At 45.9% G+C, this 57,671-nt stretch carries 55 protein-coding genes and 1 tRNA gene (1 of these 56 cut by a window edge); 33 read left to right on the top strand and 23 right to left on the bottom strand.

The annotated features are described in order from the left end of the window. Positions 1–347 precede the first annotated feature (347 nt). Positions 348–533 carry a hypothetical protein gene (locus HY811_05595; protein MBI4834273.1) on the bottom strand — a complete coding sequence of 62 codons (186 nt, stop codon included), beginning with the start codon at positions 531–533 and terminating at the stop codon, positions 348–350. Positions 534–671: 138 nt separating this feature from the next. On the opposite strand from HY811_05595, the gene HY811_05590 reads away from it, so the two are divergent. From HY811_05590 to kdsB, 8 genes are all read left to right on the top strand, one after another. After that, entirely contained in the window at positions 672–1,775 is a 1,104-nt protein-coding gene (locus tag HY811_05590) for an SH3 domain-containing protein (protein ID MBI4834272.1), read from the top strand. 445 nt (positions 1,776–2,220) lie between these two features. Beyond that, on the top strand, positions 2,221–3,774 hold the full coding sequence (gene rny / locus HY811_05585) for a ribonuclease Y (GenBank protein ID MBI4834271.1): 1,554 nt from the start codon (positions 2,221–2,223) through the stop codon (positions 3,772–3,774). Positions 3,775–3,841: 67 nt separating this feature from the next. Further along, the gene (locus HY811_05580; GenBank protein ID MBI4834270.1) at positions 3,842–4,642 is read left to right on the top strand and encodes a TIGR00282 family metallophosphoesterase; all 801 of its coding nucleotides are present in this window, start codon (positions 3,842–3,844) and stop codon (positions 4,640–4,642) included. Further along, entirely contained in the window at positions 4,626–4,844 is a 219-nt protein-coding gene (locus HY811_05575) for a DUF167 domain-containing protein (GenBank protein MBI4834269.1), read from the top strand. The genes HY811_05580 and HY811_05575 overlap by 17 nt, the downstream gene beginning before the upstream one ends. Continuing rightward, positions 4,841–6,085 (top strand): exodeoxyribonuclease VII large subunit, encoded by a 1,245-nt coding sequence (locus tag HY811_05570; protein ID MBI4834268.1) that lies wholly within the window; start codon positions 4,841–4,843, stop codon positions 6,083–6,085. Before HY811_05575 ends, HY811_05570 begins: the two co-directional genes overlap by 4 nt. Next, positions 6,082–7,164: a glycosyltransferase family 9 protein gene (locus tag HY811_05565; GenBank protein MBI4834267.1), complete on the top strand. Its 1,083-nt coding sequence runs from the start codon at positions 6,082–6,084 to the stop codon at positions 7,162–7,164. The genes HY811_05570 and HY811_05565 overlap by 4 nt, the downstream gene beginning before the upstream one ends. Beyond that, positions 7,157–8,596 carry a tetratricopeptide repeat protein gene (locus HY811_05560; GenBank protein ID MBI4834266.1) on the top strand — a complete coding sequence of 480 codons (1,440 nt, stop codon included), beginning with the start codon at positions 7,157–7,159 and terminating at the stop codon, positions 8,594–8,596. The genes HY811_05565 and HY811_05560 overlap by 8 nt, the downstream gene beginning before the upstream one ends. Before the next feature lie 33 nt (positions 8,597–8,629). Beyond that, the gene (gene kdsB, locus HY811_05555) at positions 8,630–9,358 is read left to right on the top strand and encodes a 3-deoxy-manno-octulosonate cytidylyltransferase (GenBank protein MBI4834265.1); all 729 of its coding nucleotides are present in this window, start codon (positions 8,630–8,632) and stop codon (positions 9,356–9,358) included. Positions 9,359–9,361: 3 nt separating this feature from the next. On the opposite strand, the gene HY811_05550 is transcribed toward kdsB, so the two are convergent. Both HY811_05550 and prmC read right to left on the bottom strand, forming a co-directional pair. After that, a complete protein-coding gene (locus HY811_05550) occupies positions 9,362–9,775 on the bottom strand; it encodes a hypothetical protein (protein ID MBI4834264.1) in 414 nt (137 codons plus the stop codon). A 133-nt stretch (positions 9,776–9,908) separates the two neighbouring features. Next, a complete protein-coding gene (gene prmC / locus HY811_05545) occupies positions 9,909–10,802 on the bottom strand; it encodes a peptide chain release factor N(5)-glutamine methyltransferase (GenBank protein MBI4834263.1) in 894 nt (297 codons plus the stop codon). Positions 10,803–11,099: 297 nt separating this feature from the next. On the opposite strand from prmC, the gene rsfS reads away from it, so the two are divergent. From rsfS to HY811_05515, 6 genes are all read left to right on the top strand, one after another. Next, the gene (gene rsfS / locus HY811_05540) at positions 11,100–11,429 is read left to right on the top strand and encodes a ribosome silencing factor (protein MBI4834262.1); all 330 of its coding nucleotides are present in this window, start codon (positions 11,100–11,102) and stop codon (positions 11,427–11,429) included. Positions 11,430–11,432: 3 nt separating this feature from the next. Further along, on the top strand, positions 11,433–13,049 hold the full coding sequence (locus HY811_05535) for a methylmalonyl-CoA mutase family protein (GenBank protein ID MBI4834261.1): 1,617 nt from the start codon (positions 11,433–11,435) through the stop codon (positions 13,047–13,049). A gap of 28 nt (positions 13,050–13,077) precedes the next feature. Further along, positions 13,078–13,344, top strand: a complete 267-nt coding sequence (locus HY811_05530; protein ID MBI4834260.1) for a hypothetical protein — start codon at positions 13,078–13,080, stop codon at positions 13,342–13,344. An 18-nt stretch (positions 13,345–13,362) separates the two neighbouring features. After that, positions 13,363–13,767, top strand: a complete 405-nt coding sequence (gene mce, locus HY811_05525; GenBank protein ID MBI4834259.1) for a methylmalonyl-CoA epimerase — start codon at positions 13,363–13,365, stop codon at positions 13,765–13,767. 232 nt (positions 13,768–13,999) lie between these two features. Beyond that, a tRNA-Pro gene (locus tag HY811_05520) sits at positions 14,000–14,075 on the top strand. A gap of 239 nt (positions 14,076–14,314) precedes the next feature. Beyond that, a complete protein-coding gene (locus HY811_05515; GenBank protein ID MBI4834258.1) occupies positions 14,315–14,551 on the top strand; it encodes an Lrp/AsnC ligand binding domain-containing protein in 237 nt (78 codons plus the stop codon). Positions 14,552–14,591: 40 nt separating this feature from the next. On the opposite strand, the gene xerD is transcribed toward HY811_05515, so the two are convergent. The 6 genes from xerD to HY811_05485 all read right to left on the bottom strand — a co-directional run bounded on the left by xerD (position 14,592) and on the right by HY811_05485 (position 20,768). Continuing rightward, positions 14,592–15,482, bottom strand: coding sequence for a site-specific tyrosine recombinase XerD (gene xerD, locus HY811_05510; protein MBI4834257.1), 891 nt, complete (start codon positions 15,480–15,482; stop codon positions 14,592–14,594). 93 nt (positions 15,483–15,575) lie between these two features. Further along, positions 15,576–16,796, bottom strand: a complete 1,221-nt coding sequence (locus HY811_05505; GenBank protein MBI4834256.1) for a DUF2341 domain-containing protein — start codon at positions 16,794–16,796, stop codon at positions 15,576–15,578. A gap of 96 nt (positions 16,797–16,892) precedes the next feature. Then, positions 16,893–18,029, bottom strand: coding sequence for a glycosyltransferase family 4 protein (locus HY811_05500; GenBank protein MBI4834255.1), 1,137 nt, complete (start codon positions 18,027–18,029; stop codon positions 16,893–16,895). Beyond that, entirely contained in the window at positions 18,026–18,790 is a 765-nt protein-coding gene (locus tag HY811_05495; GenBank protein ID MBI4834254.1) for a glycosyltransferase family 2 protein, read from the bottom strand. Before HY811_05495 ends, HY811_05500 begins: the two co-directional genes overlap by 4 nt. An 11-nt stretch (positions 18,791–18,801) precedes the next feature. Next, positions 18,802–19,836 carry a lipopolysaccharide heptosyltransferase II gene (gene waaF / locus HY811_05490; GenBank protein ID MBI4834253.1) on the bottom strand — a complete coding sequence of 345 codons (1,035 nt, stop codon included), beginning with the start codon at positions 19,834–19,836 and terminating at the stop codon, positions 18,802–18,804. A gap of 2 nt (positions 19,837–19,838) precedes the next feature. Then, the gene (locus HY811_05485; GenBank protein ID MBI4834252.1) at positions 19,839–20,768 is read right to left on the bottom strand and encodes a hypothetical protein; all 930 of its coding nucleotides are present in this window, start codon (positions 20,766–20,768) and stop codon (positions 19,839–19,841) included. A 201-nt stretch (positions 20,769–20,969) separates the two neighbouring features. Between HY811_05485 and smc the strand changes: the two genes are divergently transcribed. Further along, positions 20,970–24,731, top strand: coding sequence for a chromosome segregation protein SMC (gene smc, locus HY811_05480; GenBank protein MBI4834251.1), 3,762 nt, complete (start codon positions 20,970–20,972; stop codon positions 24,729–24,731). A 112-nt stretch (positions 24,732–24,843) separates the two neighbouring features. Here smc and HY811_05475 read toward each other — a convergent pair whose 3' ends face one another. From HY811_05475 to HY811_05435, 9 genes are all read right to left on the bottom strand, one after another. After that, positions 24,844–25,707 (bottom strand): hypothetical protein, encoded by an 864-nt coding sequence (locus tag HY811_05475; protein ID MBI4834250.1) that lies wholly within the window; start codon positions 25,705–25,707, stop codon positions 24,844–24,846. Between the two features lie 571 nt (positions 25,708–26,278). Continuing rightward, on the bottom strand, positions 26,279–26,866 hold the full coding sequence (locus HY811_05470) for a hypothetical protein (GenBank protein ID MBI4834249.1): 588 nt from the start codon (positions 26,864–26,866) through the stop codon (positions 26,279–26,281). Position 26,867: 1 nt separating this feature from the next. Further along, the gene (locus HY811_05465) at positions 26,868–30,707 is read right to left on the bottom strand and encodes a fibronectin type III domain-containing protein (protein ID MBI4834248.1); all 3,840 of its coding nucleotides are present in this window, start codon (positions 30,705–30,707) and stop codon (positions 26,868–26,870) included. A 238-nt stretch (positions 30,708–30,945) separates the two neighbouring features. Then, complete coding sequence (locus HY811_05460) at positions 30,946–31,716, bottom strand: enoyl-CoA hydratase/isomerase family protein (GenBank protein MBI4834247.1); 771 nt, start codon at positions 31,714–31,716, stop codon at positions 30,946–30,948. Positions 31,717–32,063: 347 nt separating this feature from the next. Beyond that, positions 32,064–34,028 (bottom strand): acetate--CoA ligase, encoded by a 1,965-nt coding sequence (acs, locus tag HY811_05455; protein MBI4834246.1) that lies wholly within the window; start codon positions 34,026–34,028, stop codon positions 32,064–32,066. A gap of 438 nt (positions 34,029–34,466) precedes the next feature. Continuing rightward, a complete protein-coding gene (locus HY811_05450; GenBank protein MBI4834245.1) occupies positions 34,467–34,895 on the bottom strand; it encodes a ferritin in 429 nt (142 codons plus the stop codon). A 163-nt stretch (positions 34,896–35,058) separates the two neighbouring features. Then, positions 35,059–35,850, bottom strand: coding sequence for a hypothetical protein (locus HY811_05445; protein ID MBI4834244.1), 792 nt, complete (start codon positions 35,848–35,850; stop codon positions 35,059–35,061). Positions 35,851–35,854: 4 nt separating this feature from the next. Next, positions 35,855–36,742, bottom strand: coding sequence for a trypsin-like peptidase domain-containing protein (locus tag HY811_05440; GenBank protein MBI4834243.1), 888 nt, complete (start codon positions 36,740–36,742; stop codon positions 35,855–35,857). 4 nt (positions 36,743–36,746) lie between these two features. Next, entirely contained in the window at positions 36,747–37,082 is a 336-nt protein-coding gene (locus tag HY811_05435) for a hypothetical protein (protein ID MBI4834242.1), read from the bottom strand. 298 nt (positions 37,083–37,380) lie between these two features. On the opposite strand from HY811_05435, the gene nikR reads away from it, so the two are divergent. The 9 genes from nikR to HY811_05390 all read left to right on the top strand — a co-directional run bounded on the left by nikR (position 37,381) and on the right by HY811_05390 (position 43,427). After that, positions 37,381–37,797, top strand: coding sequence for a nickel-responsive transcriptional regulator NikR (gene nikR / locus HY811_05430; protein ID MBI4834241.1), 417 nt, complete (start codon positions 37,381–37,383; stop codon positions 37,795–37,797). A gap of 159 nt (positions 37,798–37,956) precedes the next feature. Further along, on the top strand, positions 37,957–38,694 hold the full coding sequence (locus HY811_05425; GenBank protein MBI4834240.1) for a transporter: 738 nt from the start codon (positions 37,957–37,959) through the stop codon (positions 38,692–38,694). 12 nt (positions 38,695–38,706) lie between these two features. Further along, the gene (locus HY811_05420) at positions 38,707–39,342 is read left to right on the top strand and encodes an energy-coupling factor ABC transporter permease (GenBank protein MBI4834239.1); all 636 of its coding nucleotides are present in this window, start codon (positions 38,707–38,709) and stop codon (positions 39,340–39,342) included. A gap of 15 nt (positions 39,343–39,357) precedes the next feature. Beyond that, positions 39,358–39,651: a PDGLE domain-containing protein gene (locus HY811_05415; GenBank protein ID MBI4834238.1), complete on the top strand. Its 294-nt coding sequence runs from the start codon at positions 39,358–39,360 to the stop codon at positions 39,649–39,651. Between the two features lie 44 nt (positions 39,652–39,695). Then, entirely contained in the window at positions 39,696–40,457 is a 762-nt protein-coding gene (gene cbiQ, locus HY811_05410; protein ID MBI4834237.1) for a cobalt ECF transporter T component CbiQ, read from the top strand. A 5-nt stretch (positions 40,458–40,462) separates the two neighbouring features. Next, positions 40,463–41,161 carry an ABC transporter ATP-binding protein gene (locus HY811_05405; protein ID MBI4834236.1) on the top strand — a complete coding sequence of 233 codons (699 nt, stop codon included), beginning with the start codon at positions 40,463–40,465 and terminating at the stop codon, positions 41,159–41,161. A gap of 46 nt (positions 41,162–41,207) precedes the next feature. Further along, positions 41,208–41,813 carry a hypothetical protein gene (locus HY811_05400; protein MBI4834235.1) on the top strand — a complete coding sequence of 202 codons (606 nt, stop codon included), beginning with the start codon at positions 41,208–41,210 and terminating at the stop codon, positions 41,811–41,813. Next, a complete protein-coding gene (locus HY811_05395; GenBank protein ID MBI4834234.1) occupies positions 41,788–42,285 on the top strand; it encodes a winged helix-turn-helix domain-containing protein in 498 nt (165 codons plus the stop codon). The genes HY811_05400 and HY811_05395 overlap by 26 nt, the downstream gene beginning before the upstream one ends. 377 nt (positions 42,286–42,662) lie before the next feature. Next, a complete protein-coding gene (locus HY811_05390) occupies positions 42,663–43,427 on the top strand; it encodes a hypothetical protein (protein ID MBI4834233.1) in 765 nt (254 codons plus the stop codon). An 11-nt stretch (positions 43,428–43,438) separates the two neighbouring features. Here the strand turns inward: HY811_05390 and HY811_05385 are convergent, their stop codons facing one another. The 4 genes from HY811_05385 to HY811_05370 all read right to left on the bottom strand — a co-directional run bounded on the left by HY811_05385 (position 43,439) and on the right by HY811_05370 (position 46,633). Then, the gene (locus HY811_05385) at positions 43,439–43,939 is read right to left on the bottom strand and encodes a ferritin family protein (GenBank protein MBI4834232.1); all 501 of its coding nucleotides are present in this window, start codon (positions 43,937–43,939) and stop codon (positions 43,439–43,441) included. 14 nt (positions 43,940–43,953) lie between these two features. After that, a complete protein-coding gene (locus HY811_05380; GenBank protein ID MBI4834231.1) occupies positions 43,954–44,526 on the bottom strand; it encodes a rubrerythrin family protein in 573 nt (190 codons plus the stop codon). 78 nt (positions 44,527–44,604) lie between these two features. Beyond that, positions 44,605–46,032 (bottom strand): transcription termination factor Rho, encoded by a 1,428-nt coding sequence (rho, locus tag HY811_05375; GenBank protein ID MBI4834230.1) that lies wholly within the window; start codon positions 46,030–46,032, stop codon positions 44,605–44,607. A gap of 4 nt (positions 46,033–46,036) precedes the next feature. Continuing rightward, positions 46,037–46,633, bottom strand: coding sequence for a dephospho-CoA kinase (locus tag HY811_05370; protein ID MBI4834229.1), 597 nt, complete (start codon positions 46,631–46,633; stop codon positions 46,037–46,039). A 158-nt stretch (positions 46,634–46,791) separates the two neighbouring features. On the opposite strand from HY811_05370, the gene HY811_05365 reads away from it, so the two are divergent. The 9 genes from HY811_05365 to HY811_05325 all read left to right on the top strand — a co-directional run bounded on the left by HY811_05365 (position 46,792) and on the right by HY811_05325 (position 57,224). Further along, entirely contained in the window at positions 46,792–48,042 is a 1,251-nt protein-coding gene (locus tag HY811_05365; GenBank protein ID MBI4834228.1) for a hypothetical protein, read from the top strand. Positions 48,043–48,052: 10 nt separating this feature from the next. Next, a complete protein-coding gene (locus tag HY811_05360) occupies positions 48,053–49,345 on the top strand; it encodes a hypothetical protein (protein MBI4834227.1) in 1,293 nt (430 codons plus the stop codon). Beyond that, positions 49,339–50,091: a twin-arginine translocase subunit TatC gene (gene tatC, locus HY811_05355; protein MBI4834226.1), complete on the top strand. Its 753-nt coding sequence runs from the start codon at positions 49,339–49,341 to the stop codon at positions 50,089–50,091. Before HY811_05360 ends, tatC begins: the two co-directional genes overlap by 7 nt. A 105-nt stretch (positions 50,092–50,196) precedes the next feature. Beyond that, positions 50,197–51,264, top strand: a complete 1,068-nt coding sequence (locus tag HY811_05350; GenBank protein MBI4834225.1) for an argininosuccinate synthase — start codon at positions 50,197–50,199, stop codon at positions 51,262–51,264. Further along, complete coding sequence (locus tag HY811_05345) at positions 51,261–52,529, top strand: competence/damage-inducible protein A (protein MBI4834224.1); 1,269 nt, start codon at positions 51,261–51,263, stop codon at positions 52,527–52,529. The genes HY811_05350 and HY811_05345 overlap by 4 nt, the downstream gene beginning before the upstream one ends. Positions 52,530–52,538: 9 nt before the next feature. Continuing rightward, positions 52,539–54,311: a single-stranded-DNA-specific exonuclease RecJ gene (gene recJ, locus HY811_05340; protein MBI4834223.1), complete on the top strand. Its 1,773-nt coding sequence runs from the start codon at positions 52,539–52,541 to the stop codon at positions 54,309–54,311. 86 nt (positions 54,312–54,397) lie between these two features. Beyond that, on the top strand, positions 54,398–56,035 hold the full coding sequence (locus tag HY811_05335; GenBank protein MBI4834222.1) for a DUF4445 domain-containing protein: 1,638 nt from the start codon (positions 54,398–54,400) through the stop codon (positions 56,033–56,035). Between the two features lie 28 nt (positions 56,036–56,063). Then, positions 56,064–56,435, top strand: a complete 372-nt coding sequence (locus HY811_05330) for a four helix bundle protein (GenBank protein MBI4834221.1) — start codon at positions 56,064–56,066, stop codon at positions 56,433–56,435. 30 nt (positions 56,436–56,465) lie between these two features. Further along, positions 56,466–57,224: an AAA family ATPase gene (locus tag HY811_05325; protein ID MBI4834220.1), complete on the top strand. Its 759-nt coding sequence runs from the start codon at positions 56,466–56,468 to the stop codon at positions 57,222–57,224. Between the two features lie 97 nt (positions 57,225–57,321). On the opposite strand, the gene HY811_05320 is transcribed toward HY811_05325, so the two are convergent. After that, on the bottom strand, positions 57,322–57,671 hold the 3' portion of the coding sequence (locus HY811_05320; GenBank protein MBI4834219.1) for a helix-turn-helix domain-containing protein. 88 nt of this gene lie beyond the right edge of the window; the window shows 350 of its 438 coding nt (coding positions 89–438); its start codon lies off the right edge, out of view; its stop codon occupies positions 57,322–57,324.

The following is a 57,671-nucleotide window of genomic DNA, read 5'->3' as shown; positions in this document are numbered from 1 at the left end:
CAATATGTTCGTTTTCCCGTCGCACCCCCCTATTCCAAGTGCTTTGACCGGTCCGAATAGGGGTAGGGAGGAGGGTATAGGGTAGGTGGGTATAGGGGGTGGTGATACCCTGTAAGGAGGGCATAACTATTTTTGTTCCCCTTAAATAGAATTTCGAGATACTCCCTTTTCGCGCTCGGGATACCCCGGAGAGAGATACCCCTGGGGGTATAGTGGGGATGGGTAGAGGGGGGTGTTTTCATCTGTCTGGGAGGGTGCGAAGTCTTTAGCCGTTCCAAAGTTTATTGGGCTCAGATTGATATGATTCTTTCCGCAGTCAATACTTCGGATAATTAGCCTGCTTGGAATTAATAAACGAGGGTATAAAGCTGAATCGCTTTACTCCGGGCGGAGCGAGCCACGTTGACTACATCCAGATAGACAAGCAACTCTTCTTGGATGTGCAAGTTTCTCAAGTGTAAGGAATTGGGGCGTAGTTCCTGCCTCGCCGCCAGGCGGGCAAATACGCCACTTTTCTTTATTTTTATGCGCAATCCGTCAAGCCTGATTCATTAGATTTCTTAGTGTGAATTTTCTCTTGACAGGAAGGGGAAAATCCGATATTAATAGTATTATACTTGCCCCGGCGAATGCCGGGGTCACACACTAATTCCTAAGAAAGGAGGAGTATAGTGAAACGAATCATTTTAATCGCGGTGATGCTCTCTTGCGGAGCATTTTTATGGGCGCCCATATATGCACAGGATGTTGTTAAGGTAAAAGAAGTTCGTGAGGTCACGGCTAAAAGCCTGAATATGAGGAATGGCCCGGGTACGAATTTTGCCTCCCTCCATGTCGTAAAAATGGGGGATAAACTCCAGGTCGTGGGTGAAAAACTCGGCTGGGTGGAAGTTATCATCCCTCCGGGAGTTTCATGCTGGATTTCCGCTAAATTCATCGAACGTAAAGAAGGCGGCAAGGGAACGGTTAAAGGCAATAAAGTAAACGTCCGTTCCAGCACATCAAATACCGCCAATAATATCATCGGGCAAGTTTCAGCAGATGCCGAAGTGACCATTATCGGGGAGGAAGAAGGCTGGCTGAAAATCATCCCGCCCGCAAATCTGACAGCCTGGGTTAGCCAAAAGTACACCAAGTATTGGGGCAAACAGGAAGATTACGAAAAACTCAAGGACAAAGCCGAAGAAATGATTAAGGAAAGGGATAGGCTGGAAAAATTATTAAAAGAGGCAGATACGATATTTGCCAAGGAAAGCGTCAAGCATCCTCTGGACCAGAATTTGGAAGAAGCATTGAGCATGTACCAAGAAGTGGCGGATAAATCAACGGATGAAAAACTTACCGCAAAAGCAATCGAACAGATTAATATCATAAAGCCCAGTATTGCGGTGGTTCGTCAGGTTAAGGAAACACTGGTTAAATTGGAAGAGGAGTATGATAAGGCCGAAGATGAAAGGCGCAAAATAATCAAGGAAGTCATGGAGAAATTAGTTAAGGAGATGAAACCGCCTTTAGGTTTTGTGGCTACCGGCACGGTTGATTATGTGGGTAAGATAATGAACCGGCCCGGAACGCACCGCCTGGTTAAAGGCGACGAGACCATTTACTTTTTGGTCAGTCCTGACAAGAAAGTAGATCTTAATAAGTATTACGGCAAACAGGTTGGGGTTAACGGCGAAGTGAAAGAGAATAAAAATTACCCTCAGCGGACTATCGTTATAAAAAGCGAAGAGGATATTAAAATATTAGGTGAGGAGGAACAGCCTAAGGAATAAAGATTTTCCTGATGCGTTTGGTTTTTAAGACAAAACAGGTTGAAACTTATTACTTTATGTATATACGGCCGTTATCCCGGGGTGTCCAACGGCCTGTCAAACAAGGGTTTTCAAGGGGAAACAAGCGAAGATTATGGTGATTAGCAAGATTTACTTGATGAAAGAGATTCTTAATGCGGAAAATAACACGTGTATTTAATATTTCGCCTGCCCTAGTTGATTTAAGGCGGAATTTATCCCGATTAACCCGGGAAATATGCCTTTCATCAGTGAATAAAGAAGATATTCCTCATAAGAATATTCTTAAATAATCACCGCCGTTTTTGTCTGCCAGTCCGTCAGGAAACCGATTCCTTTCCCGTTCCGTATTGTCACTCAGATACTATAATTAAAAGCTTGGGGAACGGAATGATTTATTTATTGTACTTAGAAAGGAGTAAGGTTTATGGATCCGCAAACGGAAAAGATAATATTTGCCGTTGCCGGGGTTTTAGCCGGAGCGCTGGGGTTTTATATTATTACCTTCTTAATCCGGCAGGTATCCCGCCGCAAGGCAAACACCATTTTAGAGGAAGCCAAGGCCGAAGCTGAAAAGTTCAAGAAAGCCGAGCTTCTGGTGGCTAAAGAAGAGGTTTATAAATTAAAGGAATCCTTTGAAAGGGAGACCCAGGAAACCCGCCAGGAAATAAAAAACCAGGAGCGAAGGCTTCTTAAGCACGAAGATGCCTTGGATAGGAAAGCCGATCTAATCCAGCGCCGGGAGAAATCTCTGGAGGCGCAGGAAAAGAATATCGAACAGAAAGGCCGTGAGGCTGAGGAAAAAAGGGTAGAGTTAAGCCAGCTGGTTGAAAACGAAAAGCGCACCGTCCATACCATTTCCGGATTGAATAAGGAAGAAGCGACCAAGCAGCTTTTGGGCCGTTTGGAAAACGAGATGCAGACGGAGATGGTAAGCCTGATAAATAAAATGAGGGAGCAGACCAAGGAAAATGTGGAAGTGGAAGCCAAAAAGCAGATAGCCCTGGCAATCCAGCGTATTGCTTCCAACCATACGGCAGAAATCACGGTTTCCACCGTGGATTTGCCTAATGACGAAATGAAAGGCCGGGTAATCGGCCGCGAGGGCCGAAATATCAGGACTTTCGAAAAAGTCACCGGCGTTGACGTGATTGTCGATGATACCCCGGGTGTTATTGTCATTTCCGCTTTTGACGGCGTCCGGCGCGAAGTTGCGCGCCGCGCCATGGAAAAACTGGTCCTGGATGGTAGGATACATCCGGGCAGGATAGAGGAAATTATCGAGCAGACCAAGAAAGAGGTCGAATCGGTTATCATGCAGACAGGTAAGCAGGCTTGTTATGACCTGAATGTCCATGGGCTTAATCAGAAACTGGTCAATTTGCTGGGACGCTTAAAATACCGCACCAGTTACGGGCAGAATGTGTTGGAGCATTCTATTGAAGTTGCCTGGCTGGCAAGCGCCATGGCTACCGAATTGAAGCTGGACACCAATTTAGCCAAGCGGTGCGGGTTGCTCCATGATATAGGGAAAGCCATAGACCAGGAAATGGAAGGGACGCATCCTTCTATCGGCGCGGAACTGGCGCGCAGGTTCGAGGAACGCCCGGAAGTGGTCGATTCCATAGAGCGTCATCACGATACCGCAAACCCGGAGTTTATTTATACGGTCTTGGTTAGCGCGGCAGACGCGATTTCCGCCGCCCGCCCCGGAGCGCGGCGCGAAAGCATGGAAACTTACGTCAAGCGCCTGGAGAGGCTCGAAAATATTTCCAATTCCTATAGCGGAGTGGAAAACAGCTACGCTATACAGGCCGGACGTGAGATACGCGTAATCGTAAACGCGGAAAAGATAGATGATAAGCAGGCAACCATCGTGGCGCGTAATATCGCCAATGACATAGAAAAAGAGCTTAAATACCCGGGAGAAATCAAGGTTACGGTCATCCGTGAAACAAGGGTTACCGAATATGCCAGGTAAAATAATTAACCACAGAGGGCACAGAGTTTGATTTTCTCTGTGTTCTCCGTGGTAAAAGGTTCCGGAAATGTCCAGCACGATAAAAGTATTGGCAATCGGGGATATAGTCGGCGAGCCCGGCAGGGAGATTTTGAAGGAAAAACTGCCGGGGTTCCTGGAGAAGCAAAGAATTGATTTCTGCGTGGCAAATGCGGAAAATTCCGCCGGCGGGTCAGGCGTCACGCCGCAGATTATGGAAGAGCTCATTTCTTACGGAGTGAATGCCCTGACGAGCGGTGACCATATCTGGAAGCGCAAGGAAATAGTCCCGGTTATCGCTAAAGACGCGCGGCTTTTACGGCCTGCCAATTACCCGCCCCAATCCGCCGGGCACGGACATTATCTCTATGATGATGCAAAAGGGCGTAAGATAGGCGTAATCAATCTCCAGGGCAGGGTTTTTATGCCGCCCATAGATTCGCCTTTCGATGCGGTTGATAGGGCAATCAAGGAGCTTTCCGATAAAACCAAAATCATCATTATAGATTTCCATGCCGAGGCGACCTCGGAAAAGATAGCGCTTGGCTGGCATTTGGACGGCAAGGTGAGCTTTATTTTCGGCACCCATACCCATATTCAAACTGCGGATGAGGGGGTGCTCCCCAACGGGACGGCTTATATTACGGATATCGGCATGACCGGCCCTTATGATTCCATTTTAGGACGGAAAAAGGAGAAGGTGCTTTCCGCGTTTCTTACCGGGATGCCCACGCATTTTGACGTGGCGGAAGATGACGTCAGGATAGGCGGGGCAATCGTTTCAATAGATTCTTCCACTGGCCGGGCAAAGGCGATAGAGAGAATTATGGTTTATGATAATAAATCTTAAGGTCATCGCTAATGCGAAAAAGAACGAGATAAAAGAAGAAGAGGGGCTTTTCAAGGTTTATGTAGCAGCTCCTCCGGTGGATGGCAAGGCGAATAAAGCCGTCATCGAAACAATCGCCGCTCATTTCAAAATAAAGAAGGACCATGTAAAGATTATCCGGGGCGAAAAATCCAGCCGCAAGGTTGTTCAATTAGATAAATGAAAGAAAATAAAGATAATCAGGAAAACATTCTCGGATTATTTCCCTCCAAGCGTAAGGTTCTGTCGGTGAGTGAACTTACCCGCCAGATTAAGATAAGTCTTGAAAAGAGTGTCGGTTATGTATGGATTTGCGGAGAGCTTTCCAACCTGCGCGTGCCAATTTCCGGGCATCATTATTTCTCACTCAAGGATGCTTCCGCCCAGATTAAATGCGTCCTGTGGAAATCCACCGCGGATACGCTCAAGTTTAAGCTTAATGATGGGATGGAAATCATTATCTTCGGGAGGGTGACCGTTTATGACAAGGGCGGTGAATACCAGATAGTGGCGGATAAACTGGAGCCCAAGGGAATCGGCAGCCAGGAATTAGCCTTGCGCCAGTTAAAAGAGAAGTTGCAAAAGGAGGAGCTTTTTGATGCAGCGCGAAAAAGGGCGATTCCGTTCCTTCCGGATACCATAGGCATAATCACTTCCCCGCGCGGCGCGGCGATACAGGATATGCTGAATATCATTAAACGGCGCTTTCCGGAAATGAAAGTCTTGATTTATCCGGTAAAGGTTCAGGGAAAAGAGGCCGAGCCGGAAATTGTCAATGCCTTTAGTGAAATGAATGAATCCGGTATTCCGGATGTCCTTATTTTAGCCCGGGGTGGCGGCAGCACGGAGGATTTAGCCGTCTTTAATTCGGAATCCGTAGCGCGCGCGATTTATCAATCCGTTATCCCGGTTATTTCCGCAGTCGGCCATGAGATTGATATAACAATCGCGGATTTGGTAGCGGATAAACGTGCTTCCACTCCTTCTGAAGCGGCTGAGCTGGCCGTTCCGGTTAAGAGCGACGTCTTAAATGAACTTCAGGATTTATCAGGTAATTTGGTTAAGGCCTTGCGCAGCCGGACGGAAATGGCGCGATTGAAGTTGGATTCATTGCGAGATGGTTATGCTTTTAGAAAACCATTTGACGAACTGGAACAATACCGGCAGAGATTGGATGAGCTTTTCCCCAGACTGGGCAAAGCCGCCAAATACTCTGTTGATAATACCAAAAAGATTATGGAGGAACTTGCCGGAAAGCTGGATGCCTTAAGCCCCTTAAAAGTATTGGGCCGCGGCTATTCGGTGACGATGAAAGCGGAAACCAAAGAGGTGGTTGCTTCCATAAAGCAAATAAAAAGGAAAGACATCCTGACGACAAAACTGTCTGACGGTGAATTTAAATCAAGGGTTGAAGAGATAATATGACGGATTTGAATTTTAAACGCATATTGATTGTCCGCTTGAGTGCCCTGGGTGACGTGATTAATACCTTCCCGGCACTGGCGGTCTTACGGCGTAATTTTCCAAAGAGCTTTATCGCCTGGGTGGTGGAAGATAAAGCCAAGGATATTTTGGAAGGGCATCCTGATATTGATAAAGTCTTTGTATTTCGGCGACGCGATTGGAAAATAAATTTAACCAACCCCGCTAAATTCCTCAAGATGACCAAAGACGTTCCGGAATTTATCAAGGAACTTAAGGCAGAAAAGTTTGATATCGCGCTGGATTTCCAGGGGAATTTAAAAAGCGGCATTATTTCCTATCTTTCCGGGGCAAAGGTAAAAGCAGGTTTTGAAAAGCCTGCTACCAGGGAGTTTAACCATCTTTTTAGCAACCATAAAGTCCATCTGGATAGCCTGCGTGTCAACCGCGTTGCCAAGAATCTTTTACTGTTGAAAGGGCTTGGGTTTGATATATCCGATTATAAAGTAAATTTGCCTGTTGAAAAGAATGACGAGCGTTACTTCAGTGAATTCAAGAAGCGGTATATGAAGGCCGGAGCATCGATAGTCGTGGCACATCCGGGCGTAAGCGCTTTCGGGGCGTATAAAAAGTGGCAACCGGAAAATTACGCCGTTTTAGGGGACCGTTTGATAAAAGAACTTAAGTGTAATTTTATCATTACCGGCGGGCGGGGTGAAGAGGGACTGATTAAACTTATCGCCTCAAAGATGAAGGAACAGCCGATAATCAATTATGAAACAACACCATTATCTAAATTTACCGCTCTTTTGAAGAAGACGGATTTGTTTGTCGGGAGCGATACAGGTCCCCTTCATTTAGCCAATCTAATCGGGGTGCCGGTGATTGCATTATTCGGACCCAAGGACCCCGTTTTGTATGGCCCTTATGCCGTGGGCAAGAACAATAATGTTACCATAGTCCGTAAGGACTTGCCATGCAGCCCTTGCCCCAAGCGCAAATGCTCAAATCCAAAATGTATGACTTCGATAACCGTGGAAGATGTATTCAACGCGGCGCGCCGTATACTTAAAAATGATTAAGAGACTCTGCTTTAGTTTAGTCGTTATTTTATTTGCCGCTGTCGCCGCACAGGTTGTTTTTGCAGAGGCTTCCAAGGAGGAAATCGAGGCGTTAACGCCATTTAAGTATGCCATGCGCTCAGACCGCGATATAAACCTGGCTGAGTTTGCACTAATCATTGGCAAAAGCGTTTACCCGGAAACTAAAGTTAAGGAACAGCTCGGTAAAATAGACTGGATGGCGGACGAGATAAAAAAAATATTAGGTAAGACTAATGAGCCTGCGAAGGTTATCGAGGCTATAAACCGTTATCTTTACAAGGAGCAAAAGATGGTCTCCGAATCCATGGGTAAGGATGAGCTGCTTGAGCGCTTTATGCTTCCGAAAGTGCTGGATACCATGAAAGGCAATTGCCTCGGTTCATCCACGCTTTACTGGGCACTGGCTGAGCGTTTTGATTTATCAATGCAGGCGGTGGTTATCCCAAGGCACGTATTTTTGCAATACGCCGACGGCAATGGTATCTCGCACTTTATCGAAGCCACTTCGGATGGCGTTAACGTTCCGAAAGAGGAGTATGTCAAAAAAACGAAGTCCTTAATCGGAGAGGATATCCCGAAGTATTCGATCGGCGATGAGATAAAATTCCGGTTTATTTCCAAACAACAGTTTATCGGACTTATCCTCTATAATCGCGGGATATATTACCTGAAGCGCAAGCAATATGACGAGGGACTGTCCGATTTCAACTGGGCTTTGATCCTCGATCCGGAAAACCACGAGGCTTATAAAAGCCGGGGCGCAATTTACCTGGAAAAGAAGGACGCTTCCAAGGCGTTGGATGATTTCCAGAAAGCGCTGAAGCTGGAACCCAATTGCCCGTCCACTTATTTGAATATCGGGTTGTCCATGGCGATGTTAGACCGGTTGGATGAAGCAATCCGCGATTTTAACGAAGCAATAAGGCTTGCTCCTGATTATGCGGATGCTTATCATAACCGCGGCGCCGCTTACAGCAAGAAAGAGCTTTGGGATAAGGCATTGGATAATTTTAAATCCGCCCTGTCTTTCGCGCCGGATAATGCCAGCGTTTATTATGACCGGGCTGTTGTTTATCATCAAATGGGGGAGATTGATAAATCCATCGATGATTATACAAAAAGCTGCGAATTGAACCCTTACTACCCTGAAGTTTATAGTAACCGCGGGACTCTGTATGCCAGGCAGGAAAAATGGGATAAAGCGATTACGGATTATCAAAAGGCTATTGAGCTGGTTCCCCTATTCCCTGATCCCTATCGTAACCTGGCAATCGTTTATTACAAAACCAAGGAATATAAATTATCGCTGGATAATATCAATAAATACCTTGAGTTGATTTCAGATGACCATGCCGATCGGAAACAAATCAGCGACATGAAGGATGAATTGGTGCGCTTGTTGAATAAATGACCCTTCCGGGTCAAACAGAGAGAAAGTAGTATTATGAGAGCAATCGTGATTATCCCGGCGCGTTACGGTTCTATCCGGCTGCCTGCAAAAGTGTTGCTGGATAAGACAGGGAAGTATCTAGTCCAGCACACTTACGAACAGGTATTAAAGGCTAAAAAGGTAAGCAGGATTATAATCGCGACTGATGATAAGCGCATCTTTAAGGCGGTTAAGAGCTTTGGAGGCGAGGTTAAGATGACATCACGCAAGCATCGTTCCGGCACAGATCGTATTGCCCAAGTTGCACGGAAATTAAAGGCTTCTGTGATCGTCAACCTGCAGGCGGATGAGCCGGAAATAAGCCCGGGGGCAATCGATTTAGTCATTAAACTGTCCGACAGTAAGGGAGTAGATATGGCAACCTTGGCATGCCCTTTTAAAAACGCTAAAGAACTTGCCGACCCCAATAAAGTAAAAGTCCTGATTGATGATAAAGGGTTTGCGCTGGATTTTTCCAGGCAAAAACAAAGTCTCCTAAAGGATAAAACGGGCAGTTCAAATATCAAGCGGCATATCGGTGTTTATGCATACAAGCGTAATAAGCTATTGCTCTTTACGAAATTAGCACCAGTTGAAAGGGAAAAAACAGAACGTTTGGAGCAATTGCGCGCCGTGGATAACGGTTTCAGGATAAAAACCGGAGTCCTTAAAAAAGGGCATGTCGGTATAGATACACTTTATGATTACGAAGATTTCGTGAAAAGAACGTGTAAAAGGAAATGATACTTAACTGTTAAGCAGATTGACGAATTTTTGTTTATCTCGTTCAAAGACCAGAAGAGCGCCTAATATCCAGTTGTCTCTCCATCCTGCGGCGTGTTTCTTGCACCACTCCTCGGCGATTTTATTCCGGTCAATCTGTCCCTGGCGTTTTTCACCCTGGTACCAAACTTCTTTTTCGATTTCATCCAGTTCTATCTTGATTTCCTTGGTCGGATTGATTGAACGGCTTTTTAGGATGAATAACTTTATTGCCAACTCGTCCGAAGCTTGTATTCCTTTGATATTGCCGAGTTCGTCATCTTTGAGCTGTTTTATGGATTCCTTGTGGGTTTTGATGAATTCAGTGAGTTCGCTTTCCAGGATTTTGAACTTACCGGCGCAATACTCCTGTTCTAACTTTTCTATTTCCGTCATCATAGTTGCCTATCGCTTTATATCGTCACTCTAGACATATTATCTTAACAAAAAAATCAGGTTTTGTCAATAAACTTATAACATACAGCTAAAAGTGTTTTAGTAGCCTGCTAACACAATATCTTGTGGGTGGAACTTAGTTATAGCGAATGGATAACATCCGGGGGATGTCGTTATAATCGCGCAATATTTTAATTTGATTAGGATTATATGACTCGGCAGCCAGTTTCTTAAGATTTTCGCACTGTCCCATTCCCATTTCCATCAATAAATAACCATTTTGGCGAAGGTATCGAGATGCTTTTTCCATGATTTGTTTGTGGTAATATAAACCATCATCTTTCGCATAAAGCGCGTGTTTAGGGTCGTATTTAAGGACACTGTTGGGCAGTTTTTTATATTCACAAGGTGTTATGTAAGGTGGATTTGTCAGGATAAAATCAGCCTTATGTCCCAGTCGGAATGGCTTAAAGGCACGGAATAAATCCCCTTTACAGAAAGTTATAAGTTTTTCAACTCCGTTTATCCGCGCGTTTTGCCGTGCAATCTTCAAAGCCTGCGCGGAAGTATCAGAGGCGAAAACATGTAAATGTCTATTTTGGCATAATTTTGCAACAGATACGGCAATATTACCGCTTCCTGTGCCGATATCCAATATAATTAATTTATCGGCAGGGTAGGATTGGATTAGGCGTAAGGCTTCTTCCGCAACCAACTCAGTTTCCGGGCGCGGGCTTAAAACATGGCGGTTTATTATGAAAGGCAACGACATGAATTCCTTTTTACCGGTTATCCTGGAGATAGGCTTACCTTTGATATGTTGTTGAGTTAGTTTATTATAAACCGATAATTGCCGTAAAGAAAGTCGTTTGTAAAAATTGCGGTATAAATAAGTCCGGTATGATTTTAACACATGCGCTAGTATTATTTCCGTTGCAAGGTTGGCGTCAGGGATTTTATGCCTTGCTAAAAACAGGCGGGATTCCCGCAGGGCATCAGAAATTGTTTTAGCCGGATGTTTCATTGGCATATATTAGTTATGGCTTAAAAGTCACCATAGTTTGTCATGCCTGCGGAAGCAGGCATCCAGGATTATGGCTGGATTCCCGCTTTCGCGGGAATGACTGTAAAGATGAGTATAGTCATCTTCAATTAAATAGTATATTCTAAACCGGAATGATTGTCAAATCTAAAGAAAAGTCGAAATTAACTATAAAAATTCTGGTAAATGAATTCATAATTTGATATATAACAGTAGTTAGATTTAAAGAGGTGTTCTATTATAAAACGAGATAAAAGCCGAGAAACAGCCGTTGAGTTTGCAAGATTGGCAGATAAGAAAAAGGCCGGGAATATCGTTGTTCTTGATGTCAGGAAACAGACTTTTCTGACAGATTACTTCATGATTCTTTCCGGTAAAAGCACCCGGCAAAACCAGGCGATTGTCCGCGATTTAAAGGAAACCGCCAAGGCAAAAGGCATTAATGTGTTGGGTTGGGAGGGTTATGAAGAAGGTTCCTGGGTGCTTCTTGATTTGGGCGATGTCGTGATTCACATGCTTTTGGAGCCGTTAAGGGATTTTTACGATTTGGAATCCATCTGGGCTGAAGCTCCAAAAGTGAAGTGGCAAAAAGCGAAGCCAGCAAAATCAAAGTAATTTATGTCAGTCAAAATAACGTCAAAGGCCGCGCACGCGAAGCAATTCAAGACGTTATCCGCAATAGAAGTTAAAGATATATACATGCCGTCCGATATGCCTCCGGAAACCGATTTAGGTTCGCCCGGTTTATCCCCATTCACCCGAGGTGTCCATCCGACTATGTATACCGGCAAGCTTTGGACGATGCGCCAATACGCCGGGTTCGGCACGGCAGAGGAAACCAACAAGCGCTATAAATTTCTTCTAAAAGGCGGGCAGACAGGCCTTTCGGTTGCCTTTGACCTGCCTACACAAAATGGATATGATTCAGACCATGACATGAGCTTGGGCGAAGTTGGCAAATGCGGGGTGGCAGTAAGTTCGTTAGAGGATATGGAAACGCTATTTGCGGATATCCCGCTTGATAAGGTCAGTGTCTCCATGACCATAAATGCATCCTGCGCGGTGATTTTAGGGATGTATCTGGTCTTGGCCGAGCGTAAAGGGATAAAACCGGAGTTCCTTAACGGCACGGTCCAGAATGATATTTTAAAGGAATATATCGCCCGCGGTGCTTATATCTATCCGCCGGGTCCTTCCATGAGGTTGGTTGTGGATACAATAGAATATTGCATGAAGAACGTTCCCCGCTGGAATTATATCAGTGTCAGCGGTTATCATATCCGGGAAGCTGGGGCAACCGCAATTCAGGAAATTGCTTTTACCCTAACTAACGGCATTGCCTATGTCGAAGCTTGTAATGGCAGAGGCCTGGATATCAACCAGATAGGCAATCGCCTGTCATTTTTCTTTAATGCGCATAATGATTTGCTGGAAGAAGTCGCCAAGTTCCGCGCGGCGCGCCGTCTTTGGGCAAAGATTATGAAGGAGCGATTCGGCGCCACAGACCCGCGGGCGATGATGTTGAGGTTCCATACCCAGACAGCCGGTTGTTCTTTGACCGCGCAGCAACCTGATAATAATGTTACCAGGGTCGCGCTTCAGGCGATGGCGGCAGTCTTGGGAGGGACGCAGAGCCTCCATACCAATTCACGCGATGAGGCGTTGGCGCTTCCCACGGAAAAATCCGCTAAAATCGCCTTGCGCACCCAGCAGCTGGTGGCTTATGAATCAGGTGTGACCAAAGCGGTTGACCCTTTGGGCGGGTCGTATTATATCGAGCATCTTACAAGCCAGCTGGCAAAGCAGGGTGAAGCATATATCAGGCGGATAGACGAGATGGGCGGTGCGCTTAAGGCGGTGGAAAACGGATTCTACCAGAAAGAAATCAGCTTAAGCGCTTATCAATACCAGAAACAAGTGGAAAACCGCGAACGGATAGTCGTTGGGGTAAACGATTTTACCGACGAAACCACGGATAAGAAAGCACGCCTGAAAATACTGAAAGTCAACCAGGCAATGCAGAAGAAGCAAATAACCAAACTCGCCCAATATAAAAAGAGGCGGAATAATAAAAAGATAGAATCGTATTTAGACGCTTTGAAAAGTTCTGCCAAAGGCAGCGATAATCTGATGCCTTTGATAATAGAAGCGATAAAAGCTGAAGCAACCTTAGGGGAAATTTGCGGCACCCTGCGAGAGATTTTCGGAGAACATAAAGGCGCTTCTATTTTTTAACCGATATAAGTATAAAGGAGTCTGCTAAATGAAAATAAAAATAGCTTTGCTATTGACAATACTTATCCTTTACATAGCCTGCAGTGGTTGTGTGGCAGTATCCAGTAACGGCGGTAAAAACATAATTGGAATTCCCGCTGGGTTAGTCGGAGATATGGCAATCGGTTATTATGAGGGGCATCGAATGGAAGAAGAGTCAAGTAAAAGCGCTCGCAGGGGAATTAAAATAGGTGGCATTATTTTTGCGGCGGATGTCATTTTTACTTATTTGATATGGCCGTTGGTAGATGATTAAAATATAGCATATTCTGGAATGATAAAACTTAATCATATCGGTGTTGCGGTAAGGAAAATAGAAAACACCCTTCCTTTTTATCAGAATGGATTGGGATTATCACCTCATTTCGAAGAAGTCTTGTCAATGAAGGTCAAAACCGCCAAACTTACATTGGATAATACAGTCATAGAGCTTATTGAGCCGATGGAAGGAAATGAAAACGTGGCAAAATTCATCCAGAACAAGGGGGAAGGAATTCACCATATATGTTTCGAGGTGGCTGATATCAAAAGCGCCATGGCTGATATGGTTTCCAAGGGTTACAAACTCGTTTATCCTGAGCCAAAGACAGGCGCGGGCGGATATCTCGTAAACTTCTTCAGCCCTAAAGACTCTAGCAGAGTATTGATAGAAATCTGCCAATTCGCAAATAAGCATTAACAGCACTAATTTCAAACAAGAAAAATATAGACTTCCTGGTAATTCCGTGCTATTCTGTTAATGGTAATTAAATCTCGGGTGGTAGTGTAGCCTGTCCCGCTTGGCGGGAGTGCTTGCTTGGTGGGAGTGTGGAAAAGGTTCGGGAAAACCCCTACGGCATAGTGGTTTTCCAGAAAGAAATATTGCTGGTCTTTTTGTTAATGGATGGTTAAAATGAGAAAGTTAGCCTAGTCGGGCGGTAGCGCAGCCTGGCTTAGCGTGCTTGCTTGGGGTGCAAGAGGTCCCGGGTTCAAATCCCGGCCGCCCGACTAGGCTTAACTTGTTAAAATTGCGAGAGGAGATGTTGAAAGAAAATAAATAATGCTGGAGAAGACCCCTCTCTTGGGTGTTTTCCCCAGACCCTTTTCGCGCAAGGCCCCGGGTTCAAATCCCGGCCGCCAGATATAAATCACGAAGACACGAAATTGATTGACAAGAAAGCGCAAAAATAGTTTCGTGTCTTAATGCTTTGTTTCGAGTTTTGTATTAAAAGAAGGAGGAACTTAAAATGGGAGTAGGCGCATATGTGTTTATCAACGTTAAATCCGGTAACGGCATGAATGCCGTTGAGGATATCCGCAAGGTTAAGGGAGTAAAACAGGCGCATTTAGTGACCGGACTTCATGATGTTATTGCTTACCTTGAGGCGAATGATGTCAATGAATTAGGCAAAACAATCGTGACGCAGCTACAAAAAGTTCCGGGAGTTGACCGGACTGTTACCTGTTTGACCGTAAAATCATAATAACTGAAAGCCGGTCTGTTTTTGCAGGCCGGCTTTTTCTTTAAGCCCGCGGATGGAATTTCTTATGGATTGCCTTCAGCCTTTCCTTATCCACGTGGGTATAAATCTGGGTAGTGGCGATATTGGAATGTCCCAGCATCTCCTGGACATATCTCAAATCCGCTCCGCCTTCCAATAAATGGGTGGCAAATGAATGCCTCAGGATATGCGGATGCAGTTTCTCTTTAATCCCGGCAAGTAATCCATAACGGTGAATCATCTTCCAGATTGTTTCCCTCCTTAAAGGCTTGCCTATCCTGTCCAGAAACAGGTTTTCATAAGGCCGTTTTTCTTTCTTTAAATTAGGTCTCACTTTATCAAGGTAGAGTTTGACATATTTAATCGCTTCTTCGCCGATTGGCACGACGCGTTCTTTCTGTCCTTTGCCGATGCAGCGTAAATAGCCTCCTTCAAGGCTTAAGTCAATGGTTTTCATATTGACCACTTCAGAAACTCTCATCCCGGTGGCATACATAGTTTCCAGGATTGCCCGGTCTCGTATCCCTAAAGGTTTCTTGGTATCCGGCGCATCTAGCAGTTTTTGGATAACAGGATAAGACATGACATCCGGTATCCGGTGCCAGATTTTAGGCGTATCCAAAAGCATAGTCGCATCTCCTTTTATCGTGCCCTGTGAAGAGAGGAATTTGAAAAGCATCTTGATAGAGCTTAGATACCTTGCCAGCGAAGTATGCGAAGCGCCTCGATTTCTGCAGGCTTCCATGAAACGCATGATATCTTCGGGAGATATTCCGGATGGGCTCGTTATTCCCTGCCCTTTAAGGTATTCGGTAAACTTTACCAGATCACTGCGGTAGGCGGAAAGCGTATTGTTGGATAAACCGCATTCAACGTTAAGATAAGCGAGAAACTGCTTTATTGAGTTTTCCATGGCTGTAAAATTCCAATCTACAAATCACAAATTCCAAATAATATCCAATATGGGTAAATTCCAATTGGGTATTGGAATTTATTTGGAGTTTGGTCATTGGGATTTAGAGTTTTCTGCTTCTTCCTGCCCGATTTCAATCGTCGGACCTGCCGGGCAATATTGCCTGCGCTGGTAATCCGCTTTGATTTCGCCGTCGCCAAGCACCCGGCTCAATATCCGTATCTCATCCATCGCCCCGGAAAAATAATTGGGACCCGGCGGCATCAGGTCTATCCCGAAATATAAATCAGATTTCTGGTATTCCACGCCGTGTATTCTGTCCAGGCAGGATATCAAATCACCCGTCAGTGCGATTTTGTTATCGGGGCTGCCATTAATATAAAACCTTAAATATTCGTTATCATAGGTAAGCGTGATATGCGACCAGTCGCCTGCCTTGACGGCGCTTTCCGACGAATAATAATTCTCCGGCCTGGGCCCGTAAATATAGGTGCAGAGTTTTCCGTCCGCCATGATGTAGAGCGCGTAACTGCCCGGTTTATATATGACCGGTGTATAGTCTGTTAGGGTAGCAGGTTTTATCCAGGCTTCGATGGATATTTTGCTTGTTCCGTTGAAATCGAGGCTGGAGCGGAATGGTATTTGGACGAAATCATCTTTCCCGTTGAAGGTAAGCGCGTCGCCTTTAGTGAAATTGGTTGAATGGTCATCGCCAAATTGCCCGCCGTCTTTTCCTAATCGCCCGGTTTTGGTTACTTTGGCGTGGTTGTTATGGCGGGAACTATCCCGTGTGGATTCGTCCATGTGCCACAAACCACGTGTTTCGTCGTCCGTTTTAAGCTTTGCCATAGTGCTGGTGAAATCCGATACCGGTTTCTGGCTGGCCGATGGCGCGTAATAAAGATGAACCACGGCTTTGCGGTAGGAGAATATTTCCGGGACTTTTACCCAGATGGTCGCTTGTTTGGTCGCATTATTCCATGACTGAATCCAGAAATTTATCGGTCGGTTTTCGTTATCGGTGATTTTTACATCGTTTCCATTAGGGCTAATGCGGCTGAAATCCATGTAGTTGGGCTTGTTTGCATCCTGCCCCTGGATTTCCAGCTTTATCTGGTAATCTTTAAGCGTATAGCCGCCTGATTCGGTAATGGTGAATGGCACGCGGTAGTTGAATCCTTTAAGCCAATTTAACGGATACTGTATTGAGAAACAAGAGGTCAAGATGAAGAAGCAAAAAACACCAATGATTAATGAGCAACAACCCATCACTTTGGTTTTTTTATAGTTATTGAGATGTCTTAATAGTTTCATAATCCTCTATTCACTGGTTACTGTTTACTTTAGCATTCATATTTAGGCTGCAAATTAAACTTATGTCTAAACACACACCATAGTCTTTTATATTTTTTATGTAATTTTCTTATAAACTTCCAAAGTAGAATTAAGGTTGTTTACGAATGAATACTTTAACGCTGTTTGGCGCGCGGCATTACCTATATTCTCCCGGCGGGCAGGGTTGGATAAGTCAGTGAGATATTTGGTAAGCTCATCAGTCTTATGAGGATTTATTATAAAGGAATCGGTTCCGTGGAAGACTACTTCTGAAGCGCCGGATTGATTGCTCACCAGGCTTGGCAATCCGCTTGCCATTGCTTCCAATACCGCCGTACCAAAGGCATCGTATAGGCTCGGAAATATAAAAATATCCGATGCGGCATAGTATTGCTCGATATTTGATTTTGTCCCCGCAAAAATGACTTTGTCTCCTATACCTTTTATATCTGCCAGGAATTTATATTTACCTGTCGCGCCATTCCCGATGACAACCAGTTTAATCGGGATTTCTTTATCCACCCTGGCGATTCCTTCTATGGCATACCGCAATCCCTTGCGCTCGAATCCCGATCCGACAAAAAGCGCCATTAAGTCTTTCTCGGTTATATTAAGTTCCTTGCGGATTGAATCGCGGTATTTGGTGCGGTTGTCCGGCGTAAAGCGTTCCGGGTCTATCCCGTTATAAATCACCGTGATATCGTATTCCGGCACATTATAATATCGCTGGATTTCGCGCTTGACCAGGTTGGAAATACAGATAACCTTTTTATAGTTGCCCGGCAGGAGTGATTTCCTTTCCAAGTGCATAATCGCCCGGTTATGCGGATTAATCAATTGTATAAACCTGCCGATTGGGTTAGCCATTGATGGATGCCTTTGTTTCAGGTATTCCCAGTGAATTCCACTCCCGAAACGGAGAATATCTTGGTAATATGTCCTGCCGAATCCTTGGATGACATCGAACTTTTCTTTCTTTAGCAGGCGCGCGGAATTCTCGGCAAAAGATGCAAGTTTTAACGGAGAATAGAACTTACCGGATATCGGCACCTGGTGGAAGATTATCTCTTTTGGGACAGGGACGTCAATCGTATGGCAAAAGATATGGACTTCATTCCTTAGTTTAATTAATCCTTTGCTTAAATCAGATACATATCTTTCCACCCCGCCTTTGGAGTCGGAATAGTGATAGATTACTAGCGCGATTTTCATTTATCCTTCTTCTTTAACTCCCACATTTTGGCGTATTTATTAAACACATAAAACGCCGAGTTGACCGCAATAATCAAGCCGGCCATGCCGTCAATTAAGCCGAGTTTGAAGAAATAGTTTTCTATGAATTTGACAGGCGGGCGGAAGATAAGATTAATAAGGCAGAAAGATTTGCCTTCCTTGATAAGCGCCTGCGCGGCAGTGGAGGAGAATTTGTTTACTGTTTCAAGCTGGTCGGAAAGGTCAATGTAATTATTATGTATAATCGGATGATTTAGTTTTACGGTTTTGCCTTCTTTAAGTTCAACACGGTCATGCGGGTCAATCCCATCCCATTTGCCCAGGCTTTTTTTCCACAGCCTGAGTTTGTAATCCGGATACCATCCGCCGTGGAGAATCCACCTGCCCAGATAGAATGTTTTCCTTGGCGCATAGAATCCGGCATTGACTGTCACCTCGCCTTTTTCCCAGATAGATTTGATTTCACTTTGGAGTTCATCGGAAAGGTATTCATCGGCATCCAATGATAATACCCAGTCGTTAGTTGCCAAGTCAAGTGCATGGTTTTTCTGTGCGACGAATCCGGGCCATTTGTTATGATGGACTTTATCCGTGTACTGGCGGCAGATTTCCACCGTGCCGTCGGTGCTGCCGGAATCAACCACGATAATTTCATCGCACCACTTTACGCTTTCTAGGCACTTCTTGATATTGTCTTTTTCGTTGAAACATACGACACAGGCTGAAACAGGCGGATTCATAATTATTTCCTTTATATGTAATTTTTTAGCATTGCCTGGCAGGCTTCAAACACTTCGCCGGCCGTTATTTGCGTCATGCATTTATGGTCAATCGGGCAGATGCGCTTATGGCATGGACTGCATGATACTTTTTTATAAATTAGGGCATGCCTGCGTTCAAAAGGCGAGGTCGTTACCGGGTCGGTCGAGCCGAAAATCGCTACCACCGGGGTGGTTAAAGCTGCGGCCATGTGCATGGGGCCGGTATCGTTGGTGACCAGCAAACGGCAGCGCTTGAGGAGCGAAGCCAGCTGTAAAATATCCGTCTGCCCCGACAGATCAATTACCTTATCCTTAGGAACTTTTTTAAGTATCCGGGAGTTCAGCCTTGTTTCGGCCGGTCCGCCGAGGAGTAAAATATAGGCGTCGTAAAAGTTAATCAGTTTAAGGGCTAATTCGATATAGTTTTCCGGCAGCCAGCATTTCGCTTTCCCGTGCGAGGCACCGGCATTGAATCCGATGAGCAATGCCTTTGAGGGGATATTCAAGCGTTTCAATAGGCCGTCGGCCCATTGCTCTTCTTCCGTGCCGCTGTATAGGCGCGGGGCGGAAAAAGGGACGGGTTTGTTAAATATATTCAAGAGGTTCAGGAAATAATATACACGGTGTTGTTTTATAACGTCATCCTTGCGCGGCAGTGATTTGGTCAGGAAGAGCCCGCGGGAGTCACCTTCATAGCCGATCCGTTCCGGGATATTGCTCATGAAGGTTACCAGAGCGGAGTTGAAGGAGCGGGGCAGAATCAGCGCCATATCGAACCGCTTTTTCCTTACATCTTTTGCCATTTTAAAACTGCCGAAGATTTTTCTCCATCCCTCGCCGCGCGTGTGGATGATTATTTCATTGATATCGGGATTATGCTTAAATATCTGGGCGAAATTAGAATGGACCAACACCGCCAGATGGCTTTCCGGAAAGAGCCACCGCATTCCTTTGATGGTTGGGATGCTCATCACGATATCGCCCAGCCAATTAGGCAGGCTTATCAATATCTTTTGCGGTTCCATTTTTATTTCCCCAGTATTTTCCATAAAAATTTATGATAATTAATATTACTATTACAAAAATAGTTTGTCTCTTTTAACGCGCGCTTGTTGTTTTCTCCGATCGCGTTAAGGTATCCCTTCAGCATCCATAATCGGTCAGTCCGGGTAATTATCTGGTCAATATTCAATTTTACCATAGAACGCGCCAGCCTGACAAGGTTTCTTATGCGTTTGGTTAAGCCGAGTTTTTCATGATAGGTAACGCGATCAAGGTCGATAATCCATGTCTTTAAGCCGCCTTTTTCATCAGTCGCAATAAGCAGGTTTTTCATATTAAGGTCGGGATGGGAAAACCCCGCGTTGTGGAACTTGAGCAGGCTTTCGAGAACAGATTTAAAGAGAGTCGCTTTTCTTAAAGATAATTCCTTTTTATCCCTGGTTTTAATGCTTTCTATATATTCAGGCAGTTCAATTGCCCCGCTGATTTCTTTCATTATTACAAATGCCTTGAAAAAGCCCATTCGATGCCCCATTCCTGCCGTCACCCCGATTTTATCTGGACTATCAATCGGGTGTTCCCGAAACGAAGTGGAGCGGGGCCGTTTTAATATAATACCCAGCATTTCCGGAACCGCTAATCCTTTGTTAAAGGCGAGGTTATTGATAAAGAGTTCCCTGATGGCGCGCTTGGTTCCCCAGTAACTGCTTTTTAAAAGTGGTCCGGTTAGGGTTCCTCCACGACGGCATGGCCGGATGACCACCTGCTTGATATCCGGATGTCCGGTGGAAAAGGAGAGCAGTCCTCCTCGGCCCTTACCGCTGATAGGAGTGCTTTTATCAACGAGCGGAATGACTTCTTTTTCCAGCACTTCACGGTAGGACGTTTTGGTTATAACCCAGCCGCCGCTGATTTCACTTGTTACAAATCCTTCCGGTATCTTAAATCCAGTCATTTTATGGTTTCCTAAGTTATGAAATACTAAGAAAATAAATACCATCTTATCGGTAATCTGTCAAAGTAAAAATCCCGCGGCGTTAAACCTTTAAACGCTTATCTTCTCTTACAAAACAGGGCGATTAAACAAGTTCAAATATTTAATATTTATAACGGATTTTTCTTAAGATGGCACTCTTTACAACCGATAAAATCATCTATGAAACTTAGTCGGTTGCAGCTTCGGGGATTCAAGTCTTTCGCCAATCAAACGGAATTCTCCTTTGTAGACGGTTTGACCGGCGTTGTCGGCCCCAACGGCTGCGGAAAGAGCAATATCGTCGATTCTTTTAAGTGGGTGCTGGGCGACCGGAGCGCCAAATCCATGCGCGGAGAGGAAATGCTGGATGTTATCTTTAACGGCGGCAATGGAAATTCGCCCGCCGGCATGGCCGAAGTTTCCCTTTCATTCTCCAACGCGGATAAAACCCTGCCCATGGATTACGACGAGATAACGATAACCCGCCGCCTTTACCGCTCCGGCGAAAGCGAATACCTTATCAATAACCAGACCTGCCGCTTGAAGGATATCCGTGAATTGTTCATGGATACCGGGGTCGGCATGGAATCATACTCTATCATCGAGCAGGGCGGCGTTGATTTTGTCCTTAAAGCCACGCCCGTGGAACGCCGCGGATTATTTGAGGAGGCCGCCGGCATAAGCAAATACAAAGCCCGCCGCAAGGAAGCGGAAGGTAAGCTCGAAAAAGCCCAGCAGGATTTATTGAGGCTGAATGACGTCACGAGGGAAATAAAGCGGGAAATACGCTCCATTAAAATAATGGCGACCAAGGCGCAGAAATACAAGGAAATGGCCGAAGAGATGAAGCGAAAAAAGGCGTCTTTATTCCTGCACCAATATCATACCGTCGTGACCAAGCATAATGAAATTACCCAGATTATTTCTGGCCTGACCGGGGAAGTAAATAGCCTGAAAGTGCAAATTGCCCCTTTGCAGGAAACAATTATCAACCTGGAAAAGAATATCATCACGGTTGAAAATACCATAAAGTCTGAGCAGGAAAGCCTGTTGAATGTATCATCGCAGATTTCAGCCCTTTCGACCGAGATTGAGCACAATACAAAACGCTGTGAAGAGCTCAAGGAAGAGGAAACCCGCGCCAAGGAAGAGCTGGCCGCCTTAACAGGGCAGGCGATTGCCACCCGTCAGACCATCTGCGAAACGATGCACCTCCTGGAAACGGCAAAACAGGAAGCGGAAGCGCTTTCCAACCAGCTCCTTGAGCAGAATAACCTCTTGGAACAAATAGTCAAAGAGGAGAAAACCGTCCATGAAAGCCTGGAATCCAAGCGCAATGACGTCTTTTCCGCCACCCATAAAAAAGCCCAATACCAGAACGATTTGACAGGCATGCAGGCCGAGTTGAAAAACCTCACCCAACGGCGCGAGAAATGCCAAAGCCGCCAGGGAGAAATCGGTTCGGAACTGAATAAGATAAGCGAGACCATGGCGTCTCTTGACAAAGAAGTTTCTGAAGTCCAGGCGAACAAGGAATCCCTGAAGAACGAAAATGCCCAGCTGGAGCAATTATCAAAATCATTAAGCGATGACCTCGAATCGATAGAGAAAAATATCGCCCAATACCAGGCCGAGGTGCATAAGAAATTATCCCGCAAGGAAATCCTCGAGGATTTGGAAGGGCATAACCAGGGTTTGACCAGCGGCGTCAAGGCGGTTTTGGAGGCGATAAAGAATAACCAATCCGCTACTCCGGAATCCGCCGCGGCCGAGCCGACTTTGTCCGCCTGCGGAATATTGGCCGATATCATAAAAGTCGACCCGAAATACGTCACCGCCATCGAAGCGGCTTTAGGCGAATATACGCAGGCAATCGTCACAAAGACCACGGCCGATTCTCTGCGCATCATCGATTTCGTAAAGAAAAACCGCAAGGAAAAAGTCATTACCATATCGTTGGAATCCATAAATAATAATTTTAACCTTAATCCGTCGCTGCCCAGCCTTCCGGGCGTTTTGGGCAAGGTCTCCCAGGTGGTGCGGGCGGAAAAAGAGTTTGAATCAATCGTCGAATGGCTCTTGGGCTCTTATATCCTGGCGGAAAATCTGGATACCGCGCGCGTCATTGCCGGCAATAACCAGCCTTTCCGGCCGGTCGTTACCATGGAAGGGGAGACGATTACCGCCGAAGGCATCATTTCCGGCGGAGTGGTCGAGTCCGGCATCAGCATACTTTCCCGGAAGACCGAACTTTCTGCATTAAAAGACGAGCTCAAGACCATTTCAGATAATATCATACTTTTGGAAGAGCAGAAGGCGAGCAAAGCAGGCGAGATAAACGAGCTGGAAGGCAAAAAGCAGAGATGCCGCCAGAGCATCTACGAGCATGAAATCGCTCTGCTTGACAAGAGAAAATCACAGGAGGAATTCCAGAGGAGAATCGAACTCCTGGGCAAAGAACGCGAGATAAACGAGCTGGAACTGAATGAAACCAACGCGCAGGTGAATAACCTGGCTGAGCGCGCCACCTCAACCGCGGAAATTATTAAAGACATGGAAGCCCATTTGGTAACGCTTCAGGCGGAAATGGATGCCCTGGGGCACAGCATCAATGAATATACGGAAAAGAAGAAAACTTTCAGCCATGCGATAACGGAATTAAAAGTGAATATTTCCTCAACTAACGAGCGGCAGGAATCGCTTAACACCTCAATCGGACAGCTGAATAACCAGGTTGCCCAGACCGAAGCCTCTCTTAAGAATACATCAGACGGCATAACCGAATGCCAAGCCAAAATAAAGGCACTGGAAGAATCCTGCGTTGAATCCGGCAATAAGCTAAACGCTTTAAATTCCGAGAAAGCCCAGATACAGGCTAAGCTGGATGATTATACCAACCAGATGGGGCAGTTAAAAGCGTCGCTTGCCGAGCGGAAATCAGACGAGAATAAAACCACCCGCGAAATCCAGGAAAAAGAAGCCAGGCTCAACGAATTGGGGCTAAAGGAGCGGGAATATTCACTGACGCTTCAGAATATCCGGGATAAAGTGACCGAAGAAACCGGAAATAATATTGAAGAGCTCCATCAGAATTATACGGATGACCAGACGATTAACTGGGAAGAGATAAACCGGCAGGTTTTCGAGATGAAGGAAAAGATGGGAACGATGGTTGATGTGAACCTTTCCTCCATCGACCAGCTTAAGGAGCTTGAAGAACGCCTGGCATTATACGATACGCAGGAGCAGGACCTGGTAAAATCCAAGCAATCCTTGCAGGACCTTATCCGGCGGATGAACCGGGAAAGCCGGGAAAAAATGCTGGAAGTCTTTAATAAAATCCAGGAAAACTTCAATACGGTTTTCCGCAAGTTATTCGGCGGCGGCAGGGCGGAGCTGATTCTTTGCTCTCCTAAATATTCGGAGTCCGTCGCGAACGAAGGAGTTGATGAGCATGCTGAACAAACCGGGGCACCGAAAGAAGCTAATCCAGAAAATACCGCTACTCCACCTCCCCAGGCGCCTGCTGAGCCGGTTAACCCGGAAGATATTGAGCGCTGTGATGATATCTTAGAAGCCGGGGTTGATATCATCGCCAAGCCTCCGGGGAAAGAGCCCACTTCCATAAGGCTGCTTTCCGGCGGAGAAAAGACCATGACCGCGCTGGCATTGATGATGGCGATTTTCCAGCTGAGGCCCAGCCCATTCTGCATTATGGACGAATCCGATGCGGCGCTGGATGAAACAAACGTCGGCAGGTTTATCAGCCTCCTGAAAGAATATATCGCCACCACCCAGTTTATCGTTATTTCGCACAACCAGAAGACCATGCTTACCATGGATCGCCTCTATGGCGTAACGATTGAAACATCCGGCGTGTCCAAAAAAATATCCGTCAAGATGGCCGGCAGGGAAAAAGAGCTTGAGCCGGCGATGGCGTAACCAGGAATACGCTAAACAACGGCAGAAGGATGCCTCGCACGTCACCTTATCCGTTTAACTTATCACTCGCCGGTGATACATAAACCAGCAGGTATCCCGTAAGGGATTGCTATTACCCATGGGAAACCTGCACATCCAGCCCAAGCTGTTTTATCATTTCACCCGGCTTTGCCCCCTTCGAGGACTTCCTATAATCGGGTGTCCCCGAAACGGAGTGGAGCGGGGCGGGATTAGGTATTTCTATGGCGATAAAATCTATATGTGAAGCGCCGCCTGATGCAAATGGGGTTATTTCCGGTAACCGATATTTATTTGCCAGTTGGTTAACAATTTCACTTTCGCCCCGCATGATTTTTTCATCACACTTCATCATGATAATATACTTGCCGGAGCGGGTGATTTGGTTTCTTAAAGCGTTCTTGAACTTGCCGGCCTTATCCGGCAAAGCAATAGAGAACGGGACGCCATCAATAATTTTATCCGTATCTTTTTTCAAAAACTGCTTTAAGTCTTTATCCGCGGATAACGCCATCACGGCCAATGCGCCCAGTCCTTTTATTCCGCCTTTTTTGTAGCCTCTTAAAGGCCCGTTATATTTTACCCACTTTTGGGCGTAGAATTTCTTGCTGAATTGGACGTCATCGGCGAATTTGCCGGATTCATATGCTCGTTTGCGTTTCTCGAAAAACTTTTTCGCCGCCAGATTCTTGCCATCCTTCAACTTATTCATGATTTGCTCGTGGCTTTTATACTTTCCCTTTGAAATAAATTTATCTATCATCTCCCCGGCTGGTTTGGCTATCTTTTCCTCGTAGTCTTTTTTTGTCCGGATGGCTTTTTTGCTTTGGGAGTATGTTTTTTGGGCGGCATCAATGGTGTTTTTTGCCCATTTCTCCACTTCTTCTTCGGGCGCATGGTCGAAAAAAGGCGCCCGCAGGATTGCCTTGAATAAAATTTTATCGGTTGGCGCTGTCATATTTATAACCCCTTATATATTAGCACATTAGATGACAAATCTTTTTAAAAACCTTGCCGCGAGACCGATACCACCCTACCCCCGTGCCCTACCTCCCACGCTCTTAAATCTACCCTCCTACGTGCTTGAATCTACCCGTCCATGCGCTTGAATCTACCCCTCCACGCGCTTGAATCCATCCTTCCACGCGCTTGAATCTCCCCATCCACGCGCCTGAATCTACCCTCCCGTGCGCTTAAATCCACCCTTCCACGCGCTTAAATCTCCCCTTCCACGTGCTTGAATCTACCCTCCCGTGCGCTTAAATCTACCCGTCCACGCGCTTGAATCTACCCTCCCGCGCGCTTAAATCTACCCGTAGCCACACTTAAAACAATGATACTATAATAATGTTAGCCCAAAATGTCAAGGGGAAAGTTTTAATAAGGAGTCCCGAATTCCTTGAACACCTAACAGCTTTTCTATTGGGATAATTTATTAGTGGGTATCTTATTGAAACCGTACCTTAGAAGTCAAATGTTTAGCTGGTTTCGCCGGGCGGTATGCGTCACCGTGTCTATTCCTAACCCATTCAATTTGCGGGGGTCATTCCGCAATAGTGCCCTTTTTCATCAAAATGCAAAATATAGCCGGACATACTATCGCTCACTGAACCGCAACCTGTATAAACCAAAGAAGCGGTCTGCAAAATATTCCCTGTTGCCTCAAGATAGCTAATAACATCTTTTTGGTTGTTCACACTCTCCCTGTCCATAGCTGGAAAACGCATTCCGAACCAAATACCATCAGGAATGCCAAGTAAATCAATAACATCCTTGGTTGTCCAAACGCCCTGATTAAACTGATGCTTGCTCATTATGAGATAAAGAAGAAATACTTGGAAAGGAAAATCTTTATCAGTACGATATAATACGCATGCTTGTTTCCAAGTCATTAGATATATTAACCGGCGAATTGCTCCATCACCATCACCAAAAGGAGCGGCATTTGTCTTTGATAAACTAATCAGATCTTCTTTAAACGCATCAAAATCTTTAATTCCTTGGCCTTCTGGTTGAAAATCCCAATCGGAGCGTTCATTCGTTTGTTCTACAGAAAGACAGCCACTACTTAGACCAAAGCATAATAATAAACTGCTTAACAATACTAGTTTTATCATATTATTTTTTCTTCGGTTTTTCCCCGAATCTAAGCACCCAAAACTTTCCAATATACGGTTTTTCTTTGTTCGTTTCGAAAGTTTTTCCTTTTAGATTTAAGTAAGTAGCAATGTAATCTGTACGACGAGTACATTCGGTCCCGTTTTTTGGGAGCTGAACAGCCTGTTGATTAATTCGGTCTTCTGCATCATCCATATCGTCATAACCCACGGATTCTATAACTACAATTTCAGTTATTCTATCCAAAATATCTCTCTTAATAGTTTCAACTATTACAATATGCGAAGGATATTTTGCTTCTCTACTTGGTGTTGCCCAAGATTTACCATGGGCAATTAAATCACCCTGTTGAATAGGCCCGTTCTCCCCTGTATCTATTTCTCTGAGTTTTTGAAGGAGGATTTCCGTAGTTGCTCCTTCTCCCTCGCCCACTTGATACAGTATTTTCTTTGGTTTTTTTATTCCTTTAGCCATATCAACCATGTCCGCTACAGACCATATGTCCACTTCCCCTTGGGGAATTAAACCAGATTGTAATCCCGCGGAACATACTAATCCACTACAATCTTCGTTCACATATTTATCCTTGGCTCCTAAGCCGTAGGGTAATCCTAAATGTGTTCGCGCCCACTCCCAAATGGTTCGTTCATTGCCCGCATACCCCCCGCATAAAACTTTATGGGCAAATTTAATTCGCGCATTGGCTTCATACATTGCGGCTAGTTTTCCTGTTGCCCCAGTTAATTTAACCGAATTATCAGGAAATTCTTTAGAGTACATGATTAATTTATTTTTATCGTCATACAAGGTAACTTTCGCAAAATAGTAATGGCACCCCTCCTCTTTAGGTTGAGTAAATTTCTTAAGATGCTTCCATTTATCCCAGCCAGCAATAGGATTTGCTGCATACCTAACAGTAACACCAGAATGTCCTTTGCGTTCAGGATCGGAGGGTATTTTATTGCTTATATCAGGATCTCTAGAAGCCGATATTTCAAACCATTTATATTCAATCTTATTAGGATATTCGTCAAGCTTATCTATAGGAATGGTTAGTTTGTCCACCAATTGAATGTTTCTGCTTTCTACCTTACTTTTAAACTCATAAATATAGCTTTTTTTATCCCAGTATTTCAGATCTTTTAAATCCTCGGCAGTTGGCTTCTCTCCCTTATAATAATACTTGAAATCTTTTCCTTCGCGCAGTTTTACTATGCAATATACAGGGAATTCTTCATTAAGTTTAGGGCAATTATTCTGGCTCTTGCTTTTGTGTGTTATGATAAGTTCTAACTCAATTACAGAAACTTCGGCTTTGGCAATTTCGTCTCCTTCATTATCAACAAGCTTTGCTTCAAGAGTGTTGTTTTTCCCTTCGGTCACTTGAACAGGCGTTTTTATCGTAGCAACATCTACCCCTTCTGGTAATTTTTTAACTACCACAAAGACTTGCTGGTTTCCTTTTCCGTCTTTATATTTGCCCAACAAATAATGCTCCGGACTGTAACTGATAGGAATAATATTCCAATCTTGGTTAAAGAAATTCCCTGCGATATTACCGCTTAAAGCCGCCTGTTTATTGCCGCTAATCTCAACCATAAGGGGATAATAATCTCCTGTTAACGATCCTGTATTAGCCGTTATGTTAGATGCTTTAAGTCCAGTTTCATCAAGATAGGTAATTATGGTAAGGCTGTCCGAACCAGCATTACCTATTATATTCTCCGCTTCTACGAATATAATATTGGAATCCGTTAAATCGGGGTTAGCGGCAGGGAAATTAATCTGAGCAGTAAAGGTTCCCTTCCACGCAAAGGGGCGGAAATAAGATGGCGCTTCGGATTGCCCGGTAACCTGCGCGATTGCGATTTGTTCTCCATTAGCAAAGATTTTAACAGAAGCGATGCGCCCTTGACCATTTGTCAAAATATCAGCCAAGGGGTCTCTAACCGTTCCGCTGACGATAAGTGAAATAATGCCATTAGCATTAATAGATACATCTGAAAGTTGGACGTCGTTAAGTGTTATTTCCGGTGTAGGGTCGGAAACGGGCAGGTATTCTCCAACAGGCACGATTTCGCCATCATTATTTTTAGTTACCAGTTCTATTTTCAGAACCAATGCCTCTATCCCTCCAGCCATCGCCAGCAGATTAAATTTCGCCCCGCCTAATAATGGCACTGTCGCAGGCAACGTTCCTTCGCCAATTAATATAGCTATTCCTTTATTCAGTCCTAAAGGTGAAAATGTGCCTTTTAGGGAAATCGTCACTTTCTCACCTGTTACAAGTAAATCACTCTTTACTATTACATTATACGTAATGACTATTTCGCCGGTTTTAAGATTAAGAGTACCAACTGAAAGGGCTTCGGTATTATTAGCAATATCAAGTTTCCCGAAGTTTGTACCGTTTACTATTATCGGGGTTCCTTTGTAGGCAGAACTAATGATAGTGACCGAAGCAATATCCGCATTACTTGTCGGTTCAATACTAACTTTAAGACTTCCGCTCAAAGTTGTGCTGATTATGCCGTTAGCAGTTTCTATATGCACCACATTGGAACAGCCGCCTTCTACGAGATACAAATCAACCGTAGTCGGCAAACCGGAAAGAAGCGTCAGATAATCTATCAATGCGGCAAGTGAAGAACCAAAAGCCGTCCGCGCTTCAGCGGTCATTTCGGCATCCGTTAATTCTGCTAATTTCTTGGCGATAGAATTAAGCGGGCCGAGCGCTGATTTATAATCATTTATAATAAGATATGATTTTGCTTCATTTAAACGGTCAGAGAAGGATTGGTAAAGCCCCGGCTTGATAATACCCGCTTTTACATTATTAAGTTCGGTAATAGTTTCATCTATAGTCGGGATATGAGCAAAGGTAACAGCCGCGGCCATATTGGATGGTACGCTATTGCCGGCCACATTATAAGCCTTAATCCGGTAATAATGAACCGTGCCCGGAGAAAGATTCGTATGAGAATAAGTAACGGCGGGCGCTTCTGGATTGGATTCTACAACCGCAATCTGGACAAACGGGTCGTGGCAACTGGTTTTGCTTTCTATAATATACCCATCTTCATTATTCGAATTGTCCTGCCAGGTAAGATTGATTTGCGATGAGGAAACCGCTGTAGCAACCAGGTTACTCGGCGCGGCGGGTGGCTGGATTTGCGGTGCGAAATCTACCACCGCCGGAACCGCCTGCATATTATGGACCGTGCCGGTGAGGAAATAATTCCTGATTATCGTCCCACTGCTATTTGTAATACTATAAGTAAAAGAGCTTGTTCCGGCCTGCTTGCTTTTCCATGTTATGCTAAAAGCCAAGCGGTTCGGGTCGCTGGCAGGCACACCCTCGTAATACCACATCCACGGGTCAACGATTATCCAGCCGGTCCCCCTCCTTGATATGCCGGTAGAAAACGCCCCGGATGTAACATGGTCCGCTTCCACAACGTTCGAGTCAAAGGTTATCTTTAAATAACCCATACAAAAATATCCGAACAAATCACCTTCGTCCCAGGTTATAAAATGTTTGCAGGTTTTAGTCTGGCCCGCCTCGGAGAAATTTTCTGTCCCGGATGAGTCAACCTTAACATGCAAGGTATTGTTCCCTGTGAATTGGAGCTGGGTATTGGATGAATCAAGATTATCCGATGCCTTGGTAATTTCTTCTTTAAGAACGGCTTGAGAAAATCCGGCTAATTCATTTGAGGTAGATGTAGTTTCATTGCCGGCAGATGAACCCGATGTAACATCTTCCGCATTAATACCTAAGCCTAAAACCATCCAGCCCAAAAGCACAATTAATCCGGCTTGCTTTACCTTGCTCAGCATAAATCCTCCTTTTACATATTATATTGCTATAGACTACTTCCCCTGATTGCTGCAATACGCAAAGATGTGAACTCAATTAATCAGGATTCAGCTTTATATTAATGGCAAGTATAATCCAACTATATTCATTTGTCAACTAAAATATTTTAATTTGGTTAAATACTTTTACCCCACCCCATCCCGATTACAGGGAGTTACGCGGAGGGAAGCAGAGTGGGGCTGTATTAGCAGGATGGCTTTATCTATTCTTCCATTCGGGCTTCCGCTTTTCCATAAACGCTTTTAATCCTTCGTTGGCGTCTTTGGTCAGCATCAGCGAGTTAAGGTAGATATTTTCCACTTCCTCCAGATGGTTTAGGAATTCCTTGTCAGACCTTCCCATGGCGGCTTTGCGGGTGAATTTCAAGACCGGTGCGCTTAAAGAGGCTACTTTACCTATCAACTTATTGGATTCCGCTTCAAACTGGTCTGCCGGGAAGACCTTATTTACCAATCCCAGCTTTTCTGCCTCTGCGGCAGAAATGATGCTGCCGGTTAAGAGGAGTTCCAAGGCTTTTTTCTGATTGATTATCTTGGGCAGTGCCACGCAGGCGACCGGCGGGAAGACCCCGACCTGTATTTCCGGCTGCCCGAATTTAGCGTCGTCGCGGGCTAATATCATATCGCAGAAGAGCGCCACTTCGCATCCGCCGCCCAGGCAGGAACCGTAAACGAGGGCAAGCGACGGCTTATTAATTTTTACCATAAAGCGGAAGATTTGGTGAAATATCTTTATCATCTCGGCGGCGCTGTCGCCCATGTGCTCGCCCACGTCAACCCCGGCGGAAAACGCCTTGTGCTCAGCGCAAAATACTATCAGGCGCAAATCCTTTTCCTCGACCAGTCCTTCCAGTGCCTGGTTGATTTCCTTCATCATTTCGATATTAAGGATATTTAAGGGCGGACGGTTAAAAATAATCCGCGCGACTCCTTCGGCAAACTCGAACCTGATATTTTTATATTCGGTCATATTATTCACTCCTTATTTATATTGAGGCTGATTGTATTAGATATTAAAAGAAACTTCAAGATTTTTAACTTGTAATTCACTGCAGTCTCGTCGCAGTCCCACCTTGACAGGATTCGTCTGTCATTCCCGCGAAAGCGGGAATCCAGAGGAATTAAAAGACTGGATTCCGCATCAAGTGCGGAATGACACATAGTATATTTGATACCCTGTGCACCCTGTCTCGACGGTAAACTGGTTGGGACAAGACACTTAATTCAGTCGTTTGGCCCGATTATAGATGTGCCATGGCAATAAAAAACCCCGTCTCGACAACTTGTCGGGACGGGGTTATAGGTATTAACTAAAGGTTATTTCGCCAATTTTGCAGCTGCTTCCTTGGCATCCACCAGGATCTTATCCACGACCGACGGATCGGCCAGCGTGGAAGTATCGCCGATATTGCTCATATCGCCTTCGGCAATCTTCCTAAGGATACGCCTCATAATCTTGCCGCTGCGTGTCTTGGGGAGCGCCGGGGCAAAGAGGATGATATCCGGCTTGGCTATCGGTCCGATTACCTTGGTGATGTGGCCGGTGAGCTCTTTTTTCAGCTCGTCGCTTCCCGCGTTGCCGCCTTTAAGGGTGACATAGGCATAGATGCCCTGTCCCTTAATTGCGTGGGGAAATCCGACCACGGCTGATTCGGCAACTTTCGGGTGGGAAACCAGGGCGCTTTCCACTTCGGCCGTTCCGATGCGGTGTCCGGAAACGTTGATGACGTCATCAACGCGTCCCATCAGCCAGTAGAAATTGTCTTCATCCTTGCGGGCGCCGTCTCCCGTGAAATACTTGCCCGGGAACCTGGTGAAGTATGTATCAAAGAACCGTTTCTGGTCGCCGTAGACGCCGCGCATCATTCCGGGCCAGTCCTGGTTAATGCAGAGGTATCCGCCTTCGTTGGTCTTAACAGGTTTGCCTTCCACGTTGACGACTTCTGGAAGGACTCCGAAGAACGGGACTGATGCCGAACCGGGTTTCACCGCTGTGGCGCCCGGGAACGGGGTAATCAGTATCCCGCCGGTTTCGGTCTGCCACCAGGTATCCAGAATCGGGCATTTTTCCTTGCCGATATTCTTGTAATACCATATCCAGGCCTCCGGGTTAATCGGTTCGCCGACGCTGCCGAGTATGCGTAGGGATTTAAGCGAATGCTTATTGGGCCATTCTTCGCCGCAACCCATTAGCGCGCGGATGGCGGTCGGCGCGGTGTAGAAAATGCTTACCTTGTGTTTGTCGACGGCTTCCCAGAAGCGGTCGGCTTTCGGATAGGTCGGTATGCCTTCGAACATCACTTCGGTCGCGCCCGCGGCCAGCGGCCCGTAAACGATGTAGCTATGGCCGGTAACCCAGCCGATATCGGCCGTGCACCAGAAGATATCGTCATCGTGGCAGTCGAATATCCATTTGAATGAGAGATAGGTATAAACCGAGTATCCGCCTGTCGTATGCATGACGCCTTTGGGTTTCCCGGTGCTTCCGCTGGTGTAAAGGATAAAGAGCGGGTCTTCCGCGTCCATTTCTTCCGGCTTGCACGTTTCAGCGATGCTCTTATCGTTCATCAGGTCATGGAACCAGGTATCGCGCCCGGATATCATGTTAATATTAACATTGGCGTGTTTGACCACGACAACGCTCTTGATTGAGGGGCATTTCTCGATTGCTTTATCCGCGGTTTCTTTCATCGGGATATTCTTGCCGCCGCGGAAACCGCCGTCTGATGTAATCATCATGGACGATTTGCAGTCCTGGATGCGGTCAATCAGGGATTCCGCGCTGAATCCGCCGAATACCACGCTGTGGATGGCGCCGATGCGCGCGCAGGCAAGCATGGCTACCGGCAGTTCCGGAATCATCGGGAGATATATGGTAATCCTGTCGCCTTTTTTGGCGCCGAGTTTCTTCAGGGCGTTGGCGAATTTATTTACCTGTTTGTAAAGCTGCGCATAGGTGAATTTGCGCGTCTCGCCGTTGTCCGCTTCCCAGATTATGGCGACTTTATCCTTTGCCTTGGTTTCCATATGCCTGTCCAGGCAGTTGTAGGAGGCGTTCATTTTGCCGCCGACGAACCACTTGATTTGGGCCTTGGCAAAGTTGCTGTCGCGGACTTTATCCCATTTCTTGAACCAGTGTAATTCGCTGGCGCGTTCGCTCCAGAATTTATCGGGATTGTTGATTGATTCATCGTATAGTTCCTTGTATTGCTTGAAGCTCTTGATATAAGCCTTTTCGGAGACCGACTTGGGCGGCTCGAACTTCCTTTTTTCATCCATCATGGATGTGATGGTGTTTGCCTCAATCAAATCGTCTGAGGCGGCTTTGGCCGGCGCGCCGGCCGGGGGCTTGCATGCCTTTTTGTTCTTGTCTTGCGGTGTCCCGCAGCAATTGCAATCCATAGTTCTCTCCTTTCTATGAGAATCTAATATAGTTTATGGAATCGTGCATATAAGCAGGTAAAGCGAACCTTGTCAAAATAATTGCGCCAATACAATGAAAAAGTGGTGTGCTGTATCCGAAACTGTCCGACCGCATTTTCATTAATCGCAAAGTTGCACTCTGATATCTAAGGCGATGTTTTAGGGTCTCCTACCCCGCCCCAGCGCGTGCCGGGGCGGGATGGAGACTTACTTCTTGCCTTTTTTCTTGGCTTTAGCTTTCTTGCCGCATCCGCATCCGCAATTCGTCATATTTCTCTCCTTATTAACTATAAAGATTTATATCTCTTCAGCAATCGAGCTGAAAGTATCGTGGTGGTCTTCCTCATCTTCGAGTATTTCGCGGAAGATTCTGTTGGTCACTTCATCGCCTTCTTTCTTGGCTAAGGCGATTATTTTATTGTAAAGGACAATGGCGCCTTCTTCATCCTTGACATCGCGGTTAATCATTTCCTTTAGGGTCTTGCCGACAAAGATGGGTTCGGGCTTGGTGGTGGGGGTTCCGCCCAGGTAGAAGAGACGCTCGGCGATTTTCTCGGCGTGTTTCATTTCCGCCACGGCGATTTCCTTAAGGCCGTCTTTTACGGCGTAGCCTTTTACCCCGCTCCACTGGACGTGCTGCCACATATACTGGACGGCGACCTGCAGTTCGCGGGCGATGCCTTTGTTCAGGAGTTCCAGGAGCTGTTTTGATGCCTTTGGTGCCATATTTTTCCTCCTTTATATTTATGTAATCTGTATTTACTAGAATAGCGCATTATAAAAACAATCTGATTTAATGTCAAGCAAAATTTCAAGGCGGCTTTGGATTTAGAACCATACAAAAAGAGGCAATCACCCCGGCCGGAAGAAGCCGGGGTTTTGCCTGTCCTTACACCTGCGATACCTGGAGTGAAATCTTCAGGAGTGCTCCCTGCTTGGCAAAGTCAAGATGGGAAGCACCGCCGGGCGTAAACGATTCCAATCCCAACGCAGGGTCAATGAAACCCTGTATCAAGGTATTGATAACCGTGTTCTCCGCCGTGATTACCGGCATCGAGTAATTGGCATTGAAAATCACCACGCCCGCTTGGACGAGCCTTTCCATCAAGGCTGCCTTTAAGGCCTGGACGAGTTCAATTCTGCATACACGATACGGTCCACCGACTACGCCGGTATCCTGAGGACGCAACATACCCGCGGCCATTGGCTCTCCGATGAGCCAGTGGGTCGCAATGGTAGCCGCGCCGGAATCGCGCCGCTTATCGCCGGTCAGCCTTAAGACGCCTTTGCCGATGGCCTCGGACCAGAATTTCTTGGCAAAAGAAACTACGTCCTTGAATCTTTTGGCAACCACGCCGTCGACTGTCTCGAACATCCGATTGAGCTTGTCGTTCCACTGGTTATACGACTGCTGAAGGTTTTGGTCGTGCGCGTTCTTCATCATGTCGTAGGTCTTACCGCTCTTGGAACGATAGGCAGAGTTAAAGACGTTTGCCCATGCCTGATTAGAGGTTTCCACAACCTTGTTCTGGAAAGCCGCTTCATCGGGTATCTTGGAATTGCGGCGGTCATTGATGAGCGACGCAACTGTCTGCAAAACGTCTGACCACTTCTGCTCCATATCCGGGGAAGGGGGCACGTTCGCTGGTATCCACAGGTCTACTTTAGATACGATTGTCATGTTGTTACTCCTTTCTTTGGGTTAGGCTGACAAGCCGGTCTCTCTGATTAGTGTCTAGCTCACCAATCACCGGCACATCAGCAGTTTCACCCTTTGACTTATGCTCATCGCAGTTCATCAAAGGCGAGCTTGCACCGCAAAGGCGCAAAGAACAGAAAGAAGACTTATTAAGAATCTTCTCCGTGTCCTTTGAGTCTCTGTGGCTATCTAAGAAATCGTATATTTGATTAATAGGAACAATCCCCGCCATTGTGGTAATAAGCTGGTTGCCATAGAGCCGAACCCAAACCGCTATCCCTATTAATTCATGAGTTCGTTTATCGAACACTGGGCCTCCTGAATTTCCGGGAAGTATCGGGGCAGAAATCTCCCAGCTATCAATATTGATTGCGGTAATCATTCCTTCCGATGGCCGTGGAGCCAGCCCCAAAGAACAACCCACCACGTATACAGGCGTAAAGAGGTAAGGCTTATAGTCCTTCGGGGCAAGACGTCCACAGTCAGAAAGGGGGCGGGAGGAGGCGGTTATTTTAATAAGCGCTAAATCCCTGGTAGTATCTGTTATTACTACAGATGCCGGTAATAGTTCCTCTGTCCATTTATAATAATCGTATACATGTATTATTACAGATGATTCCTTGCCTACCACATGAGCCGCAGTTAATACATACCCCTCGCTATTGATAATAACGCCCGAACCCGTGCCGAAGCCTGTGGTAACCTTAACGGTCGGTTTCAGTAATTCATTATATTCCTTTTCATACGGGTTGTCAGCAGTCGGCAAGACCCGTATAATCCGGACATCTGAAGGCAATTCAGCAGGCCTGGTTACCAATGCGGTAAACCAAATCGCCAAAATCCCTAAAACTATAATAATTATTATGCGTTTCACGTTCTTATCCTTCCTTTCTCTCCCTGATATCGCTCCTGCGCGGAGTGGCTAATTTCTCTTCCCAGATTGCCATCCATTCCCTATAGAAAGAATAGCTCCAGAGCCTTCTGCCGGTCTTCTCAAAGACGCCCTTATACATCTTGTTCCGCTGGCTGGTTGATAACAAAGGCCTTGAACCCCATCTTAACGGTGCCCGATTGCTCCGCTTACGCTTGGGATAGTAAGATAGGTAGCAATACCGGCAATATCCCATGTTTCTGGCAGTCCAGCTGATGGGATTGTTACCGTTTGGTAACGGGTTCTCGCATTTGTCTTCTTTACATTTTCTTAATTCTTTCATATATTCTTTCCGGTCGCTTATAGCGAACCTCGCCCTTTTGGGCGGGAAGGCTTCAGGAAGGCATCATCACCTTCCTTCCCTCCACTTATACAGTCCGGAATTTGGCTGAAGTAACAAGAAATCTTTAGAAAATCAGGAAATAGTTGAAATTATTTATGACAAGAGATATCCGCAGAATCGATAGTATGATCCCATTACTTGTTATAAAAAAATAGCGCCTTATAAAAATCATATAAAATACTTGACATTATTATTTATTAGTGCTACGATATAGATATTCGTGATACTGGAGGTTTCTATGGCTAAACTGGTTAGATTTGGAGTATCGCTGGAAAAAGACCTGCTGGATGATTTCGACCGCTTTATCCGGGAAGGCGGTTTTACCAACCGATCCCAGGGCCTGCGCAGTTTAATCCGGGAACAGCTGGTCAAGAGGGAATGGCTTAAGGGCAAAGAGGTTGCCGGCACCATCACCCTGGTCTATGACCACCACCGACGCGAACTGGTCACAAAACTTATTTCCGTCCAGCACGATTTCCACGATGCCATTGTCTCTACCCAGCATATACACTTAGACCATAATAACTGCCTGGAAATCGTGGTGGTTAAAGGCAAGCCTAATCAGGCACAGGAATTGTTGCAGGCGCTGAAGGCCACCAAAGGCGTCAAGCACTGCGTCATATCAATGGCGACCACCGGACATAAGATACCATAGATGAGAATATATTTTTTATGCTATAGTAACACGATTATTAAATGAGTGTTACGTGATTGGCCGGCCATGACGACGCCTGTCCTTTCGTCGGGATGGGTGGGCTGGTCAATCACACCTCATTATTTGTGAAGTGTTTCATGACGATAAGGAGTGTGAATTATGAAACGAATTATCATGATAATTTGCATATTGATGGCTACCGCATCAGACGCCCTGCCATGCCGGCCGCTAGTTACTGAGGACTGCGGAACGACACCGATTAATAAGTTGTCTATGGAAGTGGGATTTGAATTTACCATGCCGGAAAATACTAATACGGATTACACCGTGACTAATGTTTTCAATTATGGACTATCCGATAATTTAGATGCAGGGATAGAGATACCGTTGGTTAATCTGACCCAGGATACCTATGGCATAGGCGATATAACCCTCCGTTCTAAATATCTGATTTTGCCTGAAAACGACACGCGCCCGGCCATGCTGGTTAAGCTGGCGCTAAAAACCCCCAGTGGAAGTGAATCCAAAAGCCTGGGCTCCGGTAAAACCGATGCCGGTCTTCTCTTTGTTATTACCAAATCATTCGGTGATTTAACCTTATTCGCAAACGGCGGATATAATGTAATTGACCTGCCCAAATCTGATATCTGGAATGACAACAGTGGTTTCTTCGGAATCGGGTTACAGCAAGCTATTGGCAAAGACTTAACCCTGCTGGGTGAAATAACCTCGGAACCATATTGGGGAACAGATTTTTCTGATAACCCGGTCACGGGGGCGGTCGGAATAACATGGGGCATTAACCAAAAGGTTACCATGGACTTTGCCGTAAGATTAGGCTTGAACGACAGCAACCGTGATTACGCAGTCATTAACGGAATCAGTATAAACTTTTAAAAGGAGAATAATATGCATATACCGGATGGATTTTTAGATACCAAGACGTGGGCATCGTTAAGCGCCGTGTCAGCCGGCTTTGTCGCGTTGAGTGTTGTCCGCGCCAACCGAAAACTCGGGGAAAAGCACGTTCCGCTGATGGGGATTATGTCCGCCTTTATCTTTTCCACCCAGATGCTTAACTTCCCGGTGGCCGGAGGCACCTCGGGCCATTTTATGGGTGCGGTTCTGGCCGCCGTGCTCCTGGGGCCGTTTGCCGGAACGCTTATAATGTCCATTGTCCTGGTTGTCCAGTGCCTGATGTTTGCCGACGGCGGCATCACCGCGCTCGGCGCCAATATATTTAATATGGGCGTCGTCGGTTCGTTATCGGGATATCTTATCTACTTTTTACTTTCTTCTGTCATAAAAGGCAAACCCGGCAAACTTATCGGGGTGTTTGTCGCCAGCTGGGCTTCCATCGTTTTGGCGTCCGGAGCCTGCGCTTTGGAGCTGGCTTTTTCCGGCACTATTGCCTTAAATATCGCCCTGCCTGCGATGGCCGGAGTCCACATGATTATCGGCATCGGCGAGGCACTCATAACCACTGCGGTGCTGACGCTTATTTTGGCGGTCCGTCCTGACCTTTTAGAATTAACAAAAATATAATATAGGAGAATGCTTATGAAAAAAATAATTGTTATAGGATTGATTGTTTCGCTGGTTCTGGCCATACTTTTATCGCCGTTTGCGTCATCTTCTCCGGACGGATTGGAGAAAGTCGGCGAGGACAAAGGCTTCATAGAAAAAGCCCATTCTTTTCTGACCGGCTTGATACCGGATTACGTATTCCCGGGCGTGAGCGACGAGAAAATTGCCACGGCTATTGCCGGAGGACTGGGCGTCTTAGTCGTATTCGGGATAACCTATTTATTGATGCTAGTAATTAGCAAGAGAGATAAAAGCAAACAGGTTTAGCGGCCTAATCGCTAAATCCGTTTACATAAATTATGGAATATCATTTGATTGATACTTATAGCAAACGGGATAGTTTGCTGCACCGGCTTGACCCGAGAACGAAAATAATCGTGTTTCTCGGGTTTGTCATAATGGTTGTCCTGACGCCGCCCAAGCAGTTCATAACCTTTAGCCAGTATGGTCTGCTTATTCTGGGGCTGGTTATTCTCAGCCGCATTCCGGTATGGTTTTATATAAGCAGAGCATTGCTGGTCATCCCATTTGTCCTAATGATTGTTATCTTCGTGCCTTTCCTCAAGGAGGGCCAACCCGCCTTTCGGATAGACCTCTGGTTTATCCATGCCCAAGTTACCTACGAAGGACTGATGGTCTGCTGGAATGTCCTGGTCAAATCGGTCTCTTCGGTTTTGCTAATAACACTGCTGGTGGCGACTACGCCGTTTAATGATATCCTGCACGGTCTTGCGCACCTGCGGGTCCCGCGTGTCCTGATAACCATGGTCTCGTTTATGTATCGCTATCTCTTTGTCCTGCTGGACGAAACCGAGCGGATGCAGCACGCGCGGCTGAGCCGCTGGTTCGGCGGCTATCTCCTGAGGCAGATAAAGGTCATCGGCAATATGATAGGACTGCTTTTTATCCGGTCTTACGAGCGGTCGGAACGTATTTACGCCTCCATGCTGGCGCGCGGATTTGACGGCTCTATCAGGCGCATAGACAACCTGAAGTTCCGCGCCGCCGACGCCGTGTTCGCAGCGGTAATAGTTGCGTTATTAACAATTATATGGGAAACCTATAATTTGTAATTTATATGATAAGCATAAAAGAACTTGTATTCAAATATCCCGACGGGCATCTGGCACTGGACGGGATAAACCTGTCCGTAAGTGCGGGCGAATCGGTCGGCATTATCGGCTCTAACGGTGCGGGCAAATCCACGCTCTTACTTCACCTTAACGGCACGCTTCGGCCGACAACTGGGACGATTTCAATCTCCAGCCTACCGGTAGATGACCGCAATATCCGGGCTATCCGCCGGAAAGTCGGCATGGTATTCCAGGACCCGGATGACCAGCTCTTTATGCCCACTGTGTTTGAAGACATTGCTTTCGGGTTATTAAACCTCGGCCTTCCTGAAAATGAGGTCAGGAAAAAGACAGATGCCATTCTCAATCGGTTTGGCATGTCCGCTTATGCCGATAAAATGCCGCATCACATGAGCCTTGGCGAGAAGAAAAAGATAGCCTTGGCGGGTATTTTAGTGCTGGAGCCTGAAATAATCGTCTTTGACGAACCGACCGCCAATCTTGACCCGCACAGCCGCAAAGATTTTATAGAGATATTGAAAGGACTTAAGCAAACCAGGATAATTGCCAGCCATAATCTGGAGATGATAGCCAGAGTTACCCAACGGGTAATAGTTATCAATAAAGGGAAAATTATAGCTGATGGTCCGGCCAAAGATATTGTTTCCGATACCGCCCTATTAGAAACTAATGGGCTAATGTAATTCCGTTAGAGGCGGGTATGCCATACTGAATTAATGAATACTGAATATGGAAGATAATCGTACCGACGAACAGTTAGTCGAATCGTTCTACAAAGGAGATAAATCATCGCTGGAAATCCTGCTTAACCGCTATTCCACCATCATCCTCGGCTACCTCTGTGGTATCAGCCTATTCGTTAAAGATAAATCGTTCTTAGATGATGTCCGCCAGCAAGTCCTTATGACTATCTGGAATGAGTTAAACCAGAAAAAACTTACGGAGTTAACACCCGGAGCATTCAATAAATGGGTTTATAAAATCACCTATTTCGCCTGCCTCAATGCGGATAAGAAGCACCGCAGGGAAAAGAAAACCACCTCGGAGATTTTCACTAAAGAAGATACAAACTTAGTGGATGTCCTTTATGCACAAACCACGCCGACCACCTCGGATTATGAAGATGTTGCCGAACAATTAAAAGACGCCTCTTCCAAATTGGACGATGAAGAGCTGGAACTGATGCAATTAGTCAGCCAAAAGGTGGAATATATAGATATTGTCAAAAAGGAGAGATTCAAACAATATTCTGTTGACGCTCTTAAACAGAAAGTTTATAATATCAGAAAGAGATTGAAAGGGATAAAACATGAAGACGGTAAAGACAAAAAATAATACCTGCGCGAAGTATGAATTAGCCATCACTAACTATGTCATGGGCGAGAAAATTGATATCCCGCAGGAGGAGCTATTCAATCATTTAGCCAAATGCAAAAATTGCCAGGATGACTTAAGGAATTGGCGGGCGACTTATGCCACCATGTGCGCCAGGGAATACGATTCCAAACCCGAAGTAAAACAACGTAACGAAGCCTTTATTAAAGGTCTGGTTTACGGTCAGGCGTCCAACAAGGAACGAGGCAAGGTTGACCTTGACAATGCTATCGGCGATACCGCCGGAAAGATATGGAGATTCCTCAATGAGCACGGCCCGACCAGTTTGGCCGAACTGCCGGAAAAGGTAAAAGCCGAGCCGTATATAACTATCTTATCTACCGGCTGGCTGAAACGGGAAAACAAGGTCTATTTCGACCAGTCAAAAATACCGCCTCATGTTGGAGTAATTAAAGAAAACGGTGCAGTGTAGATACAAGCCACGCTCTCTATTCTTTTCGGATACGTGCCATAATCCTTTCAGATACGTGTCCTAATCCTTTCAGATACGTGCCCTAATCTCTTCAGCTACGTGCCGGTATTCTTTCAGCGTGTCTCAGGGTGGATTTCAGCGTGTGGACGGGTAGATTTAGGCATAGTATCGGTATTCTTTCAGCGTGCCTCAGGGTAGATTTCAGCTACGGGTCGGTATCCCTTAAGCTACGTGCCGGTATCCCACAGGGTGGTAGGGGGTAAGATACCCCCCACCCCTAGAGCGGGGGGAGGGGTTCCTAACTGCCATATAAATAACAGGATGGAAACGCCTCATTTTCGTGGGCGTTTTTGGCTCCCTATGCTATATTATCTGATATGGAACTGCCAATCCTCTCTAAAATCAAGATAGCCGTCTTTATTCCGGAAGAACCGCCCAGGGAATATCTGGAAAAATGGCGCGATTCCATGAAAAAAGCCGCCCCCAAAATGCGCCTCAACCTTAAAAAGGCGATTAGCGGAATAGGCGACTACTCCCAAAAGATTGCCAAGTCTACTATAAAAGAATTTATTGAATTGCTTAATCAGGGTTACCTGACTAAAACCGGCAAGAAATATGAGCAGATTATTAATAAGATGCTAACGGAGATAAAAAAGAGCCACCGAAAATACGCGGGGAAAACCAAGAAGGCATTTGCGCGTGTAGGCTCGCAAAGGGCAAGCCGTTTTATAGAAACAATTGATGACAAGGCATATATCGTTGCCTTAAGGCAGAGCCAATTAGTTTTACCCTTTAGCGGATACAAGGATATTATCAGGGGAGCCGGGCCTTTTGCCGCGCGGTGGTTAAGCGGAGATTCGGCGGTGATGAAACTGATGACTAAACAGGATAATTGCTACGGCACGAAACCGGTATCAATAACCAAGCCGGAAAAGTCAGGTGAATTCAGGAATAAATTCGTCCAGCAAATCTCCAAATCCGGAGCGCGTATTGTGCAATACAATTACAGCCCTGAAATCATCCGCCAGGAAAACAAGGCGATTAATGAATTAGTTAATCAATGCTCAACCAAAGGCTTTAAGGTTAGCATTGACTTTAGTACCGAGAATAACTTGTTGTATCTTGCAATTGAGGTGAGTTAGGAGTAGATTTATTACGGACCGAGATGGACTGCTTCGTCGGTTAGGTGCATCATCTCTTTTAAGTCGCGTGCCCGGCTGATTATTTCCACCTCGTTCTCCAAAATATGATAGTGGCTGTTTTCCATCTTCGCGATATACCTTAAAATGATGCTTGCCTGAGGATCTTTCATCTTGCCGATGAGCATGGTGTAAAAATTTTCCGCGTCCAGCTCGGCTTTCATGGCTGATTTTAGCAAGACCGATACAGTCGTTTTGCCTTTCTGGGTGATTGGCCTGGGAACGAGCGAATCCGGCGGCTTGGAAAGCCTTACCCCATTTGCCTTTTTATGGTAAATATCGGCCAGAATCCTGCGGTGCTTTTGCTCCTCGCCGACCAGGAACGATAGTTTTTCTTTTAGAGCCGGATTCTTTATCGCGTTCTTTATTTTTTTGTAATAAGAGGCGGCTTCTATTTCGGACATTATGGCAATCCCTAAGACTTCCAGTGCGCTTAAGTGCTTTGCGTAGGGCATACTAACCTTCTTTCTTAATACTGTTCGCTCAAAACCTCGTAATAGGCCTGCGGATGGCTGCAAGCCGGGCAGGTTTTCGGGGCTTCCGTGCCTTCATGGATGAATCCGCAATTGCGGCATATCCACTTGACCGGTTTCGCCTTTTTAAAGACCGTGCCGTCCGTGACGTTTTTAAGGAGTGTCCGGTAACGCTGTTCGTGGTGGCTTTCCACCTTGGCAATCTGGTTAAAGGCGCGGGCGATTTCCGGGAAGCATTCTTCCTTGGCAATCTTTTCCGCTTCCGGATAGAGCGTGCCCCACTCCATCTTTTCACCGTCTGCCGCGGCTTTGAGATTATCTTTGGTCGTGCCGATAACTCCGGCCGGATAAGACGCGGTTATTTCCGTATCACCGCCTTCCAGGAATTTAAAGAATACCTTGGCATGCTCTTTTTCATTCTCCGCGGTTTCCAGGAATAAAGCGGCAATTTGTTCATAGCCTTCTTTCCGGGCAACCCCGGCAAAATAGGTGTAGCGGTTGCGCGCCTGCGATTCTCCGGCAAATGAGGCTAATACGTTCTTTTCCGTCTTCGTGCCTTTCAGCTTCATATTAATATGTTCCTTTTATATTCTTGATTATACCCACGCGCCACTATCGGGTACGGGGTTTTTCGCTCTGCAAGAGCTTCAAACTTTGAATTTCATCAGGAATTCGGCGTTGGTTTTGGTTTTCCTGATATTTTCAATCAGCCATTCCATGGCGTCCATGGGATTCTTCTTTTCGCTTAAGAGGCCTTTCCTCAGCATCCAGACCCTGCGGAGTTCTTCCGGATCGAGCAACAGCTCTTCTTTCCTGGTGCCGGACATGGTGATATCGATTGCCGGGAAGATGCGCCGGTCTGCCATGGGGCGGTCCAGATGGACTTCCATGTTGCCGGTGCCTTTGAATTCTTCGAAGATTACTTCATCCATCTTGCTGCCGGTATCAACCAGTGCCGTGCCGAGGATGGTAAGGCTTCCTCCTTCTTCGATTTTACGGGCGGCGCCGAAGAATTTTTTGGGTCCCTGCAAGGCGCCGGAATCAATACCGCCGGTCATTATCTTGCCACTGTGGGGGGCCAATGTGTTATAAGCCCTTCCCAGACGGGTAATTGAATCCAGGAGTATGACCACATCTTTTCCGTATTCGACCAGCCTTTTGGCTTTTTCCGAGACCATTTCCGCTACCTGGAGGTGGCGGCTGGTCGGTTCGTCAAAGCAGGAGCTGATGACTTCGCCCTTGACCGAGCGTTCCATATCGGTCACTTCTTCCGGGCGTTCGTCAATCAGCAACACAATCATATAAACTTCTGGGTGGTTGGTGGTGATGCTGTTGGCGATTTTCTGCAGGAACACGGTTTTCCCTGTCCTGGGCGCGGCGACGATTAATCCGCGCTGTCCCTTGCCGATGGGCGTGATTAAGTCCATGATGCGCATGGATATTTCATCCGGCCTGGTTTCCAGTATCAGGCGCTCGTGCGGATGGAGAGGAGTTAACTCTTCAAAGAATACTTTTTCGAATAGTTTTTCCGGATTTTCGTAGTTGGTTGCCTCTACTTTGAGGAGAGCGAAGTATTTTTCGCCTTCTTTGGGAGGCCGGATTTGGCCGGAGACAACGAGCCCTGTTTTCATGTTGAACCGCCTGATTTGGGAAGGAGATACATATATATCATCCGGGCTGGGCAGGTAATTATACCTGGGTGAGCGTAGGAACCCGAATCCTTCTGGGAGAATTTCCAGCACACCTTCCCCGTAGAGCATTCCATTCTGGCTGACTTTTTCCTTGAGTATTTTGAATATTAACTCCTGTTTTTTAAGGCCGCTATATTCAGGGACGTTTTCCCTTTTAGCGGTTTTAAGCAGTTCTTCCATGGTCATGCTTTGGAGTTTTGTCAGGTAAAGCTCGCCTTTTTTGATTTCCTCATACTTGGTGTCTTCGGTTGGCGCAGGAGGCGGCGGGGGAGAGGGAGGGAGAATTTCTTTGATTTCTTTAATTTCTGATGGCTTTGCTTTAGATTTTAACTTTGTTTCGGCGGTTTCCGATGTTTTGGCTTCTTTCGGGGTTCTTGGAACCATAGGTTTAGCTCCTTTCAGATATTTGTTTAATAATTTGTAAAACTTGTTGTTTGGTGTTGTTTAAATCACCTTGATTGTAGATGATGAATCCCGATTTTTTTCTCTTGGTTGAAAGGGAAGCCTGGAATTTTTCGCGCCGGGCTAATTCTGATTTCGACCAATTTCTCATCACAACTCTTTTTAAACGTGTTTTATAAGGGGCGTCTACAAAAACAAGGTAGTCGCATATTTTATACAGCCCTTTTTCCATTAAAAGCGCCGCATCCAGTATGACCATTCCTTTTTTATAAGCTTTTATCTGTTTTTTTATTTCTTTCCGGATAAGCGGGTGGACTAAATTATTTAAGTTCGCGATATTTTTCTTGTCAAGGAAACATTGCCTGCCCAGATACTGGCGGTTAACCCGGTTGGACTTGCTTATTACTCCTTTGCCGAAACAACTAACTAATTTTTTTTGTATCCCGCGGAGACTCAAAACGGCATGTCCGATTTTATCCGCATCGATTATTTTTGCGCCGGCCTTTTTGAATAATCTGGCGACCGTGCTTTTGCCGCTGCCTATACCTCCGGAAATCCCTATGATTATTATTTTTTTTCGCACTTACCTGAAGAACTAACCATTAAATGCAGGATATATATCTCCACTGAAGAGGTTTTAGAGATGTCCTGACTTATTTATCGTTGTTACTGTAGTTTAAAATCAAATCAGTGTCAAGTATTTTATTGACAAATTTAAATAATAAATTTAATATGGCTGCCATGAGAGATTCAAATCTAAAGGACAATTCAGGCATCGCCAATTTCGTGGTGGTGATATTGGTAATGGTTGCTTGTATCGGAATCGTCACTTCTTACATCATAACCGGGCGCACCCTGATAATAATAGAAAATATCAAGGAAAAAGAAGCGGAGACCAAAATCGTCGAGAAACGCAAGGGGAATTATACGGAAGATATCCTGAAAATGTCGCCCTATATTACCGAAATCAGCCAATACGGTATGGTCGTGGATAAGGAAAAAGTGCGCAAGCTTTTGGAAGATAAAATAAAGTTATATAATTTGCAATCCAATATTACAAGTGAGGAGCAAATCGGGGGCGAAGATTCGACCCTTGAGGATATTATCGGGATAGTGGGGATTAAAGTGACTTCATCCTACCTTGGGGTGAATTTGGCCGAATCAGGCAAGGTTTCTGCCGAGGCGCGTTACCGTAAATTTACGGAAACTCGCGATAAAATCGACGAGTATAAAAAATCCGAAATCGATGATATTTCCGCCAAGAAAAATCAGGTTTCCGCAATCGAAACCAATGAAAACGTCAATTATAACACCCGGATTGACGAATTGAACCGTAAAAGAAACGAATTAACGGCGGTACGTGACAAGAAAATAGCCGAATTGCAGGAGGAACGCAGGAAAATAGAATATAAAATACAGTTGACCAAGCAGGAAATAGAATCCAATTCTTCAAGAGGAGCGGTTAACCGTGATATCATTGAAATCCAGGGGAAAATCATTAACCCGGCGGTCAAGGATTGGTACGCTTTCGTAAACCTGGGGGAAAAAGATAACTTAAAGCTCGGAATGAAATTCAGGGTATTCCGGCGTGATAAAAACGGCAAGAGAAAATGGAAAGGGTTGGTTGAGGTTAAAAAGATTTTCGAAACATACAGCCAGGTTTCCATCAATAAGTTAGAAGATGAGTTGGATCCGATTCTGGAAGGGGATTATATCACCAATGTTTTCTACCGTCCGAACAAAACGCTTTATGTCGCATTAATAGGCAGTATTGAACGGGATATGTTCCATTATAACCTGGAGCAAATCAAGCGCAAATTAAACAGCCTGGGTGTGGTGGTGGAAACAGAGGTTTCTTTGATGACGGATTTTGCAATCCTGGGCCGGAACTATGAGATATTACCCACCTATGAAACCATGAGGCTCTTGAATATCCCTTACCTGGAAAACAAGGAAGCGGAAGAAAGCGTGACGTTTTATCTAAGCGATTGAGATATGAATTATGGCGCGTAAAGTAATAAAAAAGAAAATCCGCAAAGAAGCAACCGGGTTATACATCAGTATTGTCTGCGGGTTGATTATCATAATTACCGGGATAGTCATTTATTCCGGCATAAAAGAGCGCGAAGAGGTCGAAAAGAAGCTTGAACAGGCAATAAATAAAAAATCGGTTTCAGTTGCCGAATGTTCCACCGAAGAAAACATGTTATTGTTGCTTTCCCGGATGGTCGGCTGGCGGGAAGAGGGTAAGTGGCGTAAGATAAAAGGCGGCTGGACCAATAAAGCCAAGCTAAGGGATCATCTTAACTGGTGGGTGGCGTACCTTAAGGAAAATCATAAGCTGGAAAAATACGATTCCTGGCCGGAAGAAGAATCATCCATGGGGAGCCTGGATAAATACCTGACAATCGATAAGCTTATCGTCGAACTTGAGCAGATTGTCAAGAACAACGAAACGAAGGAAACCAGCGCCGTTTCCGAACGAGATTCCGCCCGCAAACAGAAGCTGCAGGTAATCCAGGAAGTGAGCCAGTTGTGGGAAAGCAAAAACGCTGAAATAAACGCCCAGATCGAATCGGTTATTACTACTTTGAACAGGATTAAGGGTATTATAGACCAGGGAGAGTCGGATCTCCAAAGCCGTGTGCGTGAAATCAAGAGTATTGCGCAGGAACTGAGCTTTAATACAAAGAAGGAAGAACAGGATATTATCGGGCTTACCCAGCAGCTGGTAGAAGCCCAGGATCGCCTGGATAAAATAAGGCAGAAAATACGCCTTAACAGGGAAACGGTTGAGGTGGATGGAGAAGTCATTTTCTCTGATTTTACCAACGGTTATGTTTACGTTAATCTCGGCAAAAAGAATGCGGTGCTCGACGGAATGGAGTTTGATGTATTCAATATCGAAAAAGGCGGCATGCATATGAATAAAGGCAAGGTAAAGATTTTCAAGTCGTACGATACCTATTGCGAAGCGTCGGTAATTGAAGGCACTTTTGATCCCAATGTTCCCATGAAAGTCGGCGATATGGTTAGCAGCCAGATTTACAGCCGGACTAAGTCAAAGGTTTTTGGGTTTGCCGGCAAACCGATTGGGCGGTATACCCAGGCTGATTTAACCAAGAAAATACAGGATTTCGGCGGGACAGTGTTGGAAGAAATTGTTCCTGAAATAAATTACCTGATAATCGGCGAAGGATATGCCCAGGATAAGAATTTTGATTTATCCAAACAATTTGGCGCATTAATCATTAGGGAAAAGGAACTCTACGGTATCTTAGGGCTTACATGGTAGATGTAGTGCAGGAAAAACGCCTGACATTAGGCGAACACCTCAGGGAACTTAGGGCCCGTCTTATTTGTTTCAGCATATTTTTCCTGGCGTTTTTCATTACCTCATTTTTCTTCCAGGAGCAAATCTTCCAGATAATCTGGTGGCCGCATCATGAGGCGATGAGTGCGCTTAAATTGCCCGCCGATTTGTTCGCGCTTGAATACCCGGAAACGATGCTGGTCTTTCTTAAGGTCAATTTTATCGTTGCCTTGGTTTTTTCTTCTCCGTTTGGGTTGTGGCAGGCGTGGCGTTTTATCGGTGCGGGACTCTACCCGCGCGAGCGGAAATATGTCCTGCCGTATTTATTGCTTTCGTTGGTTTTGTTTATTACAGGCGTTCTTTTCGGGTATTTTTATTTAATCCCAACTGCTTTCCAATTCCTGGCCGGTTACGGCGGCAGCGAGCATATAAAAATGATGATAACTCTGGGGGATTACCTTTCGTTGTTTGTAATCCTTACATTGGCTTTCGGCGTGAGTTTTGAATTGCCCGTGGTCATGCTTTTCTTTTCAGCCATAGGGCTGGCTTCGACCAGTTTTTACATCCGCAAGTTAAGATTAGCCATCGTGCTTATATTCATTTTTGCCGCGGTTATTACGCCGACCAGCGATCCCTTTACCATGACTTTTCTGGCTTTGCCTCTTGTCGGGTTATACGGATTGGGGATTTTCCTGTCATTTCTAATCAAGAGGAAAAATAAGGTGTGAATATCGGGATGCTTCTTATAAAAACGGCTGATTAAGTGAAATAATAATTGGACAATTGATTAAAAGTTGTTATGATATACAAGATTTAATTAAAAGGTAAATGCGATGAGTAAGAAGGTTGTTTTAGCGTATTCCGGCGGGATTGATACGGTGATTTGCATCCACTGGCTGCAGGAAAGGGGATATGAGGTTATTCCCGTCCTAGCGCAGGTGGGGCAGGGATATCACCTGGAACCAAAAGGGGAGAAGGCACTGGGTATCGGTGCGGCAACGGTCCATATCTGCGATGTGCGCAACCGGTTTGCCAAAGAGTTTATCCTGCCTTTAATCAAGGCGGATGCCACCTATGAATCAAGATATTTTCTTTCTTCCGCGCTTAGCCGCCCGTTGATAGCCGAGGAACTCGTCCGGGTTGCCGAGGAGGAAAATTGTTCCGTCATCGCGCACGGTGCGCGGTCCATCGGCAATGAGCATATAAGGTTTAATAAATCTATTTTTGCCCTGGCGCCGGATGTCGAAATATTAACCCCCATGAAAGAACTAGACTTAAAAACCGTGGCGGAAGACCTGGATTATGCCAAGAAAAACAAACTTCCTGCCGACCATGTCAGGCATACGTTTTATAATATCGAGGAAAATATTTGGGGTGTTAATATCCAGTTGCAGGCGGTTAAGGATTCGGCCCATGAATCTCCGCGAGATACATATATTATCACCACTCCTTTGCCGGAAACGCCGGATAAACCCACGCTGGTTGAAATAGGTTTTGCCAACGGTGAGCCGGTTACGCTGGATGGCGATAATATCGAGCTTTTGGATATGATTAACCTGCTTAATAAAATAGCCGGCCGCAATGCTGTCGGCCGGACAGAGATGATAGAAAATAAAATCACGGGGGAAAAATCTTACGAAATCCATGAAGAGCCGTCCGCCACTGTTTTATATGCCGCGCACCGGGCGCTGGAAGAGCTGATATTATACAAGGAACTTATGCATTTCAAAACCGCGCTTTCCCAAAAATACGGCGAGTTGGTTTACAACGGCTTGTGGTTCAGCGCGCTCAGGAAAGGACTGGCTCAGTTTTTTGAGCATGTCCAGCAGCCGATGAACGGCGTGGTAAAACTTAAATTATACAAAGGTAATGTATCGGTTGTAGAAAGGAAAGCCCGATGAAAGCAGAAATAATCAATACCGGCACCGAGTTGTTCTTTGACGAAATTACCAACATCAATTTGGCTTATCTTTCCAACCGGTTGGTGGAAATCGGCTATGAACCGGTTTTTCATACGACTGTGCCGGATAACCTTGACCATCTGATTTCCGCATTGCATACGGCTTTGAAGCGGGCGGATTTAATCATCGTTACAGGCGGCTTAGGCCCCACTTCCGACGACCTGACCCGTTTTGCCGTTTCGCTTGCCACCAAGCGCGAACTGTGCTTTAACGCGCTTGCTTATAAGACAGTTACTTCATTTTTTGATAAGCTTAAAATACCCGTTCCGCCGATTAACCGTATACAGGCTAAAATACCGGATGGCGCCAGCGTGATACCCAACTGCGTCGGCACCGCCCCGGGTTTCTGGCTCAAAATGAAAGGTAAAATAATCATTGCGCTGCCCGGCGTGCCTCTGGAATTAAAAGATATGTGCCGGCGTAACCTTACGAGGATATTATCGTTTTATTCCCCGAAAGCCAGGACATTGCTTTCCGACAAGTTTTTACTCTTTGGTATTTCCGAATCTCATCTTCAGGAACATATTAATAATCTGGAATTGCCGGAAGAGATTGTTCCGAGCATGACCGCGGCGAATAATGGGGTGATATCATTGCGCCTTTTTATCTCAAAACCGGTGAAGAGTTCTGCCTCTTATGAGGCATCCGCCAAACTTCTTAACCGCGCAGTCAGCATGACTAAAGGCGTTTTGGGCAAGGTGATTTTCGGGATTGATGAAGATACCCTTGAAGGCGTTGTTGCCCGGATGCTGATTGACCGCAGGCGTTCGCTTTCGGTTGCCGAATCCTGCACCGGCGGCTTGTTGAGCCACAAGCTGACCAAGATTTCCGGCGTTTCTAAAGTGTTTAAGGAAGGCATGGTTTGTTACAGCAACGAAAGTAAGATAAACCGCTTGGCTATTCCCAGACGGATTATTAACCGTTACGGCGCTGTTTCGGAAGAAGTGGCTTCCTTGATGGCGCGCAATATCGCACGCCTGACTAAATCCAATTTAGGGGTTGGAGTTACCGGCATTGCCGGGCCGGATGGCGGCACGCCGGAAAAACCGGTCGGGCTGGTTTATATCGCCATAAACTCCGGAGCCAGAAGCACCGCAGACCGCGTATTGCATTACCGGTTTTTCGGCCCGCGCATTATGATTCAGGAGCGCTCGGCCGCTACCGCACTTAACCTACTTAGATTAAGATTGCTACAATTACCCTAAAGGCTTGGTATGAATTGGAATTTGCTGCCTGCGGATGAATCCATCCAGGCAACTTTAACAGCCGCATTGGGAATCCCTCCGGTTGTCGCACAGCTTTTAATCAACCGCAAGGTGACGGATGCCGAAGGCGCCCGCGCTTTCTTTAAGCCCAGCCTTAATGATTTGCAGGACCCTAACGAGATTGTCGGCGTGACCAAAGCGCTCGAGCGCATTGATAGGGCGTTAAAAGATAAAGAAAAAATCGTCATTTACGGCGATTACGATACGGATGGAATCACCGCAACCGTGCTCCTGAAGAATATGTTCAAATTTATCGGGGTCGAGGTGGATTTCTATATCCCCCATCGCCTTGAGGAAGGTTACAGCCTTAATCAGAAAGCCCTGGAAAAACTTGCTAAAGGCGGAGCCAAGCTTATTATCACGGTTGATTGCGGCATCACCGGCTTGGAAGAAGTTACTTATGCCAAAACGCTTGGTCTGGATATTATTATTACCGACCATCACGAGCCCTTGCGCGATAAATCAGGCAGCCTTATTTTGCCCGAGGCGTTTGTTATTATCAATCCCAAGATAAGCCCGGGCGCGTTTAAGGAGCTTTCCGGGGTCGGCGTGGCGTTTAAGCTGCTCTGGGCTTTTACCCAGCGCCTGTCTAACGATAAAAAGCGCTCAGGCTACTTCCAGAAATTCCTGGCTGAAAGCATTGCCCTGGTCGTGGTCGGCACGATTACCGATGTCGTTCCGTTAAGCAGCGAGAACCGGATACTGACCGCTTACGGGGTGCCGCTCCTAAAAAGCCTTTCCATTCCCTGGCTGGATGCGCTCATAGAAAAAAGCCGCATTAAGCGTAACTTGTTTTCTCCGCGCGATATCAGTTTCCGCATCGGTCCGCGCCTGAATGCCAGCGGCCGCTTGGGAACCGCTCTGGCCGCCGCGGAATTATTGATGACGGATTCCAAAGAGCGCGCGCTTGAGCTGGCTGACGAGCTGGAGAAATCCAACCAGCAGCGCCAGCGCATTGAGAAAAAGATTATTGAATCAGCCCGGATAAAAATCGCGGAAGAAATAGATTTGGAAAAGGAATATGTCATCGTCCTGGCGGATAAAGACTGGCACGAGGGCGTCATAGGGATTGTGGCTTCCAAGCTGGCTGATGAATTCCACCGGCCGGTCATCCTCTTAGCCCTGAAAGGCGAAAAGGCAAAAGGCTCTGCCCGGTCAATTGATTCCTTTCATTTATATAATGCCTTGCAGACATGTTCCACATTACTGGATTCGCTTGGCGGACATGCCTACGCCGCCGGCATGGAAATAAAAGCGGAAAATATCGGCGTGCTTAGGAATGATATCAATATCTACGCGCGGGAAAATCTTACGCCCGAAGACCTGGTTCCCTCTATCGATATCGATGCCGAAGTTAACCTGGAAGAGCTCTCCATGAATACCGTTCAGCTAATCCAACAGATGGCACCATTCGGAGAGGGGAATCGTGAACCGGTGCTTTTATCCCGCAATGTCCGGATTGCCGGCCAGCCGCGCCTGTGCGGCAATAACGATGACCACTGCGCCTTTGTGGTCAGGGATTTTGATGCTTCTTCCGGCAAGAACTCTGTCCGCGTCATCGCCTATTGGATGAGCGAGCGCCAGCAGGAACTCCTAAAACTTACCGACAAGCCTTTCCAGATTGTCTATACGCCTGAAGTTAATTTCTGGAATAACCAGACCGAAATAGTGCTTAATCTCAAGGACTTCAAGCCGCTCGAAAACTCCCCGCTTTCCCTGTGAAACAGGTTTATATTGACCCTGCCTGAAATAATTGATATAAACTGAACATTATCTGTTAAATCCGTTTAATCCTGTTGTTAAATTGAATGAAAACTTATAAGATAACCTTTCTCCCTGATAACAAAACCGTTATTGCCCAAGCCGGTTCCACAATCCTGGAAACGGCTCAAAAGTCAGGCATATATATCACCGGTGTCTGCGGGGGAGATGTTGTTTGCGGCAAGTGCCGGGTGATTATAAAATCGGGAAAGGTTAAGACTGAACCGACCGGGCTTCTTACTCCTCAAGAAATAAAGGAAGGTGTCGTCCTTGCCTGCTATAGTAATGTTATTGAAGACATCGTTGTAGAGATTCCGCCCGAATCGCGCGCTGAAGAAGGCGAGGTGCTTCTTAAAGGCAAGGCTTTCAGGAAGACATCCTGCCAAAAATCATCCGTAAAAGGGGATTACGGGCTTGCTGTGGATATCGGAACAACGACGGTGGTGGCTTATTTGATAAACCAATCTAGCGGTAAGACGCTCGGTGCCATGGGCGCTTTCAACCGCCAGATTACTTACGGGGATGATATCATCACCCGCATCATCTTTGCCGGAGAAAAAGGCGGGATGGAGAAACTCCACCAGGCGGTTATTGGAAATATCAATAATCTAATCACCGCGCTGGCTTTCGAAAGCAAGATTAAGCCGGATGATATTAAATCAATCACGGTTGCGGGAAATACCACGATGATACATCTATTAATGAAGCAGGATCCCGGATACCTGCGCCGTGAGCCTTATTTGCCCAAGTCAAAACGCGTGGAGCCAATCCGCGCCTCGGAGCTTGGCATAAAGATAAATCCGAAAGGGCTGTTATCATGTGTTCCGAATGTTTCCAGTTATGTCGGCGGGGATGTTATTGCGGGACTGGTCGCTTGCGGCATGGCGGAAAAAGATGAGCTTGCCTTATACGTGGATATGGGCACAAACGGGGAGATGGTTTTGGGCAATAAAGAATGGCTGGCATCGGTTGCCTGTTCAGTCGGCCCGGCATTCGAAGGAAGCGGCATCAAATCCGGCACCCGCGCCGTCAAAGGCGCAATTGATGACGTTTCCATAAATAAATCCGGTTGCAAAGCTTTAGTCAGAACTATCGGCAAAGGGAAACCCAAAGGCATTTGCGGCTCAGGCCTGATTGAGCTTATTTCGGAGATGCTGAAGGCGCGGATTATAAACAAGGCAGGCAAAATCTCCACTGATATAAAGTCGCCGTTTATCCGCAAAGGCGATGAAGGGACGGAATATGTCGTCGTGCCCGCAAAAGATTCGCTCTCCGGGCGCGATATCGTGATAACCCAGCCGGATATAGATAATATCATACGCTCTAAGGCGGCAGTTTATGCGGGTGCGCGGACGCTTCTTAATAAGATGAATCTTACATTTAAAGATATCAAAAGGTTTTATATTGCCGGCGCTTTCGGGAGCCACCTGGACATCGAAAAGAGCATTGCCATCGGGATGCTTCCTGATATCACGCGCAGTAAATTCAAGTATATCGGGAACGGCTCGGTTGCGGGCGCTTCGATGATTCTCTTGGATAAGAGTTGTATGGAAAAGGCCGAGGAACTGGCTGATAAAATGGCTTATGTCGATTTAAGCGGCGACAATATTTTCCATGAGGAGTTTATCTCGGCGATGTTCCTGCCGCACACGGATATTAAGCTGTTTCAGAGTCTAAGAGGCTAAGAGACTAAGAGGCTAGGAGGCTAAAAGCATGGCGATAGAAAGTTTTAGGGATTTAATAGTCTGGCAAAAGGCAATAGATTTATTTATATTAACTGTTAAAGATGTAGAGAGCTTTCCCAAGACAAGAGCCGGTTTTGTCATCCAGGACCAATTACTTAGGGCGGTTGGTTCTGTCAGCGCTAATATCGCTGAAGGTTTTGGAAGAAGAGGCAAAAAAGAATATTCTTATCATCTGGGTGTCGCAAAAGGTTCTGCTGCTGAAAGTGTTGATTGGTATGAAAAGGTTTTAAGATTGAAGTGGTTAGATGAAAAGACAGTTAAATGCCGATTTGAACTGCTTGATGAAATAAGAAAGATGCTTAATTCTCTGATTTCTAAAATAGGGTTTTCTAACTCTTAGACTCTTAGTCTTTTAGTCTCTTAGGCTTATATGTTTACAATAGCTGTTGCCGGCAAAGGCGGGATGGGCAAAACAACCGTCGCCGCGGCGATTATCGAATCCATGCGCCGGAAGGGCAAAAGGCCTATCCTCGCCGTGGATGCAGACCCGAACTCTACCCTCGGCGACTGGCTCGGCATTAAATGTTCCTGTGCCGTCGCGGATATTATAGAAGAAACCAAGGGATTAAGAAATCTGCCTGAGGGTGTTTCCAAGCCGGCGCACCTAGAATTCCAGATTCAGCGCACGCTTGTCGAATCAAAAGGAGTGGATTTGCTGGTCATGGGCAGGCCGGAAGGACCTGATTGCTATTGCATGGCAAATAATATGCTCCGGGGCTATATTACGGAACTGGCGGAAAGTTATCCCTATGTCGTTTTGGATAACGAAGCCGGGATGGAACACCTTAACAGGAAGACCACCCAGGATATTGACGCATTACTTCTGGTAAGCGACCCGACAAGGATAGGACTGCGCACGACGAAGAATATCAAGGAGCTTATTGATAAACTGACGTTTCTTAGGATTAAGAAGAAATATCTGATATTAAATAAGTCTGAAGAGCCTAGGGAGTCTAAAGAGTTTTTAGAGTCTTATGTTAAGGGAATTGAATTGGAACTTATCGGCTTGGTGCCGGTGGAAAAGGAATTACAGAAGCTGGAACTGGAAGGAAAACCCATATCAGCCCTCGCCGACACCTCACCGTTTATGAAGGCAGTGGGGGAGATAGTGGAGAGGATTCTAAATTAAATAATTCCCACCGACCCGCCTGCCGGCGAGGCAGGGACTCAGAGGGGGCAGAGGAATCCAATAATAAATCCTATATCTGTGTAATCTATGACCTCATTTATTTTGTTCGTTTGAGAATCTTTCTGACGCCCTCATGGGAGAGTTTGATATTCCATCTGTCTTTTATCCATTGGGCAATCTTGCGCAATGGCCAGGCGCGCTGGTATGTCCTGCCGTCTTTGTGCGCCTTATCCCAGCCGCTTGCCTTCATCATCTCATCCACCTGCGCCGGGGCTAATTTGGTCGGCGGAGTTTTATCCATAATACCGGCAAGTCCTTTTTCCCGGTATTTTCTCAGCCACATATAGACCGTGTTGGGGGAGCGGTTCATTTGTTGTGCAATCTGGGCAACGGTCAGGTATTTATAGGAGAAATAAACTGCCTGGGCGCGTGTGCGGGCGCGGATGT

It is taken from the genome of Planctomycetota bacterium (assembly GCA_016207825.1).
Classification (GTDB): domain Bacteria; phylum Planctomycetota; class MHYJ01; order JACQXL01; family JACQZI01; genus JACQZI01.
The sequence above is the reverse complement of the archived record's forward strand: the minus strand, read 5'-3'. Positions and strand labels throughout refer to the sequence as shown.

Excerpts from the sequence above, each read along its gene's own strand:
- HY811_05390 (MBI4834233.1), top strand. The coding sequence starts at position 42,663 with ATGGAACTGCCAATCCTCTCTAAAATCAAGATAGCCGTCTTTATTCCG.
- rny (MBI4834271.1), top strand. The coding sequence starts at position 2,221 with ATGGATCCGCAAACGGAAAAGATAATATTTGCCGTTGCCGGGGTTTTA.
- HY811_05335 (MBI4834222.1), top strand. The coding sequence starts at position 54,398 with ATGAAAACTTATAAGATAACCTTTCTCCCTGATAACAAAACCGTTATT.
- rho (MBI4834230.1), bottom strand. The coding sequence starts at position 46,032 with ATGGTTCCAAGAACCCCGAAAGAAGCCAAAACATCGGAAACCGCCGAA.
- HY811_05535 (MBI4834261.1), top strand. The coding sequence starts at position 11,433 with ATGTCAGTCAAAATAACGTCAAAGGCCGCGCACGCGAAGCAATTCAAG.
- HY811_05365 (MBI4834228.1), top strand. The coding sequence starts at position 46,792 with ATGAGAGATTCAAATCTAAAGGACAATTCAGGCATCGCCAATTTCGTG.
- HY811_05560 (MBI4834266.1), top strand. The coding sequence starts at position 7,157 with ATGATTAAGAGACTCTGCTTTAGTTTAGTCGTTATTTTATTTGCCGCT.
- HY811_05385 (MBI4834232.1), bottom strand. The coding sequence starts at position 43,939 with ATGCCCTACGCAAAGCACTTAAGCGCACTGGAAGTCTTAGGGATTGCC.
- HY811_05325 (MBI4834220.1), top strand. The coding sequence starts at position 56,466 with ATGTTTACAATAGCTGTTGCCGGCAAAGGCGGGATGGGCAAAACAACC.
- HY811_05405 (MBI4834236.1), top strand. The coding sequence starts at position 40,463 with ATGATAAGCATAAAAGAACTTGTATTCAAATATCCCGACGGGCATCTG.
- HY811_05435 (MBI4834242.1), bottom strand. The coding sequence starts at position 37,082 with ATGAAAGAATTAAGAAAATGTAAAGAAGACAAATGCGAGAACCCGTTA.
- HY811_05360 (MBI4834227.1), top strand. The coding sequence starts at position 48,053 with ATGGCGCGTAAAGTAATAAAAAAGAAAATCCGCAAAGAAGCAACCGGG.
- HY811_05570 (MBI4834268.1), top strand. The coding sequence starts at position 4,841 with ATGAAAGAAAATAAAGATAATCAGGAAAACATTCTCGGATTATTTCCC.
- HY811_05420 (MBI4834239.1), top strand. The coding sequence starts at position 38,707 with ATGCATATACCGGATGGATTTTTAGATACCAAGACGTGGGCATCGTTA.
- nikR (MBI4834241.1), top strand. The coding sequence starts at position 37,381 with ATGGCTAAACTGGTTAGATTTGGAGTATCGCTGGAAAAAGACCTGCTG.
- kdsB (MBI4834265.1), top strand. The coding sequence starts at position 8,630 with ATGAGAGCAATCGTGATTATCCCGGCGCGTTACGGTTCTATCCGGCTG.
- waaF (MBI4834253.1), bottom strand. The coding sequence starts at position 19,836 with ATGGAACCGCAAAAGATATTGATAAGCCTGCCTAATTGGCTGGGCGAT.
- HY811_05330 (MBI4834221.1), top strand. The coding sequence starts at position 56,064 with ATGGCGATAGAAAGTTTTAGGGATTTAATAGTCTGGCAAAAGGCAATA.
- HY811_05515 (MBI4834258.1), top strand. The coding sequence starts at position 14,315 with ATGGGAGTAGGCGCATATGTGTTTATCAACGTTAAATCCGGTAACGGC.
- HY811_05550 (MBI4834264.1), bottom strand. The coding sequence starts at position 9,775 with ATGATGACGGAAATAGAAAAGTTAGAACAGGAGTATTGCGCCGGTAAG.
- HY811_05500 (MBI4834255.1), bottom strand. The coding sequence starts at position 18,029 with ATGAAAATCGCGCTAGTAATCTATCACTATTCCGACTCCAAAGGCGGG.
- HY811_05425 (MBI4834240.1), top strand. The coding sequence starts at position 37,957 with ATGAAACGAATTATCATGATAATTTGCATATTGATGGCTACCGCATCA.
- HY811_05395 (MBI4834234.1), top strand. The coding sequence starts at position 41,788 with ATGAAGACGGTAAAGACAAAAAATAATACCTGCGCGAAGTATGAATTA.
- HY811_05465 (MBI4834248.1), bottom strand. The coding sequence starts at position 30,707 with ATGCTGAGCAAGGTAAAGCAAGCCGGATTAATTGTGCTTTTGGGCTGG.
- HY811_05475 (MBI4834250.1), bottom strand. The coding sequence starts at position 25,707 with ATGACAGCGCCAACCGATAAAATTTTATTCAAGGCAATCCTGCGGGCG.
- HY811_05450 (MBI4834245.1), bottom strand. The coding sequence starts at position 34,895 with ATGGCACCAAAGGCATCAAAACAGCTCCTGGAACTCCTGAACAAAGGC.
- HY811_05350 (MBI4834225.1), top strand. The coding sequence starts at position 50,197 with ATGAGTAAGAAGGTTGTTTTAGCGTATTCCGGCGGGATTGATACGGTG.
- HY811_05505 (MBI4834256.1), bottom strand. The coding sequence starts at position 16,796 with ATGAAACTATTAAGACATCTCAATAACTATAAAAAAACCAAAGTGATG.
- HY811_05580 (MBI4834270.1), top strand. The coding sequence starts at position 3,842 with ATGTCCAGCACGATAAAAGTATTGGCAATCGGGGATATAGTCGGCGAG.
- HY811_05460 (MBI4834247.1), bottom strand. The coding sequence starts at position 31,716 with ATGACCGAATATAAAAATATCAGGTTCGAGTTTGCCGAAGGAGTCGCG.
- HY811_05485 (MBI4834252.1), bottom strand. The coding sequence starts at position 20,768 with ATGACTGGATTTAAGATACCGGAAGGATTTGTAACAAGTGAAATCAGC.
- smc (MBI4834251.1), top strand. The coding sequence starts at position 20,970 with ATGAAACTTAGTCGGTTGCAGCTTCGGGGATTCAAGTCTTTCGCCAAT.
- HY811_05495 (MBI4834254.1), bottom strand. The coding sequence starts at position 18,790 with ATGAATCCGCCTGTTTCAGCCTGTGTCGTATGTTTCAACGAAAAAGAC.
- HY811_05380 (MBI4834231.1), bottom strand. The coding sequence starts at position 44,526 with ATGAAGCTGAAAGGCACGAAGACGGAAAAGAACGTATTAGCCTCATTT.
- recJ (MBI4834223.1), top strand. The coding sequence starts at position 52,539 with ATGAATTGGAATTTGCTGCCTGCGGATGAATCCATCCAGGCAACTTTA.
- HY811_05565 (MBI4834267.1), top strand. The coding sequence starts at position 6,082 with ATGACGGATTTGAATTTTAAACGCATATTGATTGTCCGCTTGAGTGCC.
- acs (MBI4834246.1), bottom strand. The coding sequence starts at position 34,028 with ATGATGGATGAAAAAAGGAAGTTCGAGCCGCCCAAGTCGGTCTCCGAA.
- HY811_05400 (MBI4834235.1), top strand. The coding sequence starts at position 41,208 with ATGGAAGATAATCGTACCGACGAACAGTTAGTCGAATCGTTCTACAAA.
- HY811_05575 (MBI4834269.1), top strand. The coding sequence starts at position 4,626 with ATGATAATAAATCTTAAGGTCATCGCTAATGCGAAAAAGAACGAGATA.
- HY811_05345 (MBI4834224.1), top strand. The coding sequence starts at position 51,261 with ATGAAAGCAGAAATAATCAATACCGGCACCGAGTTGTTCTTTGACGAA.
- HY811_05470 (MBI4834249.1), bottom strand. The coding sequence starts at position 26,866 with ATGATAAAACTAGTATTGTTAAGCAGTTTATTATTATGCTTTGGTCTA.
- mce (MBI4834259.1), top strand. The coding sequence starts at position 13,363 with ATGATAAAACTTAATCATATCGGTGTTGCGGTAAGGAAAATAGAAAAC.
- prmC (MBI4834263.1), bottom strand. The coding sequence starts at position 10,802 with ATGCCAATGAAACATCCGGCTAAAACAATTTCTGATGCCCTGCGGGAA.
- HY811_05415 (MBI4834238.1), top strand. The coding sequence starts at position 39,358 with ATGAAAAAAATAATTGTTATAGGATTGATTGTTTCGCTGGTTCTGGCC.
- HY811_05445 (MBI4834244.1), bottom strand. The coding sequence starts at position 35,850 with ATGACAATCGTATCTAAAGTAGACCTGTGGATACCAGCGAACGTGCCC.
- tatC (MBI4834226.1), top strand. The coding sequence starts at position 49,339 with ATGGTAGATGTAGTGCAGGAAAAACGCCTGACATTAGGCGAACACCTC.
- xerD (MBI4834257.1), bottom strand. The coding sequence starts at position 15,482 with ATGGAAAACTCAATAAAGCAGTTTCTCGCTTATCTTAACGTTGAATGC.
- HY811_05530 (MBI4834260.1), top strand. The coding sequence starts at position 13,078 with ATGAAAATAAAAATAGCTTTGCTATTGACAATACTTATCCTTTACATA.